Origin of the sequence: Flavobacterium glaciei, from assembly GCF_003350545.1 — a bacterium.
GTDB lineage: Bacteria > Bacteroidota > Bacteroidia > Flavobacteriales > Flavobacteriaceae > Flavobacterium > Flavobacterium glaciei.
Genome location: NZ_QQBA01000001.1, coordinates 201489 through 259159, shown reverse-complemented (window position 1 = coordinate 259159; position 57671 = coordinate 201489). Strand labels below are relative to the sequence as shown.

Here is a 57671-nt window from a genome sequence, read left to right as displayed (position 1 = left end):
TTGGAGTGATTTAATGAAATCGGAAGTTTTAAAATATTACCCATTCATAAACGAATCCCAAGTTATTGTTACAGGAACACCGCAGTTTGAACCGCATTACGACAACCTACTACTAAAAGAAAGAGCTGCTTTTTGTGCCGAACATCATTTGGATATAGATAAAAAATATATTTGTTATTCCGGTGATGATGAAACTACCTCGCCTTTAGATCAATATTATTTAGAAGATTTGGCACATGCTGTACGCAATTTAAATGCTAAAGGCAAGAATATTGGAATTATCTACAGAAAATGTCCAGTTGACACCACCAATAGATACGATGCTGTTTTACAAGCAAATGCAGATGTAATTGTTGCAATCGATCCTATCTGGAAACCTATGGGGAAACAATGGAATGAAATTTTGCCTACTAAAGAAGATTTAGGATTGTTGTACAATGTTTGCGCCCATTCTGAAATGGTAACGAATGTATGTTCCTCAACAGTTTTTGATTTTGTAGCTCATGAAAAACCCTGTATTTACTTTAATTACGAGCAACCCCAACTAAGAAAAGGCATTCGGGACATTGGACAAAATTATAAGTATGTTCATTTTAGAAGTATGCCCAGCCCACAAGCAGCTGTTTTTTGTACGGATAAAAAAGACTTGGAAAATTTGGTAAATCAAATCATCGAAGGTCAATTGTCGAATGTTTCAGAAGGTAAAAAATGGTACAAAATTGTTGCTGGTACCACTCCAACTCAAGCTTCGGAGAAAATATGGGAAAGTATTGATTTGATTTTAAAAAAATAAAATTTGAGTCTTTACTTTTAGTCTACTATGAAAAAATTTATAATTCAGATTATCGGTATTTTAACTATTATTCTAATACTACTATTGGCATTCGATTTTGCTTACACCTCTGTTTATAAAAATGCTAATCCAAGGACTAAATTCCAATATCTAAGAAGTCTTAAAAACTCCAAAGTCAATTATATTTTTCTAGGTTCTTCAAGAGTTGAAAATGGAATTGACCCATTCATTATTGAAAATAACACTCAAAAAAAATGCGTTAATTTAGGATATGAAGCGGCTAAACTGGGCGATATTTACACGGTTTTGCAATTGTTGAAATGGTATAATATTGCCTCCGATACGGTGTTTATTCAAGTAGATTATATTTATGACATTAAGGGTCACTCCATTAATTTACCGTATGAAATGGCGCCTTTTATTAAGGAAAATCAAATTACAAAAGACTATTTGATTGATTATGTAGGAGAAGATCTAAGTACGTATTATATTCCTTTTGTTAGATATTGTGCAAGTGATCAAAAAATTGGGTTTAGGGATGTTTTTGCAAACGTCATAGGCAAGAAAACGACGGTGGTCGCAAATAAAGGGTATAGTCCTTTACGAAAAAATGATGGTAAGCACAGCAACCATCTTGCCTTGCCAACCTCTATAGCATCACATAATCCTTATTACGAAAAAATAAAAAAATACGGAGCAGCAAATAATCTAAAAATTGTTTTCTTTTGTGCTCCTTTTTGTAAGCATACTAAAAATTTAGATTATATAAAAAAATTAAAAACTAAAATCCCAGATTTACATGATTTTTCTGATGCCATAGAAGAAGATTCGATGTTTGTTGATTGTTTTCATTTGAATGAAATGGGGTCAAGAAAATTCACTGAAATTGTAGTGGAAAAAATAATAAATAATAAAAAATAAAATTTAGCATGTTTTTCAATTCTCTATCTTTCGCTATATTTCTGCCTATCGTATTCCTGTTGTATTGGTTTGTTTTTAATAAAAATAAAAGCAATCAAAATGCAGTTCTTATTATAGCGAGTTATTATTTTTATTCTTGTTGGGATTGGCGTTTTTTGTTTCTGTTGGTTTTCTCTACTTTTTTAGACTATTACACAGGGATTCGAATTGAAAAAGCAAAATCCGAAGGCTCTCGAAAATTTTGGTTTTGGTTGAGTATCAGTATCAATTTGGGTTTTCTAGGTGTTTTTAAATATTATAATTTTTTTGCGGATTCTTTCTCCGATTTACTGAATGGGTTTGGATTACAAACAAGTCCTTTATTGCTGAATGTAGTTTTACCGGTGGGTATTTCGTTCTATACTTTTCACGGTTTGTCTTATGTTATTGATATTTATTTAAAAAGAATTAAGGCAGAATATAATTTTGTGGATTACTCTTTGTTTGTCAGCTATTTTCCATTATTGGTGGCAGGTCCAATTGAAAGAGCCACACATTTATTACCACAAGTAAAAGTGAAACGTACTTTTGATTATCAAAAGGCCAAAGAGGGAATCTTTCAGTTTATCTGGGGATTAGTAAAAAAAGTAGTTATTGCCGATACGTGCGCTACTTATGCCAATGCAATTTTTGATAATTATCATTCCATGAATTCACTTTCATTGTTATTGGGAGCAGTTTATTTTGCATTTCAGATTTATGGAGACTTTTCGGGTTATTCGGATATGGCTTTAGGAATGTCAAAATTATTTGGAATTGACTTATTACGTAATTTTAATTATCCATATTTTTCAAGAGATATAGCTGAGTTTTGGCGTCGTTGGCACATTTCGCTATCGTCTTGGTTCCGGGATTATTTATATATTCCTTTGGGCGGAAGCAGTGGTGGCATGGCGATGAAAATTCGAAATACCTTTGTAATATTTTTAATCAGTGGTTTTTGGCATGGCGCTAATTGGACATTTATAGCGTGGGGATTTATTAATGCCTTGTATTTTTTACCGTTGTTGCTTTTAAAAAAGAACAGATCTAATATGGAAACGGTTTCATTGTATTGGAATTGGAATTCACTTAAAGTGATTGCAAGTATTATTAGTACCTTTTCATTAACTTGTTTGGCTTGGGTGTTTTTCAGGGCAAAATCGATAGGAGATGCATTTGAATACATAACTCGTATTTTTACAAATCGCATTTTTGAATCTCAGTATTTAGAAAACGAGCGATACAATTTTGAAATCATCATTTTAGTCCTTGCATTTATACTTGTGGAATGGAAAAGCCGAACCAAATTAGAACCTATTTCTGGGAGATATAGTTATTTGAAATTAACGTTATGTCTAGCAGCGATTATAGCTTTGGGTACGTACTCTGATTACAAAGAATTTATTTATTTTCAGTTTTGATATAAATAAGAATATTGATTGTAAGTAACGTTTAAATTATAATTCGTCTCGACTGCGCCCGACGTGACAATAATGGGTACGGTGTCAAATCGAGCGCAGTCAAGATTTGCTCAGGACAGACTAAAGTCGAGAATTGTTCAGGGCGATATTTGTTTTAGAATAAAAAGCGTCTCGACTGCGCTCGACGTGACAAGAAGGGTACGTTGTCAAATCGAGCGTAGTCGAGATCGTCTCAGGGCCATATTAGTTTTAGAATAAAAAGCGTCTCGACTGCGCTCGACGTGACAAGAAGGGTACGTTGTCAAATCGAGCGTAGTCGAGATCGTCTCAGGGCGATATTAGTTTTATGATAAAAAGCTTCTCGACTGCGCTCGACGTGACAAGAAGGGTACGTTGTCAAATCGAGCGCAGTCGAGATTATCTAAGGTCGGTATCAGTTTTAGAATAAAAAGCGTCCTGACTGCGCTCGACGTGACAAGAATGGGTACGTTGTCAAATCGAGCGCAGTCGAGATTTTATCAGGGCGATATTATTTTTAGATTAAAAAGCGTCTCGACTGCGCTCGACGTGACAAATTGCAAATCAATTATCAAGTCTAGATAGGTTTGATAATAAAAAATTAGAGTATGAAATTCTATTATGTATATATTCTTCTTTGTAATGATGATTCACTCTATGTTGGAGTAACTTCTAATATTGATAGGAGGATTATGGAACATAATGCAGGTAAATATCAGGAAGCTTACACGCATAGTAGAAGACCTGTTACGTTATTTTTTTATCAGGATTTTACAGATCCTAATCAGGCTATTGAGTTTGAAAAGAAATTAAAAAAATGGAGTAGATTAAAAAAGCAAGCATTAATTGATGGGGATTTTGACAGATTACAAAATTTATCAGAATGTAGAAATGCAACGCATCATAAATACAAACCAGATGGTGAAGACGTAAATGAATAATTTGATTAAAAGTCTCGAGGTGACAATAATGGGTATGGTGTTAAATCGAGCGTAGTCGAGATTATCTCAGGTCGATGTCAGTTTTAGAATAAAAAGCGTCTCGACTGCGCTCGACGTGACAAGAATGGGTACGTTGTCAAATCGAGCGCAGTCGAGATTAGCTCAGGACGGAATAAAGTCGAGATTATCACAGGTCCATATCAGTTTTAGATTAAAAAGCGTCTCGACTGCGCTCGACGTGACAAGAATGGGTACGTTGTCAAATCGAGCGCAGTCGAGATTATCTCAGAAATAGCTAAAGTCGAGATTGTCTCAGGACGATATCAGTTTTAGAATAAAAAGCGTCTCGACTGCGCTCGACGTGACAAGAAGGGTACGTTGTCAAATCGAGCGCAGTCGAGATTTAATCAGGGCGATATTAGTTTTAGAATAAAAAGCGTCTCGACTGCGCTCGACGTGACAAGAAGGGTAAGGTGTCAAATCGAGCGCAGTCGAGATTTTATCAGGTCGATATTAGTTTTATAATAGAAAGCGTCTCGACTGCGCTCGACGTGACAAGAAGGGTACGTTGTCAAATCGAGCGTAGTCGAGATTATCTCAGAACTAGCTAAAGTCGAGATCGTCTCAAGGTGATTTTAATTTAGATTAGAAAGCGTCTCGACTGCGCTCGACGTGACAAAGTGCAACTCAATAATCAAGTAGAGTTTTCATACTGCGCTCGACGTGACAAGAAGGGTACGTTGTCAAATCGAGCGCAGTCGAGATTATCTAAGGTCGGTATCAGTTTTAGAATAAAAAGCGTCCCGACTGCGTTTAACGTGACAAGAATGGGTAAGGTGTCAAATCGAGCACAGTCGAGATTAGCTCAGAACTAGCTAAAGACGAGATTGTCTTGGGAAATCATCAGTTTTAGAATAATAAGCGTCTCGACTGCGCTCGACGTGACAAAGCGCAACTCACTGATCAAGTGGAGTGTTTAGACTGCGCTCAATGTTACAAAGCCATTGCAATATTTAAGAATTTAAAACCATAATATAAAAGAGAATATAACAGCAATGAAACGATTTTTAATTTTTACAACAAAAATACTTCTACTGACCTTACTTGTGTTGGTTGTTTTAGATTTTGTCTATACAAAAGTGTATTTGCAGTCTTCGAATAGAGGGAAAATAGGGTATGTATACAATTCAAAAGGTAGGGTTTATGATGTAGTTATTTTAGGGTCCTCTAGAGCTAATAATCATTTTGTTGCACCAATGTTTGAGGATAAAGGGTTAAAAGCTTTTAATTATGGTATGAGTGGCGGGCATTTGTTTGAAGCCTCTTTGTTTCTTAAATTAATGATAGAACGGAAGTATATCATAAAAAATGTAATCCTTGAAGCCGATTTGAACTTGTCGAATGAAAAGGAGTCTGAAAGTGTGGCGTCTAAATTTATGCCATATATTCACGATTCTAAAGTTATAGCATCACATTTTGCACAACAACCTGATTTTTGGACTAACTATTACCTTCCTTTTTACAGGTATATTGTCTTCGAACCTCAAATAGGGTTTAGGGAAATGTATAATGATGCTCTAAAAAAACCAACTAAGTTATTGGATCATTTAGGCTATTATCCATTGGGTAAAAAACCAAAAGCTAATATGAAAAATGACTTGACTAATCTAAAACCTCTACATAATAAATACTACGAAGAAATAAAGCATCTTTGCAAAATAAATGATATTAACCTTATAGCCGTTATGACACCCATGTGTACTAATACTAAAGGATTAGATTATTTTGAGAAAGTGCATCAAATGTATCCCGAAATTCACAATTATGAAAAAGCGGTTGAGGGTGATGAGTATTTTTCTTCTTGTGGGCACATGAATGATGCTGGAGCACGCAAGTTCACATCAATAATTTTAAATGATTTTTTTAAATAAAGTAGAGTGTGAAAAGGAAAGAAATACAATTCTTGTAAAGATATGAAAATTAGAAAACTTGGTATAGAATCTTTGGATTCTTGGATTATTTCAATAATATAGAATCACAATTTAAAAAGTAAAAAAGTATGAATATCAAGAATATAATTAAAAATCTATTTGGTGTAAATAATATAAAATTTGTTAAGTCATGGTTTGTAAGTTCAAATGAAAAGATTCTTATTGAGCAAAGACGAATTTTTTATAATCAATTCCTTAAGCCGGGTAGTGTTTTTTTTGATATTGGCGCAAATTATGGCAACAGAATTGAACCTTTAGTAAATGATAATATCAAAATTATAGCAATCGAACCACAGATAGAATGTGTTCGATATTTAAGAAAAAAATATGGAAAAAAAATAACAATACTTCAAAATGGAGTTGGTGAGGAAAATAAAACTCAACTGATGTATATTTCTACTAATGCTAATATTCTATCTTCATTTTCAAAGGACTGGATTGATTCTACTAAAAAAAGTGGAAGATTTAAAAAGATTAATTGGGACAAAACTCGGAAAATTGAAATGATTACTTTAGACTCATTGATTGAAACATACGGGAAACCAGATTTTATTAAAATTGATGTTGAGGGTTTTGAATTAGAGGTATTAAAAGGTCTTTCTCAAAAGGTGAATGTACTATCGTTAGAATATACCGTCCCGGAAAGAAAAGAAGCGTTAGTTGATTGTTTGCGTTATTTAAATAATTTGTCTAATTCAAATGTTTTATTCAATTATTGTATAACAGAAAATACAGAGTTTGCTTTGCCACAATGGGTTGATTTTAATGAATTATTGGAGGTTGTTAACACTAATGCATTTTTAAATACTCAATTTGGTGATGTATATGTAAAATTCAATCAATAATTGTAATCAAGGACACTATGCACATTGCTTTTCTAACTCCGGAATATCCACACGAAAGAGTAGCTCACGCTGCTGGTATAGGCACTAGCATAAAGAATTTAGTGGTTGCTTTGTCCAATGAAAAAATCAAAGTGTCAGTATTTGTATATGGGCAGCAAGAAGATGCGGTGCTTATCGAGCAGGGAATAACCATTCATTTGATCAAAAACAGAAAATACAAATTCATGGGTTGGTATTTTCATCGAAAGTACCTCCAGAATTATTTAAATAAATACATCCTGTATGAACAAATTGATGCTGTAGAAGCACCGGATTGGACTGGAATAACTGCATTTATGCATTTAAAAGCGCCATTGGTGATTCGGTTTCATGGTAGCGATACTTATTTTTGCCATATCGAAAAACGACATCAAAAAGCAAAGAATTTTTGGTTTGAAAAATTGGCAACTAAAAAAGCCAAGGCTTTTATTGCACCTACTACGTATGCTGGAAACGTCTCTAAGGAATTATTCGGGATCAAAAATAAACGGGTACAAACCATTCATTATGGACTGGAATTGAGTCTTTTTGAAAATCCAAATCCTAAACATTTCGAAAAGGGATTGTTGTTGTACATAGGGACAATTATACGCAAGAAAGGCGTGTTTGAACTACCCGAAATTTTTAAAAAAGTTAGAATGCAATTTCCAGATGCAAAGCTAATTTTAATTGGTGGAGATTCTTCGGATGTACAAACTGGCAGTCATTCGACCTGGCAACTGCTTCAAAAAGAATTTGATCCCCATGATTTAGAAAAAGTAAGTTACCTCGGAAAAATACCTTATCAGGATATTCAAAACTACATCAAACAAGCACACGTTTGTATCTTTCCCAGCTTTGCAGAAACTTTAGGGATGGTGACTATAGAATCAATGGCGTTACAAAAGCCTGTAGTTAATACTAATATTGGTTGGGCACAGGAATTGATTGTCGATGGTGAAAGTGGTTTTCTGGTTCATCCACAAGATCATACGCTTTACGCTGATAGAATACTAGAGTTATTAGTGGATACTAATCTTTGTCTGACAATGGGAGGAAATGCCCGAAAACGTGTGGAAGCTGTTTTTGATATTGAAAAAATAGCAGAACAGAATATTCTTTTTTATCAATCTATAATTGGCAAATCGTGATTGTAGTGTACCATCATAATAACCGTGTAGCTAAAGTTGTGTCGAATCATAATGAATCAGTTGCTGTTGAGGAGCATTTGAGCATTGCTTCAGTACTTATGACACTGTCTCGTCAATTTCCCCTAGAGCCTATCGTATGGTGTCATCAATTGCTGGAAAATAGTTTGAATATTGATGGTATTGCAAAGCTTTTTCATCATAATAAAATGATGCTTTCTTACGGTGTTTCTCCTTCTAGTTTTTTAGGAAACGGAATTGGCTATGTTGAAGAATCTCCTTTTATTAAAGTCAATAAAAAGTGTAGGTATCCTACTTGGTTAATGAGCAGTGATGTTGGAGTGATTCATGCTTCAGTACTAAAAATGATTGGAGATACTATAAAAGCAGACACTAATTTTGATTATTTTTTAAACTCATTGTCTAAGGTAGGAATGATTTTGGGTCTATTGTGTTATTCAGAACCTCAATTATTGTTAAAAAATGTATCACAAATACCTCCTGTAAAAGCCAATTTATTTGCTTTATTTCGATTTGTAAAACAGCATTATAAAAAACGCTGGATTGTATTGTTGTTTTTGAATTTACTTGTTTTTGAAAAACGATTTCCACTATTACCATTACTTTTTTCGTTGTTTTTTAAAAACAGAAAGAAAAGTGAATTGAGTTTAGATGGTATTCCAGTTCAAACTAATTTGACGGTTGCAGATAAAAAAACAATTGATGTTATTATACCAACCATAGGTCGGAAAAATTATTTATATGACGTTTTGCATGATTTGTCACAACAAACCCATTTGCCCGTTCATGTAATCATTGTAGAACAAAATCCGCAGCCGGGCAGTGTTTCTGAATTGGATTTTTTGACAAATCAAACTTGGCCTTTTAACATCAAACATACTTTTACCCATCAGGCTGGTGCTTGTAATGCCCGTAATTTGGCTTTAAGCCAAGTAGAAAGTGAGTGGGTATTCTTGAATGATGATGATAATCGTTTTGACGAAAAACTATTAGAAACATTTTTACATAAAGTAGATCAATATGGAGTTTCTGCACTAACAACGGCTTACCTTCAAAAAAATGAACCGCAACGCTACAGTATTACGAATCAGTCTGGAATATTTGGATCTGGAAATAGTTTTGTAAAGGCGAGTTGTTTGGCGACCGTCTCTTTTAATATGGCCTTAGAGTTTGGTTATGGTGAGGATATTGATTTTGGAATGCAATTGCGCAACAGCGGATTTGATGTTATTTATTTCCCAGAAATACGTATTTTGCATCTCAAAGCTCCTATGGGCGGTTTTAGAATCAAAGTAAAACAATTATGGGATGATGAAAAAATGCAACCTAAACCATCACCTACTATTATGTATGTTTTTTTGAAGCATTATACACTACAACAACTTCAGTGCTACAAATTAGTGTCTTTTTTTAAATTACTAAAAAAGGAATCTCTTTTGAATTATCCGGCATTTTTAAACAATTTTGAAAAAAAATGGAATAAGAGTCACTATTGGGCTACTAAATTATAACGAATGGAAATTAGTAATAAACAAATCAGTTTTCTCATTACACATTACAATAGACCCGATGATTTGTTACAATGTTTAACAGCTATTAAAAGCTTGAATATATCAAATTCAGAGATTGTTGTCTGTGACGATGCGAGCCAAAAAGAACACTTAAAAACAATTAAAAATTTCTCAATAGATAAGTTGCTTGTTTCCCAAACAAATCAGGGACTAGCGGCTAATATTAATAAAGGTATTAAAGCATGTCAGGGTGACTACATTATTTATTGTCAAGAAGATTTTCTTTTGTCTCCACAATTAAGCCATGTTTTGCCAGAATGCTTGGATTTATTGCAGCAGGGAAAAGTTGATTTGATTCGATTTACATCAAATTTTGCATTTAATAAATTATTTCCATTATCAAATGCTGTTTCTTTGATTCCAAAATTTTCATTCCAGAATTTTTTACAGAATTATTATCAATACAGTGATCATCCTTTCGTAACCAAAAAAAGTTTTTATGATCGATTTGGTACTTATTTAGAACAAACTTCCGGGAGGTATGGTGAAACTGAATATGCAATTCGAATACTTAAATCGAATGCTAAAATCGGGATAACAAATCAACGTTTGGCATCAACAATAGAGGGAAGCCAATCAGTTTTAGTAAACGAAAGCATAACTGCAAATAAAGAATATAATTTTAATAAAAAATGGGTTAAAATAGCCAGAGCATTCAGACTTTATTTGGAGTGTATCCTTTATAGTAAATCTAAAAGGGGATTGGTAACCTATAAAAATTTTAGAAAATAATAAATGCTAAAAATTTATACAGACCAACTCTTTTTAACACCGGAAAACCGACGTTGTGTTTTTCCGTTGTTGTTTGATTTGTGTTATACTAAAAATCATCGTCTTTTGGAACGATATGAATTAATGACCCAAATGGAGGAGGCTGAGGTAGTGATTGTGCCTTTAGATATCAGTGAATATTTTCAAAAAAAACAACAAAAATGGCTTTTTGATTATCTAGACAAAGCTATTGCATTGCATAAAAAAGTATGGGTATATACTGCAGGAGATTATGGATTGACTTTAAATAAAGCGGTTTATACTTTTAGATTAAGTGGTTTTAATTCAAAATTTGATGCCAACACCTTTATTTTGCCTTCCTTTATTGAAGATCCTTATGCTACTATTCAGAACCAATTTCAACCCATATCCAAAGAAGCTCTCCCTAAAATTGGTTTTGTAGGTCACGCCAGTAACTCGTGGACTAAATGGATTAAAGAAATATTAGTTTTTTTACTACACAATTACAAGCGACTGACCAAAGTGCTCTTTACTGATTATCAGGCTTTTTATCCTTCCAGTATAAAACGCTACAAGTATTTGTCTTTATTGCAAAAAAACAATCAAATTGAAACTGATTTTATTTTTAGAAAGCAATACCGAGCCGGAGTAAAAACAGCACAAGATAAACAGAAAACAACTCAGGATTTTTTTAAAAATATAGCTGCAAACCCCTACACATTTTGTCTTAGAGGTGCTGGTAACTATTCTGTGCGATTTTATGAAACCCTTGCCATGGGAAGGATTCCTTTTGTTATAGATACTGATTTTAGATTACCTTTGGAAGGGATTGTCGATTGGGAAGCGCATTGTATTCGTGCTTCTGATACAAACATTTGTGAAGCATTAATTGCTTTTCATCAAAAAACAACTGCTGAAAATTTTGAAAAGATGCAGGTTAATAACCGTAATTTGTGGCTTCAATTATTGAATAGAGAATCGTATTTTATTACGCTTTCTACTCTTTTTAACGAAAAAATATAAATGAAATTTGCTCTGATTATATGTACTTATATGCGTCCAAAACCAGTTTTGCAATTATTGCAATCTGTTGTAGGGCAAACGGTTTATCCAGAAGAAATTATAATTGTTGATGGTTCTTTGAATCAAGATACTAAAACAGTTTTGAATCAAAATCCTTTTAAAAACCTACACTATTATTTAGTTTCTCCTGAGCATAGAGGTCTTACAAAACAGCGCAATTATGGTGTGGCGAAAGTAAGTGATGCCATCGAAATAGTGTTTTTTTTAGACGATGATACTGTTTTAGAAAAAGATTATTTTGAACAAATTCTCAAAACCTACAATGATAATCCTCAAGCGTTGGGTGTGGGAGGTTACATTTGCAATGAGAATAAATTTCAATTTGTAGGACCTAATTATCGGCCAACTATTCAAGAATTTTATTTCGACGGATGGAAGCAAAAGGACGGTAGTCGTTTTATCCTTCGTAAAAAATTAGGATTAGACAGTGATTGTCCTCCAGGATATTCATCACTGTATTCTCATGGGCGTAGTGTGGGTTTTTTACCGCCAAATGGTAAAACGTATGAAGTGGAAATGTTGATGGGAGGAGTCTCTTCATTTAGAAAAAAAGTATTTGACACGCTTCATTTTTCGACTTATTTTGAAGGTTATGGCTTGTATGAAGATGCAGACTTTACTTTGAGAGTTGCTAAAACGGGTAAATTATATTTGAATACTGCTGCAACTTTGTACCATTATCACGATACTGAAGGCAGACCTAATAAATATCAATACGGGAAAATGGTGGTGCGCAACGGATGGTATGTATGGCGTACTAAAAACCCTCGACCTGCTTTAATACATAGGTTGAAATGGCATGCTATTACTTTGCTTTTAACGGGAATTCGGTATGGTAATGTTCTTACTACAAACAATAAAAAAGAAGCCTTAACCGAAGCCTTGGGAAGAACTATGGGGTGGTGGAGTTTGTGGATTAATAAGCCGAAATAAGTTTCTAAGTATGTAATGCTTCTATGTATAGTGTGCAATAGGTAATAACAAGATTATGAGAGAAATACAAGTATTAAATATTCCTAATTTTTATTCTTCTTACTATTTGTTAGGATTGAATCATGAGTATAAGGTCAAATTTAAAATGGACCCTAGATTTGCTAAGTTCAATAACAAGCCCATCCTAATTTTTAAGGTTAATAATACACTAGCCGTAATAGATAATGATGATCCTACTGGGGTTAACTCTGAATTATATGAGATGGTTAGTACTTATTTTGTTACTAATAAGCTTATCAATCACGATTCTTATAAACAGCCAAAAGTAAAACCACTTTTTCCTCATTATCCAGTTAATATTGTTCCACTATATTGCCGTATTTTTGGATTAAGTTTGTTTCGTTATTTAAAATTAAAAGAGGTATTACAGCAAATTTATATTCTTCTAAGGAGACCTATCTATCTGCAGTACAAAAAAAGTTTTAAAAAAGATAATTTCATTTTTTTCTCCTCTAATATTTGGAAAAAAGAACCCGAAACCAATCAAATTCGAGCAGAATTTATTCGTTTTTGTAAAGCAGATACCAGAATAGTATTTAAAGGTGGATTTATACCTCGCTCTGATGGGAATAATTACGGATTCGACAACGAACTTAACAATGAAAAATATTCTCCCCGAATGTTCTCAAAGCTAAGTGCAAAATCTAAAATTGCATTAAATAACCCGGCAGTTTGTGGAGCAGTGAGTTGGCGATTAGCTGAATATTTAAATCAAGGTTTATTTGTTTTGTCATTTCCTTTTAAAATAGAATTGCCTATAAATTTAACACAACATACTGACGTTCATTTTATAGAAAAAACGACAGAATTTAAACCACTTTTTGATAAAATAATTGATAGTGAGGACTATCATGAAACAATAGCCGCTAATGGTAAAATCTATTTTGATGGGTTTTGTACACCATTTGCACAAGCAAAATATGTGGTGGAGTCAATATTAAATAGCGAGTCAAATAAATAAAGCAGTTAGAAATTGTAATAGTTATAATATGAAATTCGCAATATTTACCCATGTGCCACATTCTAAAGCTGATAATCAATATTATGCTTATGCTCCTTATGTTAGAGAAATGAATGTGTGGGGGGAAAATGTAGATGAATTAGTTATTGTTGCTCCTTTTTTTATTGGTGATGCAACTGCAATTGACATTCCGTATGTACATCCTAAAATAGAGTTTATTTCTGTATCAAATTTTGATGTTTTAACGTTTAAATCTATTGTACAGACTATTTTGAAACTTCCAGCCTTGCTAATCATTCTCTTTAAGGAAATGCAAGCTGCTGATCATATTCATTTACGTTGTCCGGGGAATATTGGTTTGTTAGCTTGTTTAGTACAAATAGTATTTCCAAATAAATCTAAAACTGCAAAATATGCAGGTAATTGGGATCCAAAATCCAAACAACCTTGGACGTATAAATTGCAAAAATGGATTTTAAACAATACTTTTTTGACCCGTAACATACAAGTTTTGGTTTATGGTGAGTGGGAAGGGATGAGCCATAATATAAAACCTTTTTTTACAGCTTCCTATAACGCTCATGATAAAGTTCCTCTTGCTCAAAAAAGTCTGAATGAAATTATTGACTTTGTTTTTGTTGGTGCATTAGTACAAGGTAAACATCCGTTATATGCTATACAATTAGTTGAAAATTTGCATCAAAAAGGATATGCAGTGCGATTGAATCTTTATGGTGATGGGGTAGAACGAAAACTTCTTGAAGATTATATAGTAAAGCAACAATTGCAAAGTATTGTTTCATTAAAGGGAAACCAGACACAGGACATTGTTAAGAAAGCCTATCAGAACAGTCATTTTGTTGTATTGCCTTCTGATAGTGAAGGCTGGCCTAAAGTAATCGCTGAAGGTATGTTTTGGGGTTGTGTTCCCCTAGCTACTGCAGTTTCTTGTGTTCCGTATATGTTAGACTATGAAAATAGAGGCGTATTGCTAACAATGAATTTAGAGAGTGATAGTGCTAAAATTGAGAGGGTTTTACAGAATCAATCTGATTTTGATGCCAAAAGGAAAAAAGCTGCGGAATGGTCAAGAATGTTTACACTAGATGTTTTTGAGGAAGCAATTAAGAAGTTAATTGTATAGAAATTTAATGTGTTAGGTTTTGAAAATTTAAAGGCAGTAGCAAAGGGAGTGGCCAAATGAAAGACGCCTCAATTAAGAGAACAATAAATAAGCCTAGAGTAGCAAGATGCAACATAACAATCATAAAATAAGAATCATTCAAATTATAGATTCTCTTGAGGCAGGTGGTGCTGAGCGTATGGCAGTGAGTTATGCTAATGCACTATTGCCTACGATTGAGTTTTCCGGATTAGTGGTTAGTCGCAAAGAAGGACCACTTTTAAGTCAGGTTGACGAAGGGGTATCATATTTATTTTTGAATAGAAATAAAGTTGTTGATTTAAAAGCACTTTATAGGCTTAGAAATTATGTGAAGCAGCATAAAGTGTCTGTTGTACAAGCTCACAGTACCTCATTTTTTCTTGCTTTTTTATTGAAATTAGTTCATCCTTCGATACAATTAATATGGCACGACCATTATGGGGATAGTGAGTTTTTATCCAAAAGACCAATAGGTGCTTTAAAAATTACGTTGCCTTTTTTTAGTGGAATTATATCCGTAAATGAAAAATTGAAAGTTTGGGCTGAGCAAAAAATGAATTTTAAGAACACGGTCTATTTACCTAATTTCCCTACTGAGGGTAATTATAGCACTGTCCTTACTGTATTGAAAGGAATCGAAGGAAAGCGAATCGTATGTTTAGCTAATCTCAGAGTACAGAAAGATCACTTTTTATTGTTAAAAGTAGCTCGTAAACTAAAAATATCTCATCCAGAGTGGACTTTTCATTTGGTCGGAAAAGATTTTGATGATGTTTATTCTCAAAAAATTAAGGACCTTATAGTTTCTTTTGATTTAGAAAAAAATGTGTTTCTTTACGGTACCAAATCCGATATTGAAAATATTTTACAACAAGCTGCAATCGGGATTTTAACATCTCAATCTGAAGGTCTGCCTGTAGCTCTTTTAGAATACGGACAATCAAAAAAACCTGTTGTTGTTACAGATGTAGGAGAAATATCCTCGTTGATTGTCAATGGAGAAAACGGTTTTCTTGTGGCTCCTCAAAATGAGCATTTGTTTTACGAAGCATTAGGTGCATTAATAGATAGTGAGTTTCAGCAGCTTGAGTTTGGCAATTTGCTTTATAAAAAGGTACAGGATCATTATTCAAAAAAAGCTGTTATTGCAGTATATTTAAATTGGTTAATTAATAGTTGTAAATGAAAAAAGAGGATCAATCCTATTTGTTTTTAATTCTTTTCCATGTCGTTATTGGGTTAATGGTGTATGCCGTTCCTTTTGTTTCAAAAATATATGGATATTTCATTTTTATTTTTGGGATCTATTATGTTATTAAAAGCCAAAATAGAAATAACGAAGCACTTATTGCAGCTGCCTATATTGTAGGAAGTGAAGTTTTTTTGAGGATGACGAATGGTAATCCTTTGTATGAAATTTCCAAATATGGCGTGATGGTTTTTATCTTTATAGGAATGTATTTTAGTGGACTTTCTAAGGGTTTTGCTCCATATTGGCTTTTTTTAATATTATTGGTTCCTAGTATCGTAATTTCAACTTTTGCATTGGATTTAGGTACTGATATTCGAAAAGCAATCGCTTTTAATATATCTGGTCCCGTTTGCCTTGGTATTGCATCCTTGTATACTTACAGACGAAAAATTTCATTAGAAGACACTAATAATATTTTGTTAAGTATGGGTTTGCCAATTGTAACTTGTATGGTGTATTTGACTCTTTATACCCCAAATGTTAGAGATATTATCACCAGTACACAATCTAATTATGAAACTTCTGGTGGTTATGGACCTAATCAAGTAGCTACCATTCTCGGCTTGGGAATGTTTGTTTTTTTCTCCCGTATCATATTGGATTCTAAGTCAAAATTTCAAATTTTAATTAATGTTTTTATAGCCTTAAATATAACTTATAGGGGAATGATTACTTTTTCTCGTGGAGGAATGATTACCGGTTTTTTGATGGTTCTTTTACTACTGTTTTTTTTGTATTTTAAATCTAATTTTGCTGGTAGGGTAAAATTAAATTATATCATAGTTTTATTAGTAATCGCACTATTTGCAACTTGGTCATACACGTCGTTTCAAACAGGTGGGCTTATTGATAAGCGTTATGCAAATCAAGATGCCGCTGGAAGGGCAAAAAAAAGTCAATTGACTGGAAGAGAGGAAATAGCAACGGATGAAATTAATATTTTTTTAAAGAATCCTATTTTTGGCGTAGGTGTCGGTAAAGGAGTAGAAGTAAGAAAAATAGACATGCCTGGGGCGGCTTTGTCACATGATGAAATTACACGTATGCTAGCGGAACATGGTTCATTAGGAGTGTTAGCTTTATTAATTTTATTTTTCACTCCTTTTGTTTTGTATTTTGAAAATAAGTTCAATCTGTTCTTATTATGTTTTGTTGTATTTTGGTTGTTAACCATTAATCATGCTGCTATGCGAACTGCGGCTCCTGCATTTGTTTATTCTCTGTCTTTGCTGAATGTGCAACTAGGGTTTCCGACAAGAAAAAACAGGATTGATTGAGTTTCTCTATTTTATTGATTAAGTGTATTCCGAATTTTTTTTTTAAAACTCGTTTTATAATTTGATAAAAAACGAGAATTGCTTTATTACGGCATTACTTTTTTTTTCGTGTTGTAGTAAAATAGTCACTATTAAAATTTTGTTAAAAAAAATAATATTTCTACCATTTACTTCAAGGCAAAAGAACTAAATTGCAGTCCTAAACGTAAATACCACCTATGTTTTCAGTCGATAAAATGCATTTTGAAATATCAGAACGAAAGATGATTCTCCGCGTTTTTGATGTAATTTTTGTTTTTGGTTCTTTGTTTGCCATTGGAAATATATTTGATTTTGATTATTTTGTTTCGTCTACCAATAATTTGTATTGGATGCTAATTCTGGGCGTTTATATTAATCTTTTTGGGACAATCTTCGAAATGTATAATCTTCAGGTTGCCAGTAATCAATTTCAGGTACTAAAGAGCACTATTCTCACTGTTTCAACGACTGTTTTAGTATACTTGCTGACACCCATTTATTCGCCAACACTTCCCTCTAAAAGAATTCAGATTGTTTTGTTTTATATTGTAGTTTTTTTGGCTTTATTTTTCTGGCGAATGTTTTATGTCTCGTTTTTAGCCTCAACTCGTTTTTTGCAAAACGCCGTTTTAATCTGTGATAATGAACAAGTAGAAGAGTTAGTATCCGGGTTAGTAAATATCGATCCTCATTATAAAATTATTGCATTCGTCAATGCTGATGCCCCTGAAGATGAGACAGTCGAATATCCTTACTTTAAAAAAATAAAGCAGGATAAATTGTTTTCTTTTGTAAAACAAAACTCTATATCCGAAATTGTTATTGCTTCCCAAAAAACAGATGGAATAACGGCTGATTTGTATCAACAATTACTTCATTTACTGGAGTCTGGAACTATAATTCGAGAATATACACAGGTCTACGAAAGTAAAACACAACGTATTCCGGTACATTATATGTCCAGAGATTTTTACCGATTTTTCCCTTTTAGCAGAAGCAATCACAATAAGCTGTATTTAATTGCAGCTCGTATTTTTGAAATTAGTACTTCGGTGCTTGGATTGTGTGTGGGATTGCTGTTGTTGCCATTTATACTGATTGGAAATGCAATAGGAAATAGGGGAAAGCTGTTTTATACCCAAGAACGTGTAGGTAAAGATGGCGTGGTTTTTAAAATTTTAAAATTCAGGACTATGGTCAGAAACGCCGAATCTAACGGAGCAGTTTTTACCACTACTAATGATTCTCGGGTGACAGCATTCGGTAAATTTTTAAGAAAAACCAGAATTGATGAATTTCCGCAATTTATTAATATCTTAAAAGGAGATATGGCTGTTATTGGCCCTCGACCTGAGCGCCCTTTTTTTGTAAAGGAAATTGCTGAAATTATGCCTTTTTATGAAACCAGACATATTATAAAACCAGGTCTTACGGGATGGGCTCAAGTAAACTATGCTTATGGTGCCACTATTGATGACAGTTTGATCAAACTTCAATACGACTTGTATTACATCAAACACAGAAGTATTTTTCTAGATTTAAATATTGCTTTTAAAACAATCACAACTGTTTTATTTTATAGGGGACAATAGCATTTTATAAGTAACATATTCTAAATGATAATTGGAATTCGTTTTTTATTTTGAATCGCCAGTCTTACTAAAATGATTCCGCTTGTAATTATTATTGGCAACACTAGAAATAAATGAGCTTTGTTGATTATTACAAAAAAATAAATTCCTAAAGATAACATATTGAATAACGCCAAATTGTAAATTCCTTTTTTGTTTTTTTTCCAATAAAAATAAAGCAATCCTAACAAAGTTGGATTAAAAAGTAAAATATTATAGTTGTATCCTAACTCTAAATGCAACGAATAAAATCCTGCAAACGTAAAAAACGCGCCTATAATTGCTACTAGAATGAGGTAAAATAAATCGATACTTCTCTTATTTATAAGTACAATAAACATAAGGAATAGGATATAGGTGTACCAATTATTCCACCAAGAGGTAGGAGCTGTTTTCTCGAATTCTAGTAATGTTTTGTTTTCCTGTGCCAGTGGATGGTTCTGAAAAGATGTGTTTTTTAGGCTTTTTTGCAGTTCAAAAGGCAAAAATAGATGTGTTCCCATACCATCTACTTTTTTTCCAAAGATTATACTCGTCCCTAATTTTTCGTAAAAGTGATTGTCAAAATAAGGATAAAGGATTGTTCTGTAGGTGATATCAGTATCTGCGTTTTTTACAATTGCGACTGTGCCTAACGTTTTGTTGATGATGTCAACAACCATCGATGTGCAGTTTTTATCAATAAACTTATAGGTATAATGACTATCGCCAGAGGCTAAAGAAGTATTCAGGTTGTCAAATAGTTTCTGCTTCAACGGGAGTGGAATAATTAATTCCTGCTCGTAAACGGATCTTTTTTCATATTGATATTGATTGATAAATTCAGGAAAGGAGTGCACTACAGCAAAATATTGTAAGTCGCCTTTTATGAATTTCATAACAAAATTTGGAGTGTTAAAATCAAAAGCGCCATAATTGTACACCACATCAATAGCGTTGATGGTGTCGCGAACTCGAATTGCAGTGTGTCCAAAAAGTGAATAAGATTCATTACCCGTTCCACAAGTTATTACGCTAATCTTAGTGTTTTGTGATAATTTTATGTTTTGCCCAAAAATAGTGCTGTTAACTGAAATCAAGAGTACGAAAAGAACTATCTTTTTAAAAGAGGCTATATTCATTTTTAGTGGTATTGTTGTTTTTAAATTAATTTCTAAACATTGCCAAATCTACTTTTACAGAAAAAATATTAGAATACAAAGCTGTACTTTGATTTCCTAAATCTGTTAGTGCATAATCTATCTGGATGCCTTTGTATTTGAATCCTAAACCTATATTTGGCTGAAAACCTACCTTTTCGGTATTGTCCAGTTGTTGTACATTTTGAAAATTTCCTACGCCCGCCCTTACAAATACCAAATCAGAATAACCAAATTCAAGACCTGCTGCTGGATCGATGCTGACAAAATCAGTTGAGATAATATCATTCGTTTTGGCAAATCTCATATTCATATTGGCTGCAGCCAAAATACTGTAATCGTATCTAATGATGAATTTTTTTGCGATTCCTAATTGTGCTTTTGGAGCCGTAATCTCAGTGCTCTCTGGCAACTCTTGATTCTCCCCTGGAATGGAATTCGAAATTTTTTGATATTCGTCTTCATCTATATTCCAAACGTTGTACGTGGTGGTTATATCCCGAAGCATTAATCCAAATTGCCAGTTGTTCTTTTCGAATTGTAATCCAATATCAAATCCAAAACCCCAGGAATTAGCAAATTTACCGATGATTCGTCGGATAACTTTTGCGTTTACACCATATTGAAACCCAGGAACAGGGAGTTTTCGAGCATAAGAAAAAGTAAAGCCATAATCAGCAGTCGAGAAAAGACTGATTCTGTTGTAGTCAATATTGCCTTGGCTGTCAATAAGTTCTGTGGTGTTTAATATGTCATCAACTCCAAAACGGATTAATGAAATTCCCCAAGCGCTGCGGTCATCTATAGGACTTGCGTAGGCCAAGTAGTCATATTGGGCTATATTAGCAAAATAATTTGCATGCATTAATGATACCTGATGGTCCTCTAGATGAATAAGCCCTGCAGGATTCCAATATCCGGAATTTACATCACCCGTTGTGGCCACTACAGTATTAGACATACCTAATGCAGCCGCATCCACTCCAATATTCATAAACTCATTCGAATATTTTCTGACGGCTTGACTGTAATTTAGCGTACTAATCAAAACTAATACTATTAAGAAGCTTTTTTTCAATGGGGTTATTTTTACAGGCGAAAAATTCTTTTAAATTTCATCAAAAATATAATTTTTTACTGAGCTTATTTCTTCCTTTGGATAAATATATACAAACAAGAAAGCACTGTTGAAAAAACTCTATTAAAAAACTCACTTCTCCTTGACTTATTATACTAAATTTGCCAACTGTGGTTCACTAAATTTATAATTATGACTATTAAAAAGCACATTCCTAATATCATTACTTTACTAAATCTTTTTTGCGGTTGTATTGCGCTTGTTTTTGCTTTTAACCAAAATTTTGAAATGGCTTTCTTTTTTGTGTGCCTCGGGATTTTTTTAGATTTTTTTGATGGTTTTTTTGCTCGATTATTCAACGTGTCGAGTCCACTTGGATTGCAGTTAGATTCTCTGGCAGATATGGTTACCAGTGGCGTTGTGCCAGGTTTAGTGATGTCTCAAATGATGATCGATAATTCATCAACAGCTGTGATTGGTCATTTACAAATTTTTCCTTATTTAGGATTTTTGATAACCTTAGGTTCTTGTTTCCGATTAGCAAATTTTAATATTGATACCCGCCAAACGGATTCTTTTATTGGTTTACCAACTCCTGCCAATGCGTTGTTTATTTTAAGTCTGCCTTTGGTTTTAAAATACACCGAATCGATATTTGTAATCGAAATATTGACAAATCAATGGGTTTTATTGGCAATATCGATATTAAGTGCATACATCTTAAACGCTGAAATTCCATTATTCTCCTTAAAAATAAAAAAGTTCAATTTTAAAGATAATACACTTCAAATTGTCTTTTTGATTTGTTCTCTTTTGTTATTGATTTTCCTCGAATATCTAGGAATTCCTTTAGTGATTCTCTTTTATGTTTTGCTTTCAGTAGTGAATAATAAAGTTTCAAGTCGAACAATTGTGCAAGAAGAAATTGTTAAAACGGAGAGTAAAAATATTATAAAGATGAAAGTAATTTTCACTTCTCTTTATGGGATATTTATTATAACTGCAATAATTACTCATATCTGGACGGTTATCATTGCCTTTACTGAAACAGGCTTTTTTAGTGGCATATTATCTTTATTTTTGCCTTTTTTAGCAGAAATTTATTGGATGTTTAAAATGTTTGGAATAAATAATTTGTATGCTTGTATAGCATTGACTCATTTAATATTAGCAATTCCTTTTTCTTTATTTGGTCGTAAACAATAATAATATACTCAAGTTCTCGAAATTTGATACAAAAGTTGAAAAGAAAATTTTCTGTTAAAGATGAAGAGGTATTGGAGGTTTTGAATTAAAGGTTGTTAATTTTGAAAAGCATTTCTAATAAAATTTCAAAACACGATTAATTTTTTTAGAGAAAGATCATTTCATAGTATGAAGAAAAAAAATACAAGAACCACTTATAGCCGTAAGCCAAAAAAGAACAAAACGGTATTCTCCGGAAAGGTCTTACGGTATTCTATTGTTAGTCTCCTACTGCTATTGACGCTTGCGTTTGGGTATCATTATAGAAATGGCTTAGCGTACTATTTTAGTTTTAAAACGGATAAAATTCTAAGAGAAGAAACCGAAGCCAAGCGCATTTCAGATGTTCGGAATTTCCAAGTTTTAGAAAAACACGAGGGGAAAAGTATTGGTATCGATGTTTCTGAATATCAAGGAAAAATCCGATGGACTTATGTCGACACTTTAGAAAATAAATATCCGCTGCATTTTGTGTTTATTCGTGCAACGGTGGGAAAAGACAGGAAAGACAGGCAGTTTAATAGGAATTGGCTTGGCGCCAAAGAAAATAAAATGATTCGTGGTGCCTATCATTATTACCGTCCTAACGAAAATTCAATAGAACAAGCCGAACTTTTTATTAAAACAGTTACACTTCAAAAAGGTGATTTACCACCCGTTTTAGACATTGAAAAATTGCCTAAAAATCAGTCGATAGAAAATCTTAAATTAGGTTTGAAAAGATGGTTAAATGCTGTAGAATCGCATTACGGAGTAAAGCCTATTATCTATACCGGCGAGCGGTATTATGATGATTTTTTAAAAGAAGAATTCAGCGATTATCTTTTTTGGATTGCCAATTATAATTTCTACAGAGAGGAAATAGCTGAAGAATGGTTGTTTTGGCAATTTACCGAAAAAGCATCAGTTCCTGGAATAAAAGGCAATGTTGATGTCAATATTTATAATGGTGATTTGCAACAGTTGCAGTTTATTACTTTGGAGTAGTTTTTAGTGAATAATGAAAAAAAATGTAGAATACTGATTACTTTTTTTAAACTGATCACTGACCACTTTTCTAAAACTCCAATTTTTTCTTTCTTAATTCGAAATTTTGTCCAAGATATACGCGACGTACCATTTCGTCTTCTACTAATTCTTCGGGCATTCCGGCTTTTAGGATTCCACCTTCAAACATAAGATAGGTTTTGTCCGTAATAGCTAAGGTTTCCTGTACATTGTGATCGGTAATAAGTATACCGATATTTTTGTTTTTTAATTGCGCTACAATTCTTTGAATGTCTTCTACAGCCACAGGATCGACACCTGCAAAAGGCTCATCTAATAAGATGAATTTTGGATCAGTTGCCAAACAACGTGCAATTTCAGTACGACGGCGCTCTCCTCCAGAGAGTAAATCACCACGATTAGTTCGAATATGTTCTAAGCTGAATTCTTCGATTAAACTTTCCATTTTAGCCACTTGTTCTGCTTTGGTAAGTTTTGTTAATTGCAATACACTTAGGATGTTATCTTCAATGCTTAATTTTCTAAAAACGGATGCCTCTTGTGCTAAGTAACCAATTCCCTGTTGCGCTCTTTTGTACATAGGATAATCGGTAATATTCAAATCATCTAGAAATATATTGCCTGAATTAGGTTTAACCAATCCTACAATCATATAAAAAGAAGTAGTTTTTCCAGCACCATTAGGTCCCAAAAGCCCTACGATTTCGCCTTGATTTACTTCTACCGAAATGCCTTTCACAACACTGCGTCCTTTATAGGTTTTAATTAGATTTTCGGCTCTTAATTTCATTTTTTTTTAGTTTAATCGTTTAAACTGGTTGACTGTTTAATCGTTTAATTGTTTAATCGTGTCAAATAAACGAATAAACAATTAAACGATTCAACTTCTTAACAAATTATTTGGTTGCGTTTTCTTCCAGTGCTTCCCAGAATTCATACGCTCTTCTTAAATGTGGCACTACGATTGTTCCGCCAACTAGCGTTGCAATTCCCATAGCTTCCATCATTTCTTCTTTGGTAACGCCTTCTTTATGACTGGTTTCCAAATGGTATTTTACGCAATCATCACAACGTAAAACTGCCGAAGCCACTAATCCCAGTAACTCTTTGGTTTTTACATCTAGAGCGCCAGCGGCATAAGCATTGGTATCTAAATTGAAGATGCGTTTTACAATTTTATTATTGTCTGCCAATAATTTTTCGTTCATTCTTGAACGGTACTCGTTGAATTCTTCTATTATATCAGCCATTTACTTTTTTTTGATTTTTTACTACTATTTTTGAAATTAAGATACTCGCTTCATAAATTAACAACATCGGGATGGTTACTATAATCTGACTTACCACATCTGGTGGAGTTACAATTGCTGCCACTATAAGAATAATGATTACGGCATATTTCCAGTATTTCCTTAGGAAAACAGGTGTTACTAATCCTAATTTGGTCAGAAAATAAATTATTATTGGCAATTCGAAGAATAACCCGCAAGCGATTACACTTGTTTTTACTAAACCAATGTAGGAGTCAATGCTGAACTGATTTTTGACAACAGTACTGATGGTAAATGTAGCAAAAAAGTTAACTGACATGGGTACAATCATATAATAGCCAAATAATACTCCCAAAAAGAACAGCAAAGAGGAGGAGAATATAAAAAGTTTAGCGTGCTTTTTTTCAGATTCATATAAAGCAGGACTGATAAATTTCCATACTTCCCACAAGATAAATGGAAAACCTAGGATAAATCCAGCGGTAATACAAGTCCAAATCAAAACGTTGATTTGCCCCTCCATATTCGTGTTTTGGATAATAAAAGGCATATCGGTCACGCAGATAGTTTCGGCAATGCCCAATTGATTTGACAGGTCACAAAAAAAGCGATAAGTAACAAAATTAGCATTTGTGGGGCCAAAAATGATAACATCAAAAATATAATCACTAATAAAAAAAGTGATGGTTGCCAAAATTAATATTGCAACGGTGCTTCGAACCAATAACCATCTTAATTCTTCAAGATGATCTAAAAACGACATTTCGTTTAAGTTTTTTTTTGTCATTATATTATTCCTTCTTTTAAAATATCGTGTAAGTGTAATACTCCTTTGTATTCGCCATTGTCAACTACTACTAATTGTGTGATGGAGAAGTCTTCTAATATGTTTAATGCATCTACAACCATAGCAGTAGATGGTATTAATTTGGGATTTTTGGTCATAATGTCTTTGGCAGTCAAATCAGCAAAAGAATCTCTGTCGTTTAACATTCTTCGAATGTCTCCATCGGTAATAATACCTATAACTTTATCTTGATCAACAACCGCAGTTACGCCAAGACGTTTTTCGGAAATTTCAAAAATTACTTTTTTTATTGATGCGTCAGGCGATACCATAGGTTTCAGTGTGTGTTCTAACATGTCTTTAACACGCAACAATAATTTTTTGCCCAATGCGCCTCCAGGATGATAAACTGCAAAATCTTCGGGTTTGAAATTGCGCATTTCCATCAGGCAAACGGCAAGGGCATCACCCATCACTAGTTGTGCAGTGGTGCTATTTGTTGGGGCAAGGTTGTTAGGACAAGCTTCTGTATCTACTGTGGTGTTTAAAACAAAATCAGAACCTTTAGCAAGGAAAGAATCAGTATTTCCAGTAATTGCGATCAATGTATTCCCAAACCGTTTTAATAATGGTACTAAAACCTTAATCTCGGGGCTGTTGCCACTTTTTGAAATACAAATGATAGTATCGTCATTTTGTATCATTCCTAAATCCCCGTGAATAGCCTCTGAGGCATGAAGAAAAAGCGATGGCGTTCCAGTAGAATTAAAAGTAGCTACCATTTTTTGGGCAATAATAGCACTTTTTCCTATCCCTGTAACTACTAATCTTCCTTTGGAATTATAGATGTTTTGTGTAGCATCAATGAAGTTTTCATCAAGAAAATCAATTAGTTTGGCAATAGATTGGCTTTCCGATAAAATTGTTTTTTTGGCACTAGCCAATATATTTTCTTTAGATATCAAAACAGAATAATTAAAATTTGTATGTGTAAAAGAAATTTGTACCTTAGGTGTTGCAAATTTATACAAAATACCACATAATAAAGAATGAATCCAAACGAAATTGACATACACAAAGAATTAAAGAAGTATTTTGGCTTTAGCCAATTTAAGGGATTGCAGGAACAAGTCATAAAAAGTATCCTAAACCAAAAGAATACATTTGTGATAATGCCCACAGGAGGAGGAAAATCACTTTGTTATCAATTACCTGCTTTAATTCAAGAGGGAACTGCTATAGTAGTTTCGCCTCTTATTGCTCTAATGAAAAATCAAGTGGATGCCATCAGAAGTTTGTCTTCTGAAAATGGTGTGGCGCATGTTTTAAACTCATCGCTGACCAAAACCGAAATTGCACAGGTAAAAAAAGATATTACTTCAGGATTGACAAAGTTATTATATGTTGCACCTGAGTCTTTGACTAAGGAGGAATATGTAAACTTTCTTAAAAATGTGACTATTTCTTTTGTAGCTATTGATGAAGCACATTGTATTTCGGAATGGGGACATGATTTTAGACCTGAATATAGAAATTTAAAACATATTATCAAGCAGTTGGGTGATGTTCCTATAATTGGGCTTACTGCAACAGCAACACCTAAAGTACAGGAAGATATCCTTAAAAACTTAGATATGTCTGATGCTAAAACATTTAAAGCATCATTTAACAGACCTAATCTGTATTACGAAGTTCGTACTAAAACTAAAAATATAGAATCGGACATTATTCGTTTCATAAAACAACACAAGGGTAAGTCAGGAATTATTTATTGTTTAAGCCGCAAAAAAGTGGAGGCTATTGCCGAAGTTTTGCAAGTAAACGGTATAAGTGCCGTTCCTTATCATGCAGGATTAGATGCTAAAACTCGTGCCAAACATCAGGATATGTTTCTGATGGAAGATGTAGATGTGGTCGTGGCAACTATTGCTTTTGGGATGGGAATTGACAAACCAGATGTTCGTTTTGTAATTCATCATGATATTCCAAAATCATTAGAAAGTTACTATCAAGAAACTGGTCGTGCGGGTCGCGATGGTGGTGAAGGTCACTGTTTAGCGTATTACTCCTATAAAGATGTCGAAAAATTAGAAAAATTTATGTCGGGGAAACCCGTTGCGGAACAGGAAATTGGATTTGCTCTGTTGCAGGAAGTTGTGGCTTATGCTGAAACCTCTATGTCCAGAAGGAGATTTCTGCTTCATTATTTCGGTGAAGAATTTGATGATGTTAATGGTGATGGTGCTGACATGGATGATAATATTCGAAATCCAAAAACAAAAGTTGAAGCCGTTAATCAAGTAGTACAATTGTTAGAAGTAGTTAGAGATACGAAGCATCTTTACAAATCAAAAGAAGTTGTTTTTACCTTGATTGGCCGTGTCAATGCCGTTATTAAGGCACATAGAACAGATACTCAGTCTTTTTTTGGATGTGGTTCAGATCATGACGAAAAATATTGGATGGCCTTACTGCGTCAAGTTCTTGTTGCTGGATTTTTATCGAAAGATATTGAAACGTATGGTATTGTAAAAATTACTCAGAAGGGGTTGGATTTTATTAATAATCGAGAGTCTTTTATGATGTCTGAAGATCATGAATACAATGAATCTGAGGACGAAGCGATTGTAACCGCCTCTAAATCTACAGGAACTGCTGATGAATTATTGATGGGTATGCTTCGTGATTTACGTAAAAAAGTTGCTAAAAAATTAAGTGTTCCTCCATTTGTGGTTTTTCAAGATCCATCATTAGAAGATATGGCTTTGAAATATCCTGTATCTCAAGAAGAGTTAGTTAATATTCATGGTGTAGGAGAAGGAAAAGCTAAAAAATACGGAAAAGAATTCTTAGAGTTAATCAGCCGATATGTAGATGATAATGATATCATTCGTCCGGAGGATTTAGTAGTAAAATCTACAGGGGTAAATTCAGTGAATAAACTTTATATTATTCAAAATATTGATAGGAAATTGTCTCTCGATGATATAGCCTCGGCTAAAGGTCTCAATATGGATACTTTGATTAAAGAAATGGAACAAATCGTTTATTCTGGAACTAAACTGAATATAAAATATTGGATTGATGACATGCTTGACGATGATCAACAGGAAGAAATTCACGATTATTTCATGGAATCAGAATCTGATAATATTGAAAACGCTCTCAAAGAATTTGATGGCGATTATGATATTGATGAATTGCGCTTGATGCGAATTAAATTCATCAGCGAAGTGGCGAATTAATTACTATCTCAAGAATTTTTTTCTACCCCAAATATATGGTCATCAGCATAATTATTCCAACTTACAATGAAGCGCTCATAATAGAAAACACAATCTTGCATTTGCAAAAAATTATACCGCCTTCGAATTGTGAAATCATTATTTCTGATGGCGGTAGCACGGATGACACGTTACAAATTACTGAAAAATTAGGTGTAGTAGCAGTCCTTTCGCCTGTAAAAGGACGCGCCGGGCAAATGAATTTTGGCGTGCAAATGGCATCAGGGGAAGTGTATTTTTTCTTACATGCTGATAGTTTGCCTCCTGCAGATTGTTATATATCACTACAAAAAGCCTTCGCTCAAGGGTATAATTGCGGAAGTTTCCGCACGAAATTTGATTCCGATAGTTTTCTGTTAAAAGTTAATGCCTTTTTTACACGCTTCAATTATTTGTTTTTTAGAGGAGGTGACCAAGGAATTTTTGTAACCAAAGCACTGTGGGAGCGCGTGGGTTCGTACAAAGAGCAGATGTTTATCATGGAGGACTATGATTTTATTGCTCGAATTTGGGAACAAGGAAAATTCAAATTAATTCCTAAAGCGACCATGGTTTCTGCTCGAAAATATACTGATAATACATGGTTAACCGTGCAGTTGGCTAATTTAAAAATTGTACGCATGTATAAAAAAGGAGCCTCTCAAACTGATATGGTGACCACCTACAAACATCTTTTAAATTATCGTAAAAATGCATTTTAAAGACAAAGTAGTTTGGATTACAGGCGCATCGTCAGGGATAGGAAAGGAGCTTGCTTTGCAATTTGATGCGTTAGGAGCAATTTTGATTTTAACGTCTTCCAATCAAAGTTTGTTAAGTGAATTGCAGCTACAGTTGCAAAAATCAAAAATACTAGTTTATAATTTATTAGATTTAAAAGGAATTCCTGCATTGGTTGACGAGGCTTTGTCTTGTTACGGGCGTATTGATTTTGTGATTCAAAGTGCTGGTATTAGCCAGCGCGCTCAAGCTACCGAAACAGATATCGCTGTTTATGAAAAATTAATGGCTATAAATTATTTTGCTCCAGTTGCAATCAATCAGGCTTTGCTGCCTCATTTTGTTGCGAAAAACTCGGGCCATAGCGTTATAATTAGCAGTGTAGCTGGATTAATGGGTTTTCCATTGCGTTCTGGTTATGCAGCCTCTAAACACGCTATCAAAGGTTATGTCGAAACGGTACAATGTGAATTACTTGAAACCAAAGTACGGCATTCTATCGTATATCCTGGAAGGATTGACACACCGATTTCAAAAAATGCCCTACAAGGCAATGGCCAGCAGTACGGTACTACTGATGCCAACAATGAAGTGGGAATGAACGTAAAAATTTGCGCCCGAAAAATTATTAAAGGAATTCAAAAAGGTAAAAAAGCAATCGTAATTGTCAAAGCTGAACGTATTTTGCTGTGGCTATGGTGGTTTTGTCCCGCTTTGTATTATAAAATTGCACATAAAAAAGGATTACAAAATTAAAATATAAACAGTCTATGCATCAGTATTTATCAGGAATTCAACAAGTAGGAATTGGAGTTAATCAAGCGACAAAAGCCATGCATACTTATAAACATCTTTTTGGAATGGATGTTTTAATTTTTGATGATGAAGCTCAGGCAAGTTTAATGGCGCAATATACTGGTGGAGTTGTATACAGCCGACGTGCTATTTTGACTATGAATTTGCAAGGCGGTGGAGGTTTAGAAATTTGGCAATTTAAAGACAGAACTCCAACTCAAGGTGCTCAGGTTGCATTGGGTCATTTAGGGATTAATGCGGCCATTTTAAAATCTCGAAATTTAAAACAGTCGTACCAACGACTCTCTGTAATAGATGGTTTGGTTGTGAGTGCAATTGCATCAGGACCTGATAGTCAACCTTATTTTTATGTAACCGATACAGACTCAAATCATTTTAAAATAATTCCCTCTACCGATTGGTTTCAAAATAATGATTTTGATTTGGGTGGCGTTGTAGGAGCGGTTATTGGTGTAAGCGATATGGAAAAATCAATTGCTTTTTACCAAACTATTTTAGGACTTGATACGATCACATACGATGATTTCTGCACTGAAAACGGTCATAATTTTAGAAAAGTAGGACTTTCTAAAGCAGCAACAGGTAAAGGAGCATTCAATACCTTGCTAGGAAATGTAACTGTTGAATTGCTGCAAAATTTAGATCAGAAACAACCTAAAATTTACGAAAACAGGTTTTGGGGCGATTGTGGTTTTATCCATCTTTGTTTTGATGTTATTGCCATGGATGCCTTGAAAAATCATGCAGCTACTCACGGATTAGAATTTACAGTAGATAGCAACAATACCTTCGCGATGGATAATGCCTCGGGTAGATTTTGTTATATTGAAGATCCAGATGGTACTTTAATTGAGTTGGTAGAAACGCACAAAGTACCTATTCTAAAAAAAATTGGTTGGTATTTAGACCTTCGCAAAAGAAATCAAGAAAAACCTTTGCCGAGATGGATGATAAAAATGCTAGCTTTAAGTAAGGTAAAGTAATTACAAACTTTTATAGGTTTTGTAAAACCAAGCACTGAGGGGCATGCCTATAAAGAGTATTAATGCTGCACTCCAATTAAAAAGTACCCCCGTAATTATAGCAAGAAAAGCTACCAAAATTGGATAAAATAGCAACAGTATACCAAACAACACGGAGTCGTAAAAAACAGTATTCTTAGTTTTTCGCAAGGCTATTTTTTTAACCGTGAAATAAATTCCATAATTAGCCAAAAAACCTACGAAGGCTGGTATTGCAACCATGTACTTTATAAGTTTTGCTTGTAAGATTACTTGCTTTGGAAATAATGCAATATCCTTTGTGTCGCTTTTTACCAATAAATTAGTGGTCATACTAATTTTTAATTTTTGGTTGAAATCATTGAAATAAACGGCTTCGTTCTCTGGTTTTTTTTTATCAATCGAAAAACTTTGATTAAAATGTATTTCAATTTCTTTAGGGTTTTTGCGAAAGGAAGAATAATTGATCGCAGTAGGTTGAATTCGAACATTGGTTAATCCAGCCTCAGCTGCCATGAGGGCCAATCGAGCAGTTCCTTTTTTTAATGGGCGTAGTTGCCATTCGTTTTTGCAAATTCCTTCTGAGAAAATTAAAATCGTTTGATTCTGTTGGAGTAAATCTATACAAGTTTGAAATGTATCATCGTTTTTACTCAAATTCTCTTTTCCTTCACTTAATCGGTAAATAGGAATTAGATGCAAGGCTTTTAAAAATTTTGCCACCAAAGGCTTTTTAAATACATCGCCGCGCGCCAAAAAATATATGGGTTGCGGGTAGTGTATAGCAATTAGGACAGCATCAAAAAAAGAATTTGGATGATTGCTTGCTAAAATGGTAGGTTGATTTGCTACAAAAGGCTCGTGAAAACGCGCTATCGTTTTTTTGGTGTACAATGGCAAAGCCACAGAAGCTGCTAGTTTAAAAAAATAATACATAGACAGTTATTTCCAAATAAGCGGTAAGTCTTTCTCCTCGTCGATATCTGTTAATTTTGGAAGGTCAAAATACGTTAGATTATTTTCTAGTACATCAGAAATTGTGTCAGAATATACAGATTCAGTGCTCCAAGTTTTATTTAAAAAAACGAATTCATGTAGTTTTTTCATACCCAACAAATAATAGCCACCGTCAAAAGTAGGGCCTATCACTGTGTCGTATGTTTCAAGTTGAGTAAAAGCGTCTTCAATAATTGTGGAGGTCAGTTCAAAGCAATCGCTACCAATGATACAAACCGAGGTGTAGCCCAAACTAAAAACTTCTTGAAAAGCAGTATTCATTCGCTCGCCTAAGTCAGAACCTTGTTGCGCTTTTTTATGAAATTCGGTCTCCGGCCATTGATCCTTTTGTACAATCGCATCAGAATAAAATAGAAATTTATCAGCAGTAACTGGGCTGACAATTACCTGAGTATGGTGCAATAGTTTATTATAAATTTCTAAAGCTTTCTCATTCCCAATTGTTTTAGCCAAGCGAGTTTTTACTTTGCCTAATTCAGGATTCTTGGTAAATAAAATGATTGCATTTTTTTGCTGCATAATTTAAAATTAAAAAGCTGCAGTTAGACGAGAACTGCAGCTTGTAAGGTTTAACAACAACCGCCTCCGTTATAATGAAACGTCGACTCGCTGATGTAAATATCACTTCTGTTGAGGTCTGCTAGCGCTTGAGCTGTTTTATCGCATACTGCAAGAGGCTGATTTTTTAATAAAGTATGTCCTTTTTTATCGTCAAAATAAGCTTCTTTACCGTAATAAATTGCTGCTTTTCCAGTAAATACGCACGGTCCGTCACTTGGCATCGGATCTTTGATGGCGCAAACTTCAATACTTTCAATAAAAATTAGTTCGTCTGTCGCATAATTTGCAGGATCTAAAATTCGGTACGGTCTTCTTCCTCTAATTTCGATAGTTCCAAAACCAACATCAGTTAACATCTTTATGTATTCTTTAATCGGAATACTTCCGCTAAGGCATAAAGCTCTTAAGTGGTCATCATTACGTAGGGTTTCGTTCATTTCTTGCTCACAAGTAGGATCACTCATCACCAATCGGCCACCTGACTTTAGCACACGATACATTTCTTGTAACGCTTTTTTCAAATCATCTGTTTTGAAAATATTAAACAAGCAGTTTTGAGCAGCAATATCGATACTTTCATTTTCAATTGGTAGCTTTAAAGCATCTCCTTTTTTTAGTTCGACAAATTCACTTTTGAACCAATCGTTTTCTTGTTCGGCAATAATAAAATTCTGGCGCGATGCTTCCAGCATTTCGTCAACTACATCTACTCCGATTACACCTCCTTTTTGACGAGAAAAATAAGCAAATTGTAGTAATTCCATTCCGCCACCAACTCCAACATAAAGAATTTTAGGATTGTTAATTAAGTCTTGGGCAGAGATAGTACTTCCGCAGCCATAGTTCATTTCTTGCATAATTTTTGGAATCTCCAAACCAGGGAATTTCCAAATAGGTGTAGTCGTGCAGCACAATCCTACGTCAGGTGTTAAGGCGGCATCGCGGTAAAGGTTGACGGTAGCGTCTAAATAATTTTCCATTCGATTGTATTTCTTCTTATTATTAATTTTAAGTTTTAAATTTCGTTTCAAAGAATCCTTTTAAGAAACGTAGCGCTATGCAACAGCTCCTCCACAACTACTTCCAGAACCCGCTGTACAACCGTAACAGTGGTTGTTTACAATTATAGAGCGATCTTGCAACGCACTTGCATTAAAAGTACTGATGTGTTGTGTTGTTGGGTTACTCACTTTTAGTTCTAACATTTGATTAAAATCACAGTCGTAAATATAGCCGTCCCAACCTATTGAAATGGTGTTTCTACACATTACATTTTCTGCTGCTGTTGGGTTAAAGGCATCGATTAATTTGGTCATATAATCTTCATAATTTTCAGATGTGATCAAATAATCAAGATAGCGACTTACAGGCAAATTGGTAATGGCAAATAGGTTGTTAAAACTAATTCCAAAATCATTAGCAAGTGCCGTTTTGTATTCTTTTTCAAGTGCAATTTGATCTGGCGGTAAAAAGGCTCCCGCAGGATTGTAAACCAAATTTAATTTTAATTCGGAGTCTTCTTTGCCATAGCCCACCTCGTTTAGCATTTGTAAAGCTTTGATAGAACTTTCAAAAACACCATCACCGCGTTGTTTGTCAGTTCTATTTTTCGAATAAAACGGCAAAGATGAAATGACTTCAATTTTGTGTTTTTTGAAAAACTCAGGTAGGTCGTTGTATTTTTTGTTGGCAGTAATGATAGTCAAATTGCAGCGCACGTACATTTGGATACCTAGTTTACTTACTTCTTCTACAAACCATCTGAAGTGCGGATTCATTTCAGGAGCACCACCAGTCATGTCTACAATTTTAAAAGTAGGATTGGCTTTGAGAACTTCAATGATCGTTTCCATTGTTTCCTTGGTCATGATTTCCTTTCGATCCGGACCTGCATCGACATGGCAATGCGTACAAACTTGGTTACACATTTTACCCAAATTCACTTGAAAAACTTCAAGAGCAGTAGGACGAAGAGGACGCAAACCAATTGTATTTAGTTGGGTATGAAATGGTGTAAATCGCGTAGGATTTTGTTCCAAAACTGCCAGTTGATGCTCTGCTTTTGATAAGGAGTTAGCTGTAGCTTTAAGTGATTTTAATTTAATTTTTACAAATTCGCTCATAAACTTATTTTCTTGACTTTATTCATCATTTGAACACCATGAACCAAACTAGCTCCTCCACGAATGGCTGCAGCAACGTGTACCGCTTCCATCATTTGGCTTTCGCTGTATCCTTTTTCATAGGCATCAGAGCTGTAAGCATCTATGCAATATGGGCATTGCACAGCATGCGCAACTGCAAGTGCAATTAATGATTTTTCTCGTGCTGTAAGAGCACCTTCTTTAAAAACTTCTCCGTAATAACCAAAGAATTTTTCGCCCATTTCTTTTTGAAATTCAACGATATTGCCAAATTTTTTGAGGTCATCTGCGTTGTAATAATTTTTATCCATCTCAGTTTTTAGTATTTAAAATTTTCTAGAAATAAACTCCAATCGTAATCGTTGTATTTTAGTTTTGGTTTTGTGCCTTTGGGAATGATTTTTAAATCTTCACAAATTTTTAAAATGCCTTTTTTGTTTCCAAAGTCTCCTCGAAACCAACTCATCAATATAGGTAGGTGTAACGTATTTTTGTCCTTGTCATAGCGGGCATCATTACTCAAATAACTTTTAGTAGCTATGTCAAGTTGCTCGTTTATTTTAGCGGGGTCGTAAGAGAAAATTGGCGGACAACTTTTTGCGCCACAATTTAGGCTAAAATGAATTCTATAATCCACCTTTTCTACACGGTATTTTTTTTCCAATTGCGTCGGAAACAACTTCGAAAGTTTTCCTAAACTCAATTTGATACTTGATTTTCTTAAAAAACCATGTTCAATCATGTCTAAACTCAATTTGTTTCCAGCAACTATAAATTGCTTCGATTTAAAAAAGGAGTTGCGACTTTTATATTTTTCAGGATCTTTTTTTAAAGCATAATTAGTAAACCCGTTATAAAGATTTATGAAGAAGGCTTTTCTAAGATCATCTGTACTCAGTTGAGCGAGTAATTCTTTTTCATCTGCTTTTGCAATAGCTTCGATTAAAGCAACAGTAGTAGTGTCACCGTATTTAGCAGCTTCAATAAAATCTTGCGAAATTTTCACATAATTTTTCGGTTGCGCCAATGCGACTTGAACAAAACAAAGGATAAATATTATATTTTTCATAGCATTGTTTTCGTAAATTTATTATTATTTACGAGATTTACCAATAATAGTTTTATAATATGACATATTTACAAAAGATTTTAGAATCAACAGAATTTTTAGTTTCAAAAGGAATTACAAGTCCTTCAATAGCAGTGGTTTTAGGGACGGGACTAGGGAAGTTTTTAGAGCATTTAAAAGTGGAACAAACCATTGATTATGCTGATATTCCGCATTTTCCAGTTTCAACTGTTGAATTTCATAAAGGCAAATTAGTAATTGGAACAATTGGCGACAAAAAAGTAATTGCCATGCAAGGCCGTTTTCACCTTTACGAGGGATATTCTTTGCAACAAGTTACTTTTCCCATCCGAGTATTGCATCAATTGGGAGTAAAGCATTTGTTATTAAGCAATGCTGCTGGCGGAATAAATAGTGCTTTTAAAAAAGGCGATTTAATTTTACTAGATGATCACATTAATTTGCAAGGAGGAAGCCCGCTTTCGGGATTAAATAGTTTTGAATACGGAGGCATTTTTCCAGATATGAGTGCGCCTTATGATGGCTTTTTGAATGAGAGGTTTCAACAAATAGCTGAAAAGTCATCTCTTGAATTAAAAAAGGGAGTGTATGCTTCTGTTTATGGACCGCAACTTGAAACACGTGCCGAGTACCGTTTTTTAGGTCGCATTGGTGCTGACATGGTAGGGATGAGCACCACGCCGGAGGTTATTGTAGCCAATCAGTTAAAATTGCCTTGCGCTGCCGTAAGTGTAATTACTGACGAGTGCGATCCAGATAATTTAAAACCTGTTGATATAGCCGAAATTATTGCAATAGCTGGCAAGGCCGATGAAAAATTAAGCCAATTATTTGTAGAGGTGATCAACAGTTTAGGATAGTTTTATCCCTCGTATAATTCACCACGATGAGGTTTTAGTGCATCACGAACGGCAATCATGTGCTCATCGGTTACAACCATAAAGGCAATGGCTTGCATTTCGCCTTGTACCGAAAATCCGGTAATGGATAAGGGTAGCTTTTCGATTTGAATGTATTCTTTTAAATGGATTTCGTGGTGTTCAGCTGTTTTGGCTGCTGCCGGTCCACGGAAATCCCAAATTAATTTTATTTTTCTTGACATTTTGTATCGTTTTGGTGCTTGATTTTATTCGAGCGCCAAAGGTACAAAGACTATTTTAAAAAGGGAGTCATTCCCTATTTTCAAAAGCCTTTATTGGAGCACTACGAGATGTCGGTTCAAAATAGTACTTTTGCACACTAATTCCGTGTTGAAAAATACTATTTAGGAATTTAAAGAATCCAATACGTTAAAAAAATGCCGCAAGAACTCTTATTACAAGTCTCTCCCGAAACCGCAGCAAATGAGGCGCTGTTAAAAACTCATTTGTCAAAACAAATCAAAGTTGCAGTTCAAGATATTGATCAAGTTGTAGTTTTAAAAAGATCAATTGATGCGCGCCAAAAGGCCATCAAAATAAACCTTAAACTGTCTATTTTTTTAAAAGGTGAGCCGTTTCAAGAGCAAAAGGTGCAACTTCCAGACTATCCTAATGTCACTTCTGCTCAAGAGGTTATTGTGGTTGGTGCAGGTCCAGCAGGTCTTTTTGCAGCTTTGCAATTAATTGAATTGGGTTTAAAGCCAATTGTAATTGAAAGAGGTAAGGATGTTCGAGGACGACGTAGAGATTTAAAAGCTATAAATCGAGACCATATTGTTGATGAAGATTCTAATTATTGTTTTGGCGAAGGTGGGGCAGGAACGTATTCTGATGGTAAACTATACACTCGCTCTAAAAAACGAGGTGATGTAACTCGAGTTTTAGAATTGTTTGTTGCTTTTGGGGCGTCATCTGATATTTTGGTCGATGCGCATCCGCACATTGGTACTAATAAGTTGCCACAGATTATCCAAGACATGCGTGAAAAAATCATCGAATGTGGTGGTCAGGTTTTATTTGAAACGCGTGTGACGGATATTTTGGTGAAAAATAATGAGGTTGAAGGGATCGTAACCCAAAATGGCGATACCATTTTAGCTCAGAAAATTATTTTAGCAACCGGTCATTCTGCTCGAGATATTTTTGAATTATTAGATCGAAAAAAGATTTTTATAGAAGCTAAGCCTTTTGCATTAGGTGTACGTGCAGAGCATCCGCAAACTTTGATCGATAGCATTCAATACAGTTGTGATTATAGAGGAGAACATTTGCCACCAGCGCCTTACAGCATCGTAAAGCAAGTGGGAGGTAGAGGAATGTACTCTTTTTGTATGTGTCCAGGAGGTGTAATTGCTCCTTGTGCAACGAGTCCTGGTGAGGTGGTAACGAACGGTTGGTCGCCTTCAAAGAGAGATCAAGCTACCGCCAATTCTGGAATTGTAATTGAGTTGCAATTGGCAGACTTTAAGCCATTTGAAAAATATGGTGCGTTAGCTGGAATGGAATTTCAAAAAAGTATTGAGCAACGAGCTTGGCATTTAGCAGGGGAAACCCAAAAAGTTCCTGCACAACGCATGATTGATTTTACTCAGAATCGAGTTTCATCAGATATTCCTAAAACGTCCTATGTTCCTGGTACAACATCAGTAGAAATGGGGCAGGTGTTTCCTAGATTTTTAACGCAAATATTACGAGAAGGATTTACTGAATTTGGAAAATCGATGCGTGGTTATTTGACAAACGAAGCGATAATTCATGCACCAGAATCCAGAACGTCCTCGCCAGTAAGAATTCCTAGAGATTCTCTAACTTATGAGCACGTACAAATAAAAGGTTTGTATCCTTGCGGTGAAGGTGCAGGCTATGCCGGAGGAATTATTTCGGCTGCTATTGATGGTGAAAAATGCGCCCAAATGATTGCTCAGGTTTTAAAAATCTCAAATTGATTTTAACTTTGGTCGATTTTTGTAATAAAATAGTACAAGATTTTTTACTAGTAAATTTATTTTTTAGACTTCATTTCCATGTAATCTAAGGCAAGATTTGCCATAGAGGTCATCCCTAGCACAAAGCTTCCTTCGTCTATGTAAAAATCAGGTGTATGATGCGAAGGCATGTCACTTGGTTTTTTACCTTTAGGCATTCCTCCTATAAAGTAATACAAGCCTGGAATTTTTGCTTGGTAAAAAGAAAAATCTTCGGCTCCCGTTACTGCTTCGGTAAGTTGTACATTCTCTTTCCCTGCAGCAGCTTGTAGAGTAGGCAACATTTGCTCAGTTAGTGACGGCTCGTTATAGGTAATTAATGTTTTTTTGGTAATGGCTACTTCAGCTGTTGCACCAGCACTCGTTGCAATATTAGTCGCAATAGTTTTTATTTTGCCATGAATAAAATCTTGGGTTTCTGCGTCTAATGTTCTAATGGTACCACTCATAGTGAGTGATTCAGGGATGATATTGCTTCTCACTCCAGCATTAATTTGGCCTACACTTACCACTGCGGCATTTTGAGTGAGGTTTACATTTCTGCTGACAATAGTTTGTAATCCCATCACAATTTGCGATGCGGTAACAATAGGATCGATAGATTGCCACGGATAGGCTCCGTGAGATTGTTTGCCATTGATTTTTATTGTAAACCAGTCAGAGGAAGCCATAGTTCCTTTTGGGCGGTATTTAATTTGGCCTACTTCAGTCTGGGCGTTTATATGAAGTCCAAAAATGACATCTACTTTTGGATTATTCAATACACCTTCCTTGACCATCAACTCGGCTCCACCTTCTTCTCCTTCTGGTGGTCCTTCTTCTGCAGGTTGAAAAATAAATACCACAGTTCCTTTTATTTCGTTTTTTACCGAGGCTAAAACTTCTGCAGTACCCATCAATATCGCCACGTGAGTGTCATGTCCGCATGCATGCATTACGCCTACTGATGCGCCGTTATATTCTCCGGTAACTTTTGAGGCAAATGGTAAATTTGCACGTTCCATCACAGGCAAAGCATCCATGTCTGCTCTTAATGCTACAACAGGCCCTGGTTTTCCTCCTTTTAAAATACCTACAACTCCTGTTTTTGCAACTCCTGTTTTAACTTCAATGCCTAAACTTTGCAAATGGGTTGCTATTTTTTCGGCAGTTTTAAACTCCCTATTTCCTAATTCAGGATTTTGATGCAAATCACGTCTCCAGCTTACTACTTTAGACTCTAAAGAGGTAGCTTTTGTAGTGATTTTGTTTTTTAAGGCAGTGTTTTGAGCTTGTATCCCAATTGTAAATAACAGTAAAGCAGGTATTAAGTAATAGTTATTCATGGAGTGTAATGATTTAATGTAAACCGTTATGTGTAAATAATTTGGAACTTCAAAAATATAGTTCTTTTTCAAAAGTAAGGAATATTTTTGTTCTAGTTTGATTTACTTTAAGTTGTTTCCAATAAAAAAATCAGCCTGAATGGGTTTCAAACTAATTTTAGTTATTACAGAGGCTTTATAATTTTATTCTATTTTTATTTAGCGTCAGGTATAAAGTCAAGTGCTATAGAATTCATACAATATCTTTTTCCAGTTGGCTCTGGACCATCATCAAAAAGATGTCCTAAATGCCCGTCACATCTTCCACAAAGGGCTTCTATGCGTTCCATTCCTAATGAGTTGTCATTCTTATAAACCACACTGTTTTTATTGTCTTGTTCAAAAAAACTTGGCCAACCGCAATTGCTCGAAAATTTAGCGCCAGATCTAAATAATTTATTGCCACAAGCTGCGCAATAGTAGGTTCCTTTATCATCAGTGTTCCAATATTTACCTGTAAATGGCCTTTCGGTATCTGCATTACGAGTTACTTCGTAGACGTCTTCGGGTAAAACCTTTTTCCATTCGGCATCATTAACATTGAGTTTTTTTGTGTCAGTATTAGAATAATACGGATTTTCCTGTTTGTTGATTGAATTTTCCATTGCGATAGATTTTTTTGCACTGTCCTTTTTATTTGTCGTTTGTGCACAAGCAGTAAACATGAATAAGGGAAGTAAAAATAATAGACTCAAAAATGGTTTTGTTGTTCTCATAATTTTCTTTTTATACTACAAATGTAAAGCGCTTTTGATCCAAAAAATGTCGCTTACTTTGCAAATTAATAGTTATTTAAGTAAGTTTTAACTATCGTTATTTACGGGCAAAAAACAGTTTTGGATTTATAATTAACTAAATCTTAGCATTATTCAATCATTCGCATGTTTATAAGGTGTTTTTTGAAGCCTGCTTTCTCATACGCCTTAATAGCGGCAGTATTTTCGTTATATACATCCAGTCTAATTTCGACTATGTCTTGATGGTTACACCACTTTTTGAGCGCGTCAATAATTTTAGCATTTACTCCTTTTCCTCTGTGATTTTCCACGGTGTACATAAAACCTAAATAGGCGTAGTTCAAATGATTCAAATAAGGCTTTGCGGTCTCTATTCGCGCATATCCAGAGCCTATCAATTCTGAATCAATCACGGCAACCACCACCTCAATATGTGACGCTGAAATCATTTTTTCAATATCGTAATAATGTATTTTTTTTGCTTTTAAAGTAGGGTCAAAAGGACGTTCGGCAGCTATAATTCCTTGTTCAAATTCAAGTAGTTTTTCTAAATCGTTTGGATGTGCTTTCCGAATAGTTATTATTTCCATTTTGTTTTTTGTAATTTCTATTAAAAATACAAAAGAAACTTTGAATGTGAGGTGTAAATTTTATCTTAGACAATTTTAAAATAATTTAGCTTCAACAAAACGAAACAGAACGTTAAAGCCCCTGTCGCTAATAATCTTTTTTGTATTTTTGAACAGTAATAGATTTATATGTCAGAAGAAAACGTAATATTAGTTAACCAAAATGATGAGCAAATAGGATTGATGCCTAAGCTTGAAGCACATGAAAAAGCGGTTTTACATCGTGCTTTTTCAGTTTTTGTTTTAAATAGTAAAAATGAAATCATGTTGCAGCAACGTGCTCATCAAAAATATCACTCTCCTTTGCTTTGGACCAATACATGTTGCAGTCATCAGCGCGAGGGAGAAACAAATATTCAAGCAGGAAGCCGAAGATTATTTGAAGAAATGGGTTTTAGAACCGAACTCAAAGAACTTTTCCATTTTATATACAAAGCTCCTTTTGATAATGGCTTGACGGAACACGAGCTTGATCATGTCATGATTGGGTATTATGATGATGCTCCTGAGATAAATTTAGAAGAGGTAGAAAACTGGAAGTGGATGAAAATAGAGGCAGTTAAAGAAGACATGGAAGTGCATCCAGAATTGTATACTGTTTGGTTTAAGATTATCTTCGATGAATTTTATCATTTTCTAGAGGAACACAAAATATAGAATTGTAAAAAGCAGTTCAATTTAAATAAAATACTTTAGATTTCACAACTTTGAGGAATCTGATCCCGAAGCTTCGGGAATAAAATCTGAAATTATGAAAGTTACCATTTCACGAAAAGCCCATTTTAATGCGGCACATAGATTATACAGGAAAGATTGGACTTTTGAACAAAACGATGCTATTTTTGGGAAATGTAATAATCCAAATTTTCACGGACATAACTACGAACTTATAGTAAGTGTTACTGGCGAAATTGATCCGGAAACGGGTTATGTGATGGATGTGAAATTCTTGAGTGATATTATTAAGGAGGATGTTGAGAATCAATTTGATCACAAGAATTTAAATTTAGACGTACCAGAATTTCAGGATTTGAATCCAACAGCCGAAAATATTGTGGTGGTCATTTGGAATAAAATCAGAAAAAGAATTAAGTCAGAATTTGAATTAGAGGTAGTTCTTTATGAAACACCGCGAAATTTTGTAACCTACAGAGGAGAATGAAAGAACTAAAAGTTGGGGATGCCATTCCTCGTTTTACCGCAAAAGATACCGATGGAAATGATTTTGACAGTGTGAATATAGTTGGCCAAAAGCCACTTGTTATATATTTCTATCCTAAAGACAATACACCAGGTTGCACCGCTCAAGCCTGTAGTTTTAGAGATCAATATGAGGATTTCAAAGATTTGGGTGCTGAAGTAATTGGTATCAGCAGTGATAGCGTAGATTCTCATCAAAAATTCAGTAAGCGGTTTAAATTACCTTTTATACTTTTGTCTGATTCAGATAAAAAAATCAAAAATCTTTTTGGTGTCCCTGCAGGGATGTTTGGGTTATTGCCTGGACGAGTGACCTATGTAACTGACAAAAATGGAGTAATACAAATGATTTTTGATAGTGTGTTGGCAACAAAGCATATACCTAAAGCCCTTGAGTCCATTAAAAAAATTGTTTCATAATCGACAGATATGATCAATTATTGATTCCATTTCTCTAATTTATTTCATTTGTTAATTTATACTATGTTTGCTTTCCTTATTAAAGTAAATGTGTAAATTCTTATTGAAAAAAAATTGGTTTTGTATCTTTGACTTTCTAAAAAAACAACAACTGTATATGAAATTTTATCCTTTACAATTCGAACCCATTTTGAAAGAACGAATCTGGGGTGGTGAAAAACTAAAAACAGTACTGGATAAACCAATTACTTCACATATCACTGGTGAAAGCTGGGAGCTGTCTACGGTAGAAGGTGATGTGAGTATAGTTGCTAATGGGGAATGGAAAGGAAAGTTATTAACTGAAATTATCAATTCGTTTCCGGATGAAATTTTAGGAACGGCTGTTCATTTTCGTTTTGGCAAACAATTTCCGTTGCTTTTTAAGTATTTAGATGCTCGTGAAGACTTGTCTATACAGGTGCATCCTAATGATGAATTGGCTAAAAAACGTCATAATTCTTTTGGAAAAACTGAAATGTGGTACATCATGCAAGCGGATGATGACGCTAGAATTATAGTAGGTTTCAAAGAAAAGTCCAATGCGACTAACTATTTAGAAAATCTAAATAACAAAACATTACTTTCTATTTTGGATGATGTAAAAGTGAAATCAGGTGATGTTTTCTTTCTAGAAACAGGAACAGTTCACGCTATTGGTGCGGGATTAGTAGTTGCTGAGATTCAACAAACTTCGGATATTACCTATCGTCTCTATGATTTTGACAGGGTAGATGCTAGTGGTAATACAAGAGAATTACATGTTGATTTGGCTTTAGACGCCATCAATTACAATAAAGTAGAAACGAAGAAAGAGTACGCTAAGAACATAAATGTTTCAAACGAAATTGTTGACTGTCCTTATTTTACAACTAATTTTATTCCGTTAGACGGAAAAATTTCGGTTTCTAAATCTGAAAAAACCTTTACAGTTTATATGTGTACTGAAGGATCTTTTGAATTGGAATTTGATAATTCAAAATTGCAATATAAAAAAGGAGATACTGTTTTGATTCCTGCGGCAATGAATACATTCATTCTCATTGGAAAAGCTTCAATTTTAGAAATTTACATTTCATAGTCGGTAATAGAAAGATTATGTGTACTTTTGCAGACGCAAATTAAAATTCAAATATTAAAAAAATAAAAATGGCAAACGTTAAAAATTTAAAAAAAGACATCAACTACGTTTTAGGAGATATTATTGAAGCAGTTTACTTGTTCGAAATTTCTACAACAGGAAAACCAACAACTGAAACTAATGATTTAATTGATGAAGCTATCGCTGCTTTTGACGCTTTAATCACTAAAGTGAATGCAAAAAAGGTAGAAAATAAAAAAGCTCATTTCAAACAAATCAATGTTGAATTGGAACAAACTGCAAATCAATTGATTGCTAAAATCAACGAATTGTAGTCAAAAAAAAAGCGAAAAAAGTTTGAATTTGTTTTGGAAAATAGAAATTCAGACTTATATTTGCACCCGTAATGAGTCGCCAGCGTAGCTCAGTTGGCTAGAGCAGCTGATTTGTAATCAGCAGGTCGTGGGTTCGAGTCCCTCCGCCGGCTCTTTAATAAAACCACTTAACTTTTGTTAAGTGGTTTTTTGTTTTTGGTAAAATGAGAATTGATTCTGTTTTTATTGAATGTCGTAATTTTTTTGTTAATTTGGTATCTAACCTAAAAAAATAAATTATGGAAGAGCATTCAGTTATTGAGAATTTTGAAATGAAACTAAATGAGTCTGCAAAAGACTTTTTGAAAGAAACCGCAAAATGGGCATATTATTTATCAATTCTGGGTTATATAGGGATTGGTTTTATTGTTTTTGCTGCGTTATTTGCCGGGACGCTATTCTCTACTATGGGAAAAATGAATCCAGCAATGGGAATGATGGGGTCTTCTTTTGGAATGGTGATGGCAGTCGTGTATTTGCTTATTGCGGCACTTTATTTCTTTCCGGTATATTACTTGAACAAATTTGCTTCTAATGCCAAAGCAGCGTTTATTAACAACGATTCTGAAACTTTGAATACTTCTTTAAGATATTTAAAATCACACTACAAATTTATTGGGATTATGACTCTGGTAATTTTCTCTCTATACCTTTTAATGTTCGTAGGGATGATTATAGGCGGAATAGCTTTTAATAACGCTTAGCTTATTCATCAGGTAAAATACATTTTATTTGAATATTGAAAATCGATCTCTTATAAACCAAAAAACCATCTTGTTTGTCTCAAGATGGTTTTTGTTATTTTGTTATAAAAGGATTTGCCTATTTTTGATTTTTAACTTTAGTAATATATTCCGTAAGTTTTTTTCCGTACATTGATTTTGCTACTTTTGGCGACATTGATTTGTGAATTGTATCTAAGTATTTCACATTGATATCATAAATTTCGGATAAAGCAATATAAGGTGCTATTTCGAAGTCTCGATTGTTTAATGCGAAGTTAGTAGCAAACAAATATTTTCTTTTAATATTTGAATCCTGTTTTGCATTCAGGCTATCAACTGCCTTTGTGTTTTGATTTTTGATGGCAGTGAATTTTTTCTCAATCAACGAAAGATTCTCATCTGTGAAACGGGAATTGATTTTTTTATATTCTTCATATATTTCGTGATTTTTTGATCCTGTAATTTTAGCATCCATCAAATAACGATCTAAACTGGTTTCAATAGTTATATTTCCGGGTTCAGCGAAGAAAGGTATGTTATTGTCTAATGAATTACTTACGCCTCGGTCTAAGAATAAATACAGCATTTCAGGAGATTTTAGTTCCAGATTGCTTTCAAAAGAGGAACTACCATCTATGTTGACAGTGTCAATAGCTACTAGAGTAGTGTCAACAACTCTTTGAATATATAAAGTTCCTTTTTTTAATCCTTTGATGTTTCCTGCAATATGTAAATTAGTTTTAGATTCATTCTTGTTACAAGATGCTAATAGAATAAGAGTAACGAAGGCAATAATTGATTTTTTCATGTGAAGTTTAAAGTTTTTTTGAAACATGACCGCCTTGCATTAGTGATTTCTCCTATCCCGAAACTTCGGAATCAGAATTAAATCGTGACGATTTTTTAGTATTTATAATTTGGCGCAAAATAAAGAAAATTGTTGGAATGATTTTGCTAACGCATTCAAATTTTACAAAAAAAATCCCAATCTATTTCTAAATTGGGATTTCTTAAAATTATTTTTGAAGTTAGGCTTTAAACCAAGCTTCTTTCAACGCTTTTTTTGTTGCATCTGTTGCTCTTAGGCCTTCTTTTTCTTCGTAAGGGAATTTTACTATACCTTTTATTATTTGTTCTTTGCCATCACGTTTTATATTGATTGAGATAGCATCGTTTTCTTTCCAGTTTTGACTTTCAGCAATCATTTCATAAATATTATCTAATGAATACGGCTTGTTATTAATGGATACTATGATATCACCACCTTTTAAACCAAGAGTACTATAAAATACATTTAGTTCCATATTTGGTAACACTATGATTTCTTTTGTTTGTTGGTTTACGGTAATGTATGGCATTTGTCCTTTCAAGAATACATTTCCAGGAACTTTTTCAATTGATTTTGTAACACCAACTTTAGCTAGAAATACATCATAAGGAATTGGAGTTGCGCCAGAAACATAAGTCGTCAAAAAAGTACCCACTTCTGGATAGGTGAATGAGGTTATTTTTGCAAAAAGCTCATTATCATTAAATGGTTTTGATGCGCCATACTCATTAGATAATTTTTGCATCAAATCAAGAATTCCTCTTTCGCCATTACTTTTTTCTCTGATGATGATGTCTAAACACATTCCTATCAATGCTCCTTTTTCATATACGTTCAAGTATTGTGCTTTGTAAGGTTCAGTCAACACATTTGCACTCATGGTTGTAAAAGGCATTGTGTCATCCATTGCATTGGCATGTTCAATTTTTTCAGACATACGAGTATAAAATTCCTCTTCTGTAATTAATCCTTGATTAATCTGAAAAAGATTGGCAAAATATTCTGTCACCCCTTCGTACATCCATAAATGTTCTGACATTTTAGGTGTGTTGTAATCAAAAAAATGAATCTCTTTAGAATGGATTGTTAGAGGAGTTACGATGTGAAAAAATTCGTGTGAAACCACATCTTTCATTGATTTAACTAGCTCTGATTTAGGCATCATTTCCGGTAAAACCACTGTCGTTGCAGTAGGATGTTCTAATGCTCCAAAACCTTTTGCATCAGTAGGTGTCATGCTTGATAAATACAATAATACAGTGTATTTTTTTGTAGCATTTATTTTTCCTAAAAATGTTTTCTGAGCAATCATCATTGTTTTCATCTCAGGAGTAATGCTTTCGGCAGTTACTTTTCCGGTTGGAGAATACACGCCTATCAGGATTTCCATTCCATCTACTGTAAAAGTAGAGTAGTCTGGTTTAGCATACATAATAGGGTTTTCAACTAGTTCAGCGTATCTAGGAGTAGTAAATACGTCATTTGTAGCGCTTGCGTCTAGGTCTGTCATTGAGGTTGCGCCCCAAAGCGTTTCAGGATGTGAGATGCTTACGGTGTAGGCTAAATCTTTTTTGTCTTGAAAATAACCAACAAAACCATGCATGTTTAACATAAAATTTTTACCAGCATCTATGTTTGTTCCAGCAGGAGAAAAAATATCATTTTGACCAAAACCGCCACCTTTTTCAGTATCAAAAGTATCGTTTACCCAATATGTGATTTTTACCAATGATTTCGCGTTCTTAATATTCCAAGTGTTGTCATCAGATTTTGTAGTTGCAAGCAGGTTTCCTTTGCTATCAAAAGCTTTGAAATCTTCGATGTATTTTCCGTAATCATCAATGGAATAGGTTCCCGGAACAATTTTAGGAACGCTGTACGTTACTTCTTCAGTATTGATTTTTGGCGAGGTTATAGTTACCATTACCTTATCATCTTTTACATCGTTCAAATTGATGGCAACTTCTACTTGTTCTTTTGCAACAGCAGACACAGTTGGGCTTGCAGTTTTGCAGCTCCAAAGTATCGAAGCAAATGCCAGTGAATAAAGTATTCTTTTCATTATTGTTTGTTTTGTTTTTTTGTAATTAGTCTTCTCAGTTGTACAATTGTTACAGCTTAAAGTGATTTAATAAACGTTGTTATAGTGCTTGTTAATTTTGCAACTATTGGTAAATCGGGATTGGTATAGGATTTCATGTTTTCAGCGTCATCGCTTTTGATTTCTTTAAAAATATGATTCATATTTTCAATCAAAACTAGTTCAGCCTCTGGCTTAGCTTTTTTTAATAGTTCCGCTTCTTGAACTGAAACTTGTATGTCCTTTGTTCCGTTTACGATTAAAACCGGTATTTGCAATTTTGCAATTTCAATTTGAGGGTTGTATTTAATCCATGAAATCATGTAAGGCTGAATGCTTTCTCTAAAAAGGGAAGCTAACATCGGATTTTTTAATTCGAAAGTTTTTCCGCTTTTAAGGATATCGAGATTCTTTTGTGTTTCTTCTTTTAAAAACGGCGCTTGTTTGGTGATTTGTTCGACTAAAACGGCATCGATAGTTCTTCCGGCTCCTGCCAATGAAATGAAAGCATCTGCATTGCCATTTGCGGCTATCATTCCTATTAATGAACCTTCGCTGTGTCCGGTAATTATAATTTTGTTATACTTTTTTTGATTTTTAAAAAATAACAAAACAGATGTCGCATCAGTAATGAAATCATCAAAAGTTAGCGTTGCCTCATTCACCGTTCCGCTTTTCATTTGTGTAAAGATTCTTTTGTCATAGCTAAAAACGGCAATATCATTTTTTGTTAATTCTTCGGATAGGTATTTTAAAGAATTATTGGTTAACCCTTTTTGATTGCCATCTCTATCTGTGGGGCCTGAACCAGCAATAAGGATAACCAAATTAGTTTTTTTATTTTGTTTTAAAGGCGAATATAACGAGCCATTTAGCAAAGGATTTATGGCGATTTCTTCTTTATTAAAAGATTTAGTTGCTGTTTCTGTTTGAGTATGACCGAGTGTAGTAAACAAGATTAGGAATACTAATAGATATTTTTTCATTTTATTTTTCGTTTAATAAGTTCATTATCATCACAGGATTTTCAACTTCAATGATTAGTTTATGATAGTAGGAATCTTTGAGTTCGACAATAATTGCATTTTTTTTATTGCAAACATCCCAAAAATTGCGTTTTCCTTTTTTTATATACGTTCCAGCAGTGATAACCCAAGGTAATTGTGTGCCAGGCATTTTCCAACCAATCCAAAATGTAAATTCATCGTTGCTTTGATACGCTCTGATTATTTTATTTCTGGGTACTCTAATCTTATTTTCGAAAGCCCAAAATTTGTGACTGCCTAGAATATCAAAAATAAATTCGTCATCTTTTAATGTAACTGAAACCATAATCTAAGAAATATAGGGACTGTTTGAAAAAACAAAAACTCCCGAATTTCAGGAGTTTCATAGTTTAATCTAATTTGTTTTTTATATAATATTTGCCATCCAAGTCTTCATCAAAATCATCAATTTTAACGGGTTTTGGTTTTGGTTTATTTGCAGTTGCTTTCTTTTTCCACATTTCAAATTTTTCTGCAGGCATTTTCTTCTTCATGATTTCAAGAATCTCTTTTTCTGCCAGACCAAATTCTTTTTTTATGATTTCAAAAGGATTTTTTTCTTCTAAAGCCATTGTAACAAGTTTTTCTGTTTGCTCCCAGTTCAATTCTTTTCGGTTACTCTTTTTCATCACGTGAAAATTAATTCAAATAAGTTGTTAATGATTAATAAATTACATTTATAATTTGATATCAATATTAAGAAAAAAAATAATTAGATTTTCTCAAATGGACATTTTTTTTATTCTTTTTACTTGTTTTCTTTCAAAGGGGCTTTTTGAAAGGGTATTTTTAATAAATTTTTCAATTCATTGTGTTCTTCTGGATTTGGATGCGTGTCGATTCCGTAAATGATTTCTTCTTTTGGCAATGTCCTAAAAGTCCCAAAAAGGCGATCCCAAATTGAAAATATATTTCCGTAATTACTATCTGTATAAGGCAAAACATAATGATGGTGCACTTTATGCATGTCCGGAGAAACAATGAAATAACTAAGAAAAGTATCCACTTTTTTAGGAAGTGAAATGTTCGCATGATTGAATTGTGTGGCAACAACAGATAAGGTTTGATATAGAAAAACCAGCCACATGGGACTTCCTATGATTAAAACGCCCATTGCAGTAAATGTAAACCGAATCACACTTTCTCCCGGATGATGCCTATTTGCAGTTGTGGTGTCAATCCAAGTATCGGTGTGATGTATCAAGTGGAAACGCCATAAGAATTTAGTTTTATGTTCTACTAAATGTACTAAATATGCGCCAATCAAATCCAATAGAAGTAATCCGACTAAAGCGTAAAGCCACAGAGACATTTCTGGCAACCATTGCAGTATTCCAAAATTATTGGTAATTGTCCAATCAGCTGTTTTTAATAAAATAAAAGCCAAGCAAAAGTTGACAACAATTGTGGTAAACGTCATGAAAATATTGATGCCTGCATGATGCCATTTTTTATAAGTAAAGTTAAAGAGTGGAAAAGCATTTTCTAATAACCAAAAAAAAGTGATTCCACCCACCAGAATTAAGCTTCGGTGTGAAGATGGAATTGTAGAAAAATAAGCAATAATAGCATCCATGATTTGAGTATTTATTCCAAATCTAATAAATTTTTTAGAAAATATCTATTTGATTACCCGAAAAGTAAGATTTACTCTTGGGTCAATGGGTTTTGCAGTTTTTGGAATTTGATGTTTCCAGAAATGTTGCGTGCTTCCTTTCATTAGCAGTAAACTTCCGTGTTCTAGAACGATGCTTTTTTTCAGGTCTTTGTTCAAATTATGTTTCAATTGAAAAGTGCGCTCGGCGCCAAAACTCAACGAGGCAATCACAGGATTTGTTCCTAATTCTTTTTCGTTATCGGCGTGCCAGCCGTTGCTGTCTTTTCCATCGCGATACTGATTCAGTAATACGGTTGTAAAAATGGTATCCGAAACCTTTTCGATTTTCGTTTTTAGCTTTTGCAAAAGCAAATTCCAAGGATGAGGTTGCATGGTTATATTCGAGTACGAATAGGGTTTTCCTTCGTTTCCAAACAAAGCCGTTAAGCGAGGTTGTGGATGAATTTTTCCGTACACCCGAATTTCATCGTGTTGCCAAGGGATTTTTTTTATCAATTCAGTAAATATAATATCGGCCTGCTCTTTGTCAAAAAACTGAGGATAATAGATGATTTCAGCGTCTGGCAAATCAAGAAATAAGGGTTCTGATGTGGATTCGAAAAGTGATTTCACTGGATTATGTGTATTGGTACGCCCAGAAAATGAGAACTAATTGTAAAGGCATTCGCAAAAGTAAAACCCATTTTGGCAAACCCATTCTCGCTTTTTCATCGAAATACATATACAAATGTGTTGGGAAAATAGCAATCAGTAAAGCGATTACTCCCCATGCAGCATAGCTTGAAAGGACTGGAATACACAATCCGATTCCCAAAATTATTTCTGCTAAACCACTAATCTGGTTTAGTAATTTGGGATTCGGGAAATAAGGAGGAATGATTTTCAGGTACAATCTCGGGTTTCTGAAATGGTTTAATCCAGCAATAAAGTACACAAAAGCCATCAGATATAAATGCCAAGGTAAATTCATAATAAAGTTATTTATCACGAATTTATAAAAATTTAAATGAAATTAGCACAAATGTTTTAAATAGAAATTAAGCTTTTTTCTTAAAATTCACATTCATAATCACAATAGCCAAGATGATTAAAACAATTCCAACCCATTGAAGCAGAATTACTTTTTCGTTCAAAAGAAAATACGCCATTAGTACTGATACGGGAAGTTCCAGTGCCGAAACAATACTTCCCAGACCAATTCCTGTTAAAGGAAAACCTGCGTTTAAAAGCATTGGCGGAATAATAGTTCCAAATAGAGAAAGTATAATTCCCCATTTGAGGAAAATACTAAAATTAAAATCTTTTGCCGTAGAAAAAACTCCTAATGCATCAGCTATTGCTGGAAATTGATTTGGAATTATTTGTGTAATTAGTGCGAAAATTAAAACCATTATTCCGCCACCAAAAAGCATGTAAAGACTTCTTTGCGCCGATGAAATTTCGGTTGCAATTCTATTTGCAGTAAACATGGTTGTGGTAAATGAAGTTGCTGCTAATAATCCAAAAAAGATTCCTAATGGATTTAATTTCACATCAGAATTTAGTAAGTTAGTTGCTAAAACAGTACCAAATAAAACAATAATTACAGATATTGTTTTAACTTTAGAAGGTGCTTTTTTCTCTAAAAACCATTCTAATAGAACGCCAATCCAAACTGTTTGCATTAAAAGAACAATAGCAATTGAAACAGGAATGTCGAATTTTACCGCTAAATAATAAAAAACGCTCGTTAGTCCAGTGGAAGTTCCAGCAAGCATTAATTGTGATTTGTTTTTTTTAGATGCTTTAACCGCTGTATTGTTGTTGCGGTTTCTTTGAAATGCATTTATTAATAAAATTCCAATAATTCCAAAAACAAATTGTGAAACAGTTACTTCTGCAGTTGTATAATTTTCATCATAAGCCATTCTTACAAAAGTAGCCAGCATCCCATAACTTGTTGCGCCAAGACCTACAAGAAAAACTCCTTTTAATACACTATTCTTTATCATTTTTTCAATTTTAAAAAGCGGGCAAAGATAGGGTTTAGTTATTAGTTATGTATTATAAATTGTAAGTTAAGATTTGAGTTCCAAAAATGAAGAAGCCAAGTTATAAATTGGCGATTTTTATTTCATTTCTTTTTCGATTAAATCGCTCAAATGCAGTCGCAAGGCATTTACGGAAATACTAATTTCCCAAAACGATAAGCCTAACGAAATTAATAACCCCAATAAACTCATTCCAAAAAGATAAATTCCAGCTGTGTGTTGTTCTAAGAATAATAACAACATCGAGAAAACGGATAAAAACAAACTTAAAACGCCAGCCATTTGCATGTTGCGGATTAGCGTTAGGCGTAAGTTCAGATTTTTGATTTCCAATAAAATTGTGTCGTTTTGTTTTTCTTTATACGTTTTTTTTAATCCTCTTACGATTGTAGCGATAGTCAAAAAGCGATTGGTATACGCCAATAAAATCAGAGAGGTTGCACCAAAAAGTAATGCGGGAGTTTCTATTTGTAAAATCATTTTTGATTTAGTTTAGGAATTGCAGTTGAAAATTAGCTGCAAAGTTCGTTATTCTGTATTGAAATCAGTCTGAAAGTCTTGTGAAATATGACAATTTTCCAAAATCAGTTCATTTTTTAGTAACGTTTCGAATTATAGTGCTACTAAAGGAGTAACACAAATAGAAATGATGAAAAAGAATTATTTATTGAGTATGTTTTTTTTAGGAGCAGTATTTACTCTTTCGGCACAGGAAGAGCCAAAAAAGGCTGTAGAATTGAATGAAGTTGCCATTGTAAAAACAAAAAAAGCAATCGAACAAAAAGCGGATAGAACCATATTTGATTTTTCCAATCAGCCCAGTTTGAATTCAGGCTCCGTATTAGAAGGGATAAAAAAACTGCCAGGACTTATAGCTTCTGATGTTGCTGGGATGATGTATCAGGGTAAACAGTTGGATGTTTTTATGGACGGAAGACCGCTTAATATTACTTCAAATGAATTGAATTCTTTTTTGGAAGGAATGCCTGCGAATGCCATTGAAAAAATTGAAATCATCACGCAACCAGGAGCAGAGTTTCCAGCTACTTCCGGTGGTGCCATTATGAATATCATTACGAACAAAAATGCTAAAAATTATTTAAGCGCTACGTATACCAATAGCACTAATATTACGAGTTACGATCATTTGCGATGGAGAATCAATAATAGTCTGTTGTTGAGCGCTAAGAATAAATATTTTGGATGGCAATTGAATGTTGGGCAAAATTACAGAGAATCTGCAGTGTGGACTTCGCTGACTAAAAACGAAAATAATACGACTTCGTTACTTTCTACTACTGAGGCGGATCGTTTCGGACGTACTAATTTTGCTAAATCCGCACTAACGTTTGATATTGGCAACGACCGATTGTTATTTAACTACGATGTGAATTATAGCAACAATAATAGCAATACATTAGGAAATGGTCCTAGTTTTAGTACCAATGACGATTCCTATACGGATGCTTTACGTCAGGATTTTGTAGTTACTTTTCAAAAGAAGTTTGAGGATAAATCTAAAAAATTAGATTTCAAATTCAATTACAACAGCAACCAAAATGATTTTATACTGAATTCCAGAAATAATAATGCTACAATTTTAGATAATGCTTCGACGCAGCGGTTGTACAATGCTAAAGTTGATTACTCACAGCCCATTGCATTTTCTGATGAAGGGAAAATAAGCTTTGGTGGTTTGTATGAAGCGCTTCTTTTTGAAACCCAAAACATGGAAATTGTGAACTTGGATTATCAACGAAAAACGGCAGCAGCTTATGGAGAGTTACAAACAAAATTTGATAAGTTTAATTTTATTGTGGGCGGTAGAGCCGAGGATTACAACATTACCGGAAAAACTAATACTGCTGATTTAATTCCGTTTAAACAATTCCGTTTTTTTCCGAATGCCAGTGCTCAATATAATTTTAGTAATTCGGTTTATTTTAATGTGAATTACAACAAGAAAATAAGTTTACCTAGTACTACTGCTTTAAATCCAAACAATACCAATTATCAGAATCCAAATATAGATTATTCGGGAAACCCAAATTTGCAGCCTACTATTTTTGATAATTATGAAGCTAAACTGAGTGCTTTCGACTATGCTTTTATTGGATACAATGTAAGTTCTGCACAAAATCAGGTAATCAATAGAGTGTTGCTAACAAATGATGTAGTTGTAAATACTAATATAAACGTACCGCAAATCAAAATTCATAACTTTAATGTGGGAATGCCAATTCCGTATATGTTGTTTACAGAAGGACTTAAGGAAACCTTAAAAATGAATATTAATCCGGACAAAATGAACTTTTTATATGTGTACACAGCATATCAGTTCCATCAAATTCCTGAAATTACGACTAATGGTTTCTGGATGTTTAATTTGATGTCTCAAATTGTGTTGCCTAAGGATATCAAATTTGTAGCTAACTTTAATTACATTATGTCTAAGGGGAATTATTTTTATTTCATCGCTGAAAAGCCTTTCAACAATACGCTTGATTTAACATTTTCTAAAAAATTTTTCAAAGATCAATTGTCCGTTTCCATAAGTGCAGACGATATTCTTAATTCGAACCGATTTGTGTTCAGCTCCGTTGGTACACCTTTGTTATTAGCAAATAAAAACGATACGCGTCGTTTTGGGTTTAGTATAAATTACAAAATTCCAACCAAAAACAAACTAGCAAAAGAAGATCCTAATTTATTAAACAAAGAGAAAAAAGAAGAAGGAAATATCTTGAATCAATAACGAAATTTATTAGTTTTTGTACAATTTTAATACATAAAAAACCTGCAAGTTTATACTTGCAGGTTTAATTTATAGTTATTTATTCTTGAAAAAGTTCACGAGCGGGACGCCCCCGTTAGATGAGCGTGCATAGCCACTAATTCAAGATTTTTAAAAATATTCAACAATAAAAAAATAAAATAATGATCATGTTATTATAAAAAATAGTCCAAGGTATACGTTATTTAAATTTTTAGACAAGTCTTTTTTAATTATTAGTCGGTACAAAATCCAACCTATAAAAGCGATTACTTAACCTATTGCCATTACAATTCTTGACATAATTTATTTGTTTTAGAATGATGTGATTAATTCCTGCGTATCCGTATTAGAATTCTTGAGAATGTTCACGAGCGGGACGTTTGCGCTAGCTGGGTATTTACTTTTGCAGTACAATTTGCAAGCTATTTTCCATCAACCCATTTTAAAGGTTAAGGGAAATATTCCTATGCTTCTTTCTTAAATTTTTCGAATAATTTTCTGCAAAGAAATATTGTTTTGAACACTTTCTTCAAAGTTTGAAATTGTAAAAATTAAATTGTAAAAATCTCGATATGGTGTAACTTGTTTAATTTGCAGATTGCCCCAATTGAACATTGTTGGCTTTTCAAGCCCAACAATCCCTTATCTGTTGCCAGGAGTTTTTTAATTTTCTTCTTTTGGTTTGTACAGGATAATTATTTGAAGTAGTATCGCCATTATAACCAAGAAGATAATTTCTACTTGTGTAAAAAAGTTGATGGTGTCTTTGGCTTTGTTGCTTATAAAAACTTGTCTCCTACCTTCATCTAATTGAATTTTGGATAGTTCATGTAAATTTTTGTTTATCTTTTCAAAGCTATTAATAACTGCTGCGTCTGTTATATCAGTATTCGGCCTTTCTTTTTGTTTGAGAGAATTAAGTTCTTCTTGAAGCTGGTTGAATACAAATTTCTCTTTTTCAGTAAATTTAGTAAGGCTGTACTTTTCTATTAGTTGGTTTAGTACCTGATTGTGTTTGTTATTTTTGTTTTCAAGAAATAGAGTGTCTAAAGTCAGAACAGCAATTTGCTTTTCCTGAATTATCCTTGATATTTCAAACAAAAGATCGCTTGCAACGATCCTGTCCTCATACATAGTCGTCACAGAGTAACTCAGTCGGTTGAAGTTTTCTCTGTCAATCAAGTTAGTTATGAGTACAATAAAGAAGACCAAAAGAATGCTTGCAACCCAACGAATTTTAGCAAAAATTTTCATATTATTTATTTTAATGGTAAAGAGACCATTGAGTGCGTTTCAATGAAATAATACCTTTTGATTTAACGGTCCTAATTATTCACAACGTCAGTTTGTCTCAAAACCGCCTTTTTTTATTTCAGCATAAATATAGTCGATTTAAACTACAAAAAAACAAATTACTCTAAAGATTAGTTTACTGTGATGACCAAAAAAACATTACTTTAAATCGCCTTAAACCTAGTTGACATTAATCCAAAAAAAAGGTTCAGTTGCCTCTTAAAATTCATTACAAAATTTTTTGTAACCAGATTTTATTATTACAACAAATATATCACGCAATCGAGCTTCTGAGGAAGCACAGTCATTATTTCATGATGATTAAAAAGATTCAACAATAAAAAAATAAAATAATGCCCATGTTATTATAAAAAATAGTCCAAGGTATACGTTATTTAAATTTTTATGCAAGTCTTTTTTAATTATTAGTCGGTACAAAATCCAACCTATAAAAGCGATTACTTAACCTATTGCCATTACAATTCTTGACATAATTTATTTGTTTTAGAATGATGTGATTAATTCCTGCGTATCTTGTAT

At 33.8% G+C, this 57671-nt stretch carries 57 protein-coding genes, 1 tRNA gene and 1 pseudogene (1 of these 59 only partly in view); 32 read left to right on the top strand and 27 right to left on the bottom strand.

Annotated elements, in window-relative coordinates:
- The 16 genes from DFR66_RS01220 to DFR66_RS01145 form a co-directional block, all read left to right on the top strand.
- On the top strand, positions 1-793 hold the 3' portion of the coding sequence (locus DFR66_RS01220; RefSeq protein ID WP_114753040.1) for a glycosyltransferase family 28 protein. It extends 605 nt beyond the left edge of the window; the window shows 793 of its 1398 coding nt (coding positions 606-1398); its start codon lies beyond the left edge, outside the window; the stop codon is at positions 791-793.
- 27 nt (positions 794-820) lie between these two features.
- Positions 821-1714 (top strand): hypothetical protein, encoded by an 894-nt coding sequence (locus tag DFR66_RS01215; RefSeq protein ID WP_114753039.1) that lies wholly within the window; start codon positions 821-823, stop codon positions 1712-1714.
- Between the two features lie 8 nt (positions 1715-1722).
- Positions 1723-3156 (top strand): MBOAT family O-acyltransferase, encoded by a 1434-nt coding sequence (locus DFR66_RS01210; protein ID WP_114753038.1) that lies wholly within the window; start codon positions 1723-1725, stop codon positions 3154-3156.
- A gap of 626 nt (positions 3157-3782) precedes the next feature.
- The gene (locus tag DFR66_RS01205; protein WP_114753037.1) at positions 3783-4115 is read left to right on the top strand and encodes a GIY-YIG nuclease family protein; all 333 of its coding nucleotides are present in this window, start codon (positions 3783-3785) and stop codon (positions 4113-4115) included.
- A 1055-nt stretch (positions 4116-5170) separates the two neighbouring features.
- Positions 5171-6046 carry a hypothetical protein gene (locus DFR66_RS01200; protein ID WP_114753036.1) on the top strand — a complete coding sequence of 292 codons (876 nt, stop codon included), beginning with the start codon at positions 5171-5173 and terminating at the stop codon, positions 6044-6046.
- 128 nt (positions 6047-6174) lie between these two features.
- Entirely contained in the window at positions 6175-6951 is a 777-nt protein-coding gene (locus DFR66_RS01195) for an FkbM family methyltransferase (RefSeq protein WP_114753035.1), read from the top strand.
- A gap of 17 nt (positions 6952-6968) precedes the next feature.
- Positions 6969-8120: a glycosyltransferase family 4 protein gene (locus DFR66_RS01190; protein ID WP_114753034.1), complete on the top strand. Its 1152-nt coding sequence runs from the start codon at positions 6969-6971 to the stop codon at positions 8118-8120.
- Positions 8117-9649, top strand: a complete 1533-nt coding sequence (locus DFR66_RS01185; RefSeq protein WP_114753033.1) for a glycosyltransferase family 2 protein — start codon at positions 8117-8119, stop codon at positions 9647-9649. Before DFR66_RS01190 ends, DFR66_RS01185 begins: the two co-directional genes overlap by 4 nt.
- Before the next feature lie 3 nt (positions 9650-9652).
- Positions 9653-10441 carry a glycosyltransferase family 2 protein gene (locus DFR66_RS01180; RefSeq protein ID WP_114753032.1) on the top strand — a complete coding sequence of 263 codons (789 nt, stop codon included), beginning with the start codon at positions 9653-9655 and terminating at the stop codon, positions 10439-10441.
- A gap of 3 nt (positions 10442-10444) precedes the next feature.
- Positions 10445-11464 (top strand): hypothetical protein, encoded by a 1020-nt coding sequence (locus tag DFR66_RS01175; RefSeq protein WP_114753031.1) that lies wholly within the window; start codon positions 10445-10447, stop codon positions 11462-11464.
- Positions 11465-12457: a glycosyltransferase family 2 protein gene (locus tag DFR66_RS01170; RefSeq protein ID WP_114753030.1), complete on the top strand. Its 993-nt coding sequence runs from the start codon at positions 11465-11467 to the stop codon at positions 12455-12457.
- Positions 12458-12512: 55 nt separating this feature from the next.
- A complete protein-coding gene (locus tag DFR66_RS01165; protein WP_114753029.1) occupies positions 12513-13478 on the top strand; it encodes a hypothetical protein in 966 nt (321 codons plus the stop codon).
- Between the two features lie 28 nt (positions 13479-13506).
- Positions 13507-14622, top strand: a complete 1116-nt coding sequence (locus DFR66_RS01160) for a glycosyltransferase (protein WP_114753028.1) — start codon at positions 13507-13509, stop codon at positions 14620-14622.
- A 106-nt stretch (positions 14623-14728) separates the two neighbouring features.
- Entirely contained in the window at positions 14729-15829 is a 1101-nt protein-coding gene (locus DFR66_RS01155; RefSeq protein WP_242008610.1) for a glycosyltransferase, read from the top strand.
- A complete protein-coding gene (locus DFR66_RS01150) occupies positions 15826-17172 on the top strand; it encodes an O-antigen ligase family protein (protein ID WP_114753027.1) in 1347 nt (448 codons plus the stop codon). The genes DFR66_RS01155 and DFR66_RS01150 overlap by 4 nt, the downstream gene beginning before the upstream one ends.
- A gap of 218 nt (positions 17173-17390) precedes the next feature.
- Entirely contained in the window at positions 17391-18785 is a 1395-nt protein-coding gene (locus DFR66_RS01145) for an exopolysaccharide biosynthesis polyprenyl glycosylphosphotransferase (RefSeq protein WP_114753026.1), read from the top strand.
- Positions 18786-18805: 20 nt separating this feature from the next.
- Here the strand turns inward: DFR66_RS01145 and DFR66_RS01140 are convergent, their stop codons facing one another.
- Positions 18806-19945 (bottom strand): lipoprotein N-acyltransferase Lnb domain-containing protein, encoded by a 1140-nt coding sequence (locus DFR66_RS01140; protein WP_114753025.1) that lies wholly within the window; start codon positions 19943-19945, stop codon positions 18806-18808.
- A 25-nt stretch (positions 19946-19970) separates the two neighbouring features.
- The gene (locus DFR66_RS01135) at positions 19971-21041 is read right to left on the bottom strand and encodes a PorV/PorQ family protein (RefSeq protein WP_449404028.1); all 1071 of its coding nucleotides are present in this window, start codon (positions 21039-21041) and stop codon (positions 19971-19973) included.
- Between the two features lie 192 nt (positions 21042-21233).
- On the opposite strand from DFR66_RS01135, the pseudogene DFR66_RS01130 reads away from it, so the two are divergent.
- Together DFR66_RS01130 and DFR66_RS01125 are read left to right on the top strand one after the other, a co-directional pair.
- A pseudogene (locus DFR66_RS01130) lies at positions 21234-21935 on the top strand (CDP-alcohol phosphatidyltransferase family protein); the annotation flags it as partial.
- Between the two features lie 480 nt (positions 21936-22415).
- Positions 22416-23273, top strand: a complete 858-nt coding sequence (locus DFR66_RS01125) for a glycoside hydrolase family 25 protein (protein WP_114753022.1) — start codon at positions 22416-22418, stop codon at positions 23271-23273.
- A 70-nt stretch (positions 23274-23343) separates the two neighbouring features.
- On the opposite strand, the gene lptB is transcribed toward DFR66_RS01125, so the two are convergent.
- The 4 genes from lptB to DFR66_RS01105 form a co-directional block, all read right to left on the bottom strand.
- The gene (gene lptB, locus DFR66_RS01120; RefSeq protein WP_114753021.1) at positions 23344-24084 is read right to left on the bottom strand and encodes an LPS export ABC transporter ATP-binding protein; all 741 of its coding nucleotides are present in this window, start codon (positions 24082-24084) and stop codon (positions 23344-23346) included.
- Positions 24085-24190: 106 nt separating this feature from the next.
- Complete coding sequence (locus DFR66_RS01115) at positions 24191-24544, bottom strand: carboxymuconolactone decarboxylase family protein (RefSeq protein ID WP_114753020.1); 354 nt, start codon at positions 24542-24544, stop codon at positions 24191-24193.
- Complete coding sequence (gene tatC / locus DFR66_RS01110; RefSeq protein ID WP_114753019.1) at positions 24537-25352, bottom strand: twin-arginine translocase subunit TatC; 816 nt, start codon at positions 25350-25352, stop codon at positions 24537-24539. Before tatC ends, DFR66_RS01115 begins: the two co-directional genes overlap by 8 nt.
- Entirely contained in the window at positions 25352-26317 is a 966-nt protein-coding gene (locus tag DFR66_RS01105; RefSeq protein ID WP_167400477.1) for a KpsF/GutQ family sugar-phosphate isomerase, read from the bottom strand. Before DFR66_RS01105 ends, tatC begins: the two co-directional genes overlap by 1 nt.
- An 84-nt stretch (positions 26318-26401) precedes the next feature.
- Between DFR66_RS01105 and recQ the strand changes: the two genes are divergently transcribed.
- The 4 genes from recQ to DFR66_RS01085 are packed head-to-tail and all read left to right on the top strand — an operon-like array spanning position 26402 to position 31155.
- Complete coding sequence (recQ, locus tag DFR66_RS01100; RefSeq protein ID WP_114753018.1) at positions 26402-28597, top strand: DNA helicase RecQ; 2196 nt, start codon at positions 26402-26404, stop codon at positions 28595-28597.
- A gap of 35 nt (positions 28598-28632) precedes the next feature.
- Positions 28633-29337 carry a TIGR04283 family arsenosugar biosynthesis glycosyltransferase gene (locus DFR66_RS01095; RefSeq protein ID WP_114753017.1) on the top strand — a complete coding sequence of 235 codons (705 nt, stop codon included), beginning with the start codon at positions 28633-28635 and terminating at the stop codon, positions 29335-29337.
- Positions 29327-30112, top strand: a complete 786-nt coding sequence (locus DFR66_RS01090) for an SDR family NAD(P)-dependent oxidoreductase (RefSeq protein WP_114753016.1) — start codon at positions 29327-29329, stop codon at positions 30110-30112. Before DFR66_RS01095 ends, DFR66_RS01090 begins: the two co-directional genes overlap by 11 nt.
- 14 nt (positions 30113-30126) lie before the next feature.
- Entirely contained in the window at positions 30127-31155 is a 1029-nt protein-coding gene (locus tag DFR66_RS01085) for a VOC family protein (RefSeq protein ID WP_114753015.1), read from the top strand.
- Here DFR66_RS01085 and DFR66_RS01080 read toward each other — a convergent pair whose 3' ends face one another.
- The 6 genes from DFR66_RS01080 to DFR66_RS01055 form a co-directional block, all read right to left on the bottom strand.
- Positions 31156-32109 carry a 1-acyl-sn-glycerol-3-phosphate acyltransferase gene (locus tag DFR66_RS01080; RefSeq protein ID WP_114753014.1) on the bottom strand — a complete coding sequence of 318 codons (954 nt, stop codon included), beginning with the start codon at positions 32107-32109 and terminating at the stop codon, positions 31156-31158.
- A gap of 6 nt (positions 32110-32115) precedes the next feature.
- The gene (locus DFR66_RS01075; RefSeq protein ID WP_114753013.1) at positions 32116-32709 is read right to left on the bottom strand and encodes a TIGR04282 family arsenosugar biosynthesis glycosyltransferase; all 594 of its coding nucleotides are present in this window, start codon (positions 32707-32709) and stop codon (positions 32116-32118) included.
- Positions 32710-32759: 50 nt separating this feature from the next.
- On the bottom strand, positions 32760-33731 hold the full coding sequence (gene arsM, locus DFR66_RS01070) for an arsenosugar biosynthesis arsenite methyltransferase ArsM (protein WP_114753012.1): 972 nt from the start codon (positions 33729-33731) through the stop codon (positions 32760-32762).
- 75 nt (positions 33732-33806) lie between these two features.
- Positions 33807-34874, bottom strand: coding sequence for an arsenosugar biosynthesis radical SAM (seleno)protein ArsS (gene arsS, locus DFR66_RS01065; protein WP_114753011.1), 1068 nt, complete (start codon positions 34872-34874; stop codon positions 33807-33809).
- Positions 34871-35206 carry an arsenosugar biosynthesis-associated peroxidase-like protein gene (locus DFR66_RS01060; protein WP_114753010.1) on the bottom strand — a complete coding sequence of 112 codons (336 nt, stop codon included), beginning with the start codon at positions 35204-35206 and terminating at the stop codon, positions 34871-34873. The genes arsS and DFR66_RS01060 overlap by 4 nt, the downstream gene beginning before the upstream one ends.
- 8 nt (positions 35207-35214) lie before the next feature.
- Positions 35215-35964 (bottom strand): DUF547 domain-containing protein, encoded by a 750-nt coding sequence (locus DFR66_RS01055; protein ID WP_114753009.1) that lies wholly within the window; start codon positions 35962-35964, stop codon positions 35215-35217.
- A 59-nt stretch (positions 35965-36023) separates the two neighbouring features.
- Between DFR66_RS01055 and DFR66_RS01050 the strand changes: the two genes are divergently transcribed.
- Positions 36024-36845, top strand: a complete 822-nt coding sequence (locus DFR66_RS01050) for a purine-nucleoside phosphorylase (protein ID WP_114753008.1) — start codon at positions 36024-36026, stop codon at positions 36843-36845.
- Positions 36846-36847: 2 nt separating this feature from the next.
- On the opposite strand, the gene DFR66_RS01045 is transcribed toward DFR66_RS01050, so the two are convergent.
- Positions 36848-37087, bottom strand: a complete 240-nt coding sequence (locus tag DFR66_RS01045; RefSeq protein ID WP_114753007.1) for a hypothetical protein — start codon at positions 37085-37087, stop codon at positions 36848-36850.
- A gap of 195 nt (positions 37088-37282) precedes the next feature.
- Between DFR66_RS01045 and DFR66_RS01040 the strand changes: the two genes are divergently transcribed.
- A complete protein-coding gene (locus DFR66_RS01040) occupies positions 37283-38851 on the top strand; it encodes an NAD(P)/FAD-dependent oxidoreductase (protein WP_114753006.1) in 1569 nt (522 codons plus the stop codon).
- A gap of 56 nt (positions 38852-38907) precedes the next feature.
- On the opposite strand, the gene DFR66_RS01035 is transcribed toward DFR66_RS01040, so the two are convergent.
- The 3 genes from DFR66_RS01035 to DFR66_RS01025 all read right to left on the bottom strand — a co-directional run bounded on the left by DFR66_RS01035 (position 38908) and on the right by DFR66_RS01025 (position 41581).
- Entirely contained in the window at positions 38908-40215 is a 1308-nt protein-coding gene (locus DFR66_RS01035) for an amidohydrolase (protein WP_114753005.1), read from the bottom strand.
- A gap of 194 nt (positions 40216-40409) precedes the next feature.
- Complete coding sequence (gene msrB / locus DFR66_RS01030; protein WP_114753004.1) at positions 40410-40970, bottom strand: peptide-methionine (R)-S-oxide reductase MsrB; 561 nt, start codon at positions 40968-40970, stop codon at positions 40410-40412.
- 149 nt (positions 40971-41119) lie between these two features.
- Positions 41120-41581, bottom strand: coding sequence for a GNAT family N-acetyltransferase (locus DFR66_RS01025; protein ID WP_114753003.1), 462 nt, complete (start codon positions 41579-41581; stop codon positions 41120-41122).
- A 168-nt stretch (positions 41582-41749) separates the two neighbouring features.
- On the opposite strand from DFR66_RS01025, the gene idi reads away from it, so the two are divergent.
- The 7 genes from idi to DFR66_RS00990 all read left to right on the top strand — a co-directional run bounded on the left by idi (position 41750) and on the right by DFR66_RS00990 (position 45438).
- Positions 41750-42277, top strand: coding sequence for an isopentenyl-diphosphate Delta-isomerase (gene idi / locus DFR66_RS01020; RefSeq protein WP_114753002.1), 528 nt, complete (start codon positions 41750-41752; stop codon positions 42275-42277).
- 94 nt (positions 42278-42371) lie between these two features.
- Positions 42372-42782: a 6-pyruvoyl trahydropterin synthase family protein gene (locus DFR66_RS01015; protein WP_114753001.1), complete on the top strand. Its 411-nt coding sequence runs from the start codon at positions 42372-42374 to the stop codon at positions 42780-42782.
- Entirely contained in the window at positions 42779-43240 is a 462-nt protein-coding gene (locus DFR66_RS01010; protein ID WP_114753000.1) for a peroxiredoxin, read from the top strand. The genes DFR66_RS01015 and DFR66_RS01010 overlap by 4 nt, the downstream gene beginning before the upstream one ends.
- Positions 43241-43391: 151 nt before the next feature.
- A complete protein-coding gene (locus DFR66_RS01005; RefSeq protein ID WP_167400479.1) occupies positions 43392-44360 on the top strand; it encodes a type I phosphomannose isomerase catalytic subunit in 969 nt (322 codons plus the stop codon).
- A gap of 68 nt (positions 44361-44428) precedes the next feature.
- On the top strand, positions 44429-44695 hold the full coding sequence (locus DFR66_RS01000) for a hypothetical protein (RefSeq protein WP_099713324.1): 267 nt from the start codon (positions 44429-44431) through the stop codon (positions 44693-44695).
- A 78-nt stretch (positions 44696-44773) separates the two neighbouring features.
- A tRNA-Thr gene (locus DFR66_RS00995) sits at positions 44774-44847 on the top strand.
- 126 nt (positions 44848-44973) lie between these two features.
- Complete coding sequence (locus tag DFR66_RS00990) at positions 44974-45438, top strand: hypothetical protein (RefSeq protein WP_114752998.1); 465 nt, start codon at positions 44974-44976, stop codon at positions 45436-45438.
- Positions 45439-45556: 118 nt separating this feature from the next.
- On the opposite strand, the gene DFR66_RS00985 is transcribed toward DFR66_RS00990, so the two are convergent.
- The 10 genes from DFR66_RS00985 to DFR66_RS00940 form a co-directional block, all read right to left on the bottom strand.
- On the bottom strand, positions 45557-46267 hold the full coding sequence (locus DFR66_RS00985) for a DUF4369 domain-containing protein (protein ID WP_114753175.1): 711 nt from the start codon (positions 46265-46267) through the stop codon (positions 45557-45559).
- A gap of 220 nt (positions 46268-46487) precedes the next feature.
- Complete coding sequence (locus DFR66_RS00980) at positions 46488-48350, bottom strand: M61 family metallopeptidase (protein ID WP_114752997.1); 1863 nt, start codon at positions 48348-48350, stop codon at positions 46488-46490.
- Between the two features lie 56 nt (positions 48351-48406).
- Positions 48407-49354 (bottom strand): alpha/beta hydrolase, encoded by a 948-nt coding sequence (locus DFR66_RS00975; RefSeq protein WP_114752996.1) that lies wholly within the window; start codon positions 49352-49354, stop codon positions 48407-48409.
- A gap of 1 nt (position 49355) precedes the next feature.
- Positions 49356-49700: a hypothetical protein gene (locus DFR66_RS00970; protein ID WP_114752995.1), complete on the bottom strand. Its 345-nt coding sequence runs from the start codon at positions 49698-49700 to the stop codon at positions 49356-49358.
- Positions 49701-49764: 64 nt separating this feature from the next.
- The gene (locus DFR66_RS00965) at positions 49765-50043 is read right to left on the bottom strand and encodes a DUF2805 domain-containing protein (protein WP_066081282.1); all 279 of its coding nucleotides are present in this window, start codon (positions 50041-50043) and stop codon (positions 49765-49767) included.
- 119 nt (positions 50044-50162) lie between these two features.
- Complete coding sequence (locus DFR66_RS00960; protein WP_114752994.1) at positions 50163-50990, bottom strand: sterol desaturase family protein; 828 nt, start codon at positions 50988-50990, stop codon at positions 50163-50165.
- A gap of 45 nt (positions 50991-51035) precedes the next feature.
- A complete protein-coding gene (locus DFR66_RS00955) occupies positions 51036-51644 on the bottom strand; it encodes an alpha-ketoglutarate-dependent dioxygenase AlkB family protein (RefSeq protein WP_114752993.1) in 609 nt (202 codons plus the stop codon).
- A gap of 4 nt (positions 51645-51648) precedes the next feature.
- Positions 51649-52002 carry a DoxX family protein gene (locus DFR66_RS00950; RefSeq protein ID WP_114752992.1) on the bottom strand — a complete coding sequence of 118 codons (354 nt, stop codon included), beginning with the start codon at positions 52000-52002 and terminating at the stop codon, positions 51649-51651.
- A 67-nt stretch (positions 52003-52069) separates the two neighbouring features.
- Positions 52070-53023 carry a DMT family transporter gene (locus tag DFR66_RS00945; RefSeq protein ID WP_114752991.1) on the bottom strand — a complete coding sequence of 318 codons (954 nt, stop codon included), beginning with the start codon at positions 53021-53023 and terminating at the stop codon, positions 52070-52072.
- Between the two features lie 117 nt (positions 53024-53140).
- Positions 53141-53542: a DUF2721 domain-containing protein gene (locus DFR66_RS00940; RefSeq protein ID WP_114752990.1), complete on the bottom strand. Its 402-nt coding sequence runs from the start codon at positions 53540-53542 to the stop codon at positions 53141-53143.
- A 169-nt stretch (positions 53543-53711) separates the two neighbouring features.
- On the opposite strand from DFR66_RS00940, the gene DFR66_RS00935 reads away from it, so the two are divergent.
- Positions 53712-55817 (top strand): TonB-dependent receptor domain-containing protein, encoded by a 2106-nt coding sequence (locus DFR66_RS00935; RefSeq protein WP_114753174.1) that lies wholly within the window; start codon positions 53712-53714, stop codon positions 55815-55817.
- Positions 55818-56501: 684 nt separating this feature from the next.
- On the opposite strand, the gene DFR66_RS00930 is transcribed toward DFR66_RS00935, so the two are convergent.
- A complete protein-coding gene (locus DFR66_RS00930; RefSeq protein WP_114752989.1) occupies positions 56502-57092 on the bottom strand; it encodes an MCP four helix bundle domain-containing protein in 591 nt (196 codons plus the stop codon).
- Between the last annotated feature and the right edge of the window lie 579 nt (positions 57093-57671).

Coding starts and splice junctions, on each gene's coding strand:
- DFR66_RS01150 (WP_114753027.1), top strand. CDS start 15,826: ATGAAAAAAGAGGATCAATCCTATTTGTTTTTAATTCTTTTCCATGTC.
- DFR66_RS01060 (WP_114753010.1), bottom strand. CDS start 35,206: ATGGATAAAAATTATTACAACGCAGATGACCTCAAAAAATTTGGCAAT.
- DFR66_RS01190 (WP_114753034.1), top strand. CDS start 6,969: ATGCACATTGCTTTTCTAACTCCGGAATATCCACACGAAAGAGTAGCT.
- recQ (WP_114753018.1), top strand. CDS start 26,402: ATGAATCCAAACGAAATTGACATACACAAAGAATTAAAGAAGTATTTT.
- DFR66_RS01180 (WP_114753032.1), top strand. CDS start 9,653: ATGGAAATTAGTAATAAACAAATCAGTTTTCTCATTACACATTACAAT.
- DFR66_RS00970 (WP_114752995.1), bottom strand. CDS start 49,700: ATGGTTTCAGTTACATTAAAAGATGACGAATTTATTTTTGATATTCTA.
- DFR66_RS01125 (WP_114753022.1), top strand. CDS start 22,416: ATGAAGAAAAAAAATACAAGAACCACTTATAGCCGTAAGCCAAAAAAG.
- DFR66_RS01155 (WP_242008610.1), top strand. CDS start 14,729: ATGCAACATAACAATCATAAAATAAGAATCATTCAAATTATAGATTCT.
- DFR66_RS01090 (WP_114753016.1), top strand. CDS start 29,327: ATGCATTTTAAAGACAAAGTAGTTTGGATTACAGGCGCATCGTCAGGG.
- DFR66_RS01035 (WP_114753005.1), bottom strand. CDS start 40,215: ATGAATAACTATTACTTAATACCTGCTTTACTGTTATTTACAATTGGG.
- idi (WP_114753002.1), top strand. CDS start 41,750: ATGTCAGAAGAAAACGTAATATTAGTTAACCAAAATGATGAGCAAATA.
- DFR66_RS01165 (WP_114753029.1), top strand. CDS start 12,513: ATGAGAGAAATACAAGTATTAAATATTCCTAATTTTTATTCTTCTTAC.
- DFR66_RS00960 (WP_114752994.1), bottom strand. CDS start 50,990: ATGGATGCTATTATTGCTTATTTTTCTACAATTCCATCTTCACACCGA.
- DFR66_RS01085 (WP_114753015.1), top strand. CDS start 30,127: ATGCATCAGTATTTATCAGGAATTCAACAAGTAGGAATTGGAGTTAAT.
- arsS (WP_114753011.1), bottom strand. CDS start 34,874: ATGAGCGAATTTGTAAAAATTAAATTAAAATCACTTAAAGCTACAGCT.
- lptB (WP_114753021.1), bottom strand. CDS start 24,084: ATGAAATTAAGAGCCGAAAATCTAATTAAAACCTATAAAGGACGCAGT.
- DFR66_RS01010 (WP_114753000.1), top strand. CDS start 42,779: ATGAAAGAACTAAAAGTTGGGGATGCCATTCCTCGTTTTACCGCAAAA.
- DFR66_RS00985 (WP_114753175.1), bottom strand. CDS start 46,267: ATGAAAAAATCAATTATTGCCTTCGTTACTCTTATTCTATTAGCATCT.
- DFR66_RS01050 (WP_114753008.1), top strand. CDS start 36,024: ATGACATATTTACAAAAGATTTTAGAATCAACAGAATTTTTAGTTTCA.
- DFR66_RS01000 (WP_099713324.1), top strand. CDS start 44,429: ATGGCAAACGTTAAAAATTTAAAAAAAGACATCAACTACGTTTTAGGA.
- msrB (WP_114753004.1), bottom strand. CDS start 40,970: ATGAGAACAACAAAACCATTTTTGAGTCTATTATTTTTACTTCCCTTA.
- DFR66_RS01210 (WP_114753038.1), top strand. CDS start 1,723: ATGTTTTTCAATTCTCTATCTTTCGCTATATTTCTGCCTATCGTATTC.
- DFR66_RS00930 (WP_114752989.1), bottom strand. CDS start 57,092: ATGAAAATTTTTGCTAAAATTCGTTGGGTTGCAAGCATTCTTTTGGTC.
- DFR66_RS00950 (WP_114752992.1), bottom strand. CDS start 52,002: ATGAATTTACCTTGGCATTTATATCTGATGGCTTTTGTGTACTTTATT.
- DFR66_RS00935 (WP_114753174.1), top strand. CDS start 53,712: ATGAAAAAGAATTATTTATTGAGTATGTTTTTTTTAGGAGCAGTATTT.
- DFR66_RS00945 (WP_114752991.1), bottom strand. CDS start 53,023: ATGATAAAGAATAGTGTATTAAAAGGAGTTTTTCTTGTAGGTCTTGGC.
- DFR66_RS01200 (WP_114753036.1), top strand. CDS start 5,171: ATGAAACGATTTTTAATTTTTACAACAAAAATACTTCTACTGACCTTA.
- DFR66_RS01195 (WP_114753035.1), top strand. CDS start 6,175: ATGAATATCAAGAATATAATTAAAAATCTATTTGGTGTAAATAATATA.
- DFR66_RS01145 (WP_114753026.1), top strand. CDS start 17,391: ATGTTTTCAGTCGATAAAATGCATTTTGAAATATCAGAACGAAAGATG.
- DFR66_RS01160 (WP_114753028.1), top strand. CDS start 13,507: ATGAAATTCGCAATATTTACCCATGTGCCACATTCTAAAGCTGATAAT.
- DFR66_RS01045 (WP_114753007.1), bottom strand. CDS start 37,087: ATGTCAAGAAAAATAAAATTAATTTGGGATTTCCGTGGACCGGCAGCA.
- DFR66_RS01075 (WP_114753013.1), bottom strand. CDS start 32,709: ATGCAGCAAAAAAATGCAATCATTTTATTTACCAAGAATCCTGAATTA.
- DFR66_RS01080 (WP_114753014.1), bottom strand. CDS start 32,109: ATGTATTATTTTTTTAAACTAGCAGCTTCTGTGGCTTTGCCATTGTAC.
- DFR66_RS01025 (WP_114753003.1), bottom strand. CDS start 41,581: ATGGAAATAATAACTATTCGGAAAGCACATCCAAACGATTTAGAAAAA.
- DFR66_RS00965 (WP_066081282.1), bottom strand. CDS start 50,043: ATGAAAAAGAGTAACCGAAAAGAATTGAACTGGGAGCAAACAGAAAAA.
- DFR66_RS01175 (WP_114753031.1), top strand. CDS start 10,445: ATGCTAAAAATTTATACAGACCAACTCTTTTTAACACCGGAAAACCGA.
- DFR66_RS01140 (WP_114753025.1), bottom strand. CDS start 19,945: ATGAATATAGCCTCTTTTAAAAAGATAGTTCTTTTCGTACTCTTGATT.
- DFR66_RS00990 (WP_114752998.1), top strand. CDS start 44,974: ATGGAAGAGCATTCAGTTATTGAGAATTTTGAAATGAAACTAAATGAG.
- DFR66_RS01095 (WP_114753017.1), top strand. CDS start 28,633: ATGGTCATCAGCATAATTATTCCAACTTACAATGAAGCGCTCATAATA.
- DFR66_RS01040 (WP_114753006.1), top strand. CDS start 37,283: ATGCCGCAAGAACTCTTATTACAAGTCTCTCCCGAAACCGCAGCAAAT.
- arsM (WP_114753012.1), bottom strand. CDS start 33,731: ATGGAAAATTATTTAGACGCTACCGTCAACCTTTACCGCGATGCCGCC.
- DFR66_RS01170 (WP_114753030.1), top strand. CDS start 11,465: ATGAAATTTGCTCTGATTATATGTACTTATATGCGTCCAAAACCAGTT.
- DFR66_RS01115 (WP_114753020.1), bottom strand. CDS start 24,544: ATGGCTGATATAATAGAAGAATTCAACGAGTACCGTTCAAGAATGAAC.
- DFR66_RS00940 (WP_114752990.1), bottom strand. CDS start 53,542: ATGATTTTACAAATAGAAACTCCCGCATTACTTTTTGGTGCAACCTCT.
- DFR66_RS00980 (WP_114752997.1), bottom strand. CDS start 48,350: ATGAAAAGAATACTTTATTCACTGGCATTTGCTTCGATACTTTGGAGC.
- DFR66_RS01215 (WP_114753039.1), top strand. CDS start 821: ATGAAAAAATTTATAATTCAGATTATCGGTATTTTAACTATTATTCTA.
- DFR66_RS00975 (WP_114752996.1), bottom strand. CDS start 49,354: ATGAAAAAATATCTATTAGTATTCCTAATCTTGTTTACTACACTCGGT.
- DFR66_RS01205 (WP_114753037.1), top strand. CDS start 3,783: ATGAAATTCTATTATGTATATATTCTTCTTTGTAATGATGATTCACTC.
- DFR66_RS01015 (WP_114753001.1), top strand. CDS start 42,372: ATGAAAGTTACCATTTCACGAAAAGCCCATTTTAATGCGGCACATAGA.
- DFR66_RS01055 (WP_114753009.1), bottom strand. CDS start 35,964: ATGAAAAATATAATATTTATCCTTTGTTTTGTTCAAGTCGCATTGGCG.
- tatC (WP_114753019.1), bottom strand. CDS start 25,352: ATGACAAAAAAAAACTTAAACGAAATGTCGTTTTTAGATCATCTTGAA.